The 48714-nt window shown below is 68.6% G+C and carries 53 protein-coding genes; 27 read left to right on the forward strand and 26 right to left on the reverse strand.

The features are described from left to right. Positions 1 to 623 (reverse strand): AEC family transporter (locus tag AC3WQR_RS23550; RefSeq protein ID WP_492743997.1); only part of this gene is annotated, 623 nt, incomplete at its 3' end. 116 nt (positions 624 to 739) lie between these two features. On the opposite strand from AC3WQR_RS23550, the gene AC3WQR_RS23555 reads away from it, so the two are divergent. Together AC3WQR_RS23555 and xerD are read left to right on the forward strand one after the other, a co-directional pair. Then, positions 740 to 1714, forward strand: coding sequence for a tripartite tricarboxylate transporter substrate binding protein BugE (locus AC3WQR_RS23555; protein WP_062482215.1), 975 nt, complete (start codon positions 740 to 742; stop codon positions 1712 to 1714). Positions 1715 to 1781: 67 nt separating this feature from the next. After that, a complete protein-coding gene (gene xerD, locus AC3WQR_RS23560; RefSeq protein WP_070059540.1) occupies positions 1782 to 2696 on the forward strand; it encodes a site-specific tyrosine recombinase XerD in 915 nt (304 codons plus the stop codon). 14 nt (positions 2697 to 2710) lie between these two features. On the opposite strand, the gene AC3WQR_RS23565 is transcribed toward xerD, so the two are convergent. Further along, a complete protein-coding gene (locus AC3WQR_RS23565; RefSeq protein ID WP_062482221.1) occupies positions 2711 to 3595 on the reverse strand; it encodes a LysR substrate-binding domain-containing protein in 885 nt (294 codons plus the stop codon). Positions 3596 to 3845: 250 nt separating this feature from the next. Between AC3WQR_RS23565 and phnD the strand changes: the two genes are divergently transcribed. From phnD to AC3WQR_RS23610, 9 genes are all read left to right on the forward strand, one after another. Continuing rightward, a complete protein-coding gene (phnD, locus tag AC3WQR_RS23570) occupies positions 3846 to 4709 on the forward strand; it encodes a phosphonate ABC transporter substrate-binding protein (RefSeq protein ID WP_062482233.1) in 864 nt (287 codons plus the stop codon). Then, complete coding sequence (gene phnC, locus AC3WQR_RS23575; protein ID WP_492743999.1) at positions 4706 to 5563, forward strand: phosphonate ABC transporter ATP-binding protein; 858 nt, start codon at positions 4706 to 4708, stop codon at positions 5561 to 5563. Before phnD ends, phnC begins: the two co-directional genes overlap by 4 nt. Then, the gene (gene phnE, locus AC3WQR_RS23580; RefSeq protein WP_139705634.1) at positions 5560 to 6378 is read left to right on the forward strand and encodes a phosphonate ABC transporter, permease protein PhnE; all 819 of its coding nucleotides are present in this window, start codon (positions 5560 to 5562) and stop codon (positions 6376 to 6378) included. Before phnC ends, phnE begins: the two co-directional genes overlap by 4 nt. Before the next feature lie 62 nt (positions 6379 to 6440). Beyond that, positions 6441 to 7544, forward strand: coding sequence for an iron-containing alcohol dehydrogenase PsrA (gene psrA / locus AC3WQR_RS23585; protein WP_492744001.1), 1104 nt, complete (start codon positions 6441 to 6443; stop codon positions 7542 to 7544). Positions 7545 to 7616: 72 nt separating this feature from the next. Further along, on the forward strand, positions 7617 to 8585 hold the full coding sequence (locus AC3WQR_RS23590; protein WP_492744003.1) for a Bug family tripartite tricarboxylate transporter substrate binding protein: 969 nt from the start codon (positions 7617 to 7619) through the stop codon (positions 8583 to 8585). A gap of 44 nt (positions 8586 to 8629) precedes the next feature. After that, on the forward strand, positions 8630 to 9622 hold the full coding sequence (locus AC3WQR_RS23595; protein ID WP_487849342.1) for a Bug family tripartite tricarboxylate transporter substrate binding protein: 993 nt from the start codon (positions 8630 to 8632) through the stop codon (positions 9620 to 9622). Positions 9623 to 9667: 45 nt separating this feature from the next. After that, complete coding sequence (locus tag AC3WQR_RS23600) at positions 9668 to 10249, forward strand: TetR/AcrR family transcriptional regulator (protein WP_095947288.1); 582 nt, start codon at positions 9668 to 9670, stop codon at positions 10247 to 10249. 94 nt (positions 10250 to 10343) lie between these two features. Then, positions 10344 to 11477 (forward strand): thiolase family protein, encoded by a 1134-nt coding sequence (locus AC3WQR_RS23605; protein WP_492744005.1) that lies wholly within the window; start codon positions 10344 to 10346, stop codon positions 11475 to 11477. Between the two features lie 39 nt (positions 11478 to 11516). Next, positions 11517 to 11969: a MaoC family dehydratase gene (locus tag AC3WQR_RS23610; RefSeq protein ID WP_062474638.1), complete on the forward strand. Its 453-nt coding sequence runs from the start codon at positions 11517 to 11519 to the stop codon at positions 11967 to 11969. Positions 11970 to 11981: 12 nt separating this feature from the next. Here the strand turns inward: AC3WQR_RS23610 and AC3WQR_RS23615 are convergent, their stop codons facing one another. Both AC3WQR_RS23615 and AC3WQR_RS23620 read right to left on the reverse strand, forming a co-directional pair. Then, positions 11982 to 12662, reverse strand: a complete 681-nt coding sequence (locus AC3WQR_RS23615) for a pentapeptide repeat-containing protein (protein ID WP_492744007.1) — start codon at positions 12660 to 12662, stop codon at positions 11982 to 11984. Continuing rightward, positions 12659 to 13471: a ferritin-like domain-containing protein gene (locus AC3WQR_RS23620; RefSeq protein ID WP_492744009.1), complete on the reverse strand. Its 813-nt coding sequence runs from the start codon at positions 13469 to 13471 to the stop codon at positions 12659 to 12661. Before AC3WQR_RS23620 ends, AC3WQR_RS23615 begins: the two co-directional genes overlap by 4 nt. A gap of 39 nt (positions 13472 to 13510) precedes the next feature. Here AC3WQR_RS23620 and AC3WQR_RS23625 point away from each other — a divergent pair, with 39 nt between their 5' ends. Continuing rightward, the gene (locus AC3WQR_RS23625) at positions 13511 to 14035 is read left to right on the forward strand and encodes a gamma carbonic anhydrase family protein (protein ID WP_070059531.1); all 525 of its coding nucleotides are present in this window, start codon (positions 13511 to 13513) and stop codon (positions 14033 to 14035) included. Positions 14036 to 14066: 31 nt separating this feature from the next. Beyond that, positions 14067 to 15065: an Hsp33 family molecular chaperone HslO gene (hslO, locus tag AC3WQR_RS23630; protein WP_070059530.1), complete on the forward strand. Its 999-nt coding sequence runs from the start codon at positions 14067 to 14069 to the stop codon at positions 15063 to 15065. Positions 15066 to 15077: 12 nt separating this feature from the next. On the opposite strand, the gene AC3WQR_RS23635 is transcribed toward hslO, so the two are convergent. Together AC3WQR_RS23635 and AC3WQR_RS23640 are read right to left on the reverse strand one after the other, a co-directional pair. Further along, positions 15078 to 15953: an NAD(P)-dependent oxidoreductase gene (locus tag AC3WQR_RS23635; protein ID WP_492744012.1), complete on the reverse strand. Its 876-nt coding sequence runs from the start codon at positions 15951 to 15953 to the stop codon at positions 15078 to 15080. Between the two features lie 25 nt (positions 15954 to 15978). Next, a complete protein-coding gene (locus AC3WQR_RS23640) occupies positions 15979 to 16758 on the reverse strand; it encodes an SDR family oxidoreductase (protein ID WP_492744014.1) in 780 nt (259 codons plus the stop codon). A 106-nt stretch (positions 16759 to 16864) separates the two neighbouring features. Between AC3WQR_RS23640 and AC3WQR_RS23645 the strand changes: the two genes are divergently transcribed. Continuing rightward, positions 16865 to 17740, forward strand: a complete 876-nt coding sequence (locus AC3WQR_RS23645; protein WP_492744016.1) for an AraC family transcriptional regulator — start codon at positions 16865 to 16867, stop codon at positions 17738 to 17740. Positions 17741 to 17749: 9 nt separating this feature from the next. Here AC3WQR_RS23645 and AC3WQR_RS23650 read toward each other — a convergent pair whose 3' ends face one another. Genes AC3WQR_RS23650 through pyrG form a run of 8 tightly spaced genes read right to left on the reverse strand, consistent with a single transcriptional unit; the run spans position 17750 to position 24568 of the window. Continuing rightward, positions 17750 to 18733, reverse strand: coding sequence for a hypothetical protein (locus AC3WQR_RS23650; protein WP_492744018.1), 984 nt, complete (start codon positions 18731 to 18733; stop codon positions 17750 to 17752). 52 nt (positions 18734 to 18785) lie between these two features. After that, a complete protein-coding gene (locus AC3WQR_RS23655) occupies positions 18786 to 19463 on the reverse strand; it encodes an AAA family ATPase (RefSeq protein ID WP_492696446.1) in 678 nt (225 codons plus the stop codon). Continuing rightward, entirely contained in the window at positions 19460 to 20092 is a 633-nt protein-coding gene (pnuC, locus tag AC3WQR_RS23660) for a nicotinamide riboside transporter PnuC (protein WP_139705619.1), read from the reverse strand. Before pnuC ends, AC3WQR_RS23655 begins: the two co-directional genes overlap by 4 nt. Positions 20093 to 20114: 22 nt before the next feature. After that, entirely contained in the window at positions 20115 to 20393 is a 279-nt protein-coding gene (gene ftsB / locus AC3WQR_RS23665; RefSeq protein WP_070059525.1) for a cell division protein FtsB, read from the reverse strand. A 15-nt stretch (positions 20394 to 20408) separates the two neighbouring features. Continuing rightward, positions 20409 to 21692 (reverse strand): phosphopyruvate hydratase, encoded by a 1284-nt coding sequence (gene eno, locus AC3WQR_RS23670; protein ID WP_062474653.1) that lies wholly within the window; start codon positions 21690 to 21692, stop codon positions 20409 to 20411. A 52-nt stretch (positions 21693 to 21744) separates the two neighbouring features. Beyond that, on the reverse strand, positions 21745 to 22035 hold the full coding sequence (locus AC3WQR_RS23675) for a DUF1330 domain-containing protein (RefSeq protein WP_492744021.1): 291 nt from the start codon (positions 22033 to 22035) through the stop codon (positions 21745 to 21747). Further along, a complete protein-coding gene (gene kdsA, locus AC3WQR_RS23680) occupies positions 22032 to 22889 on the reverse strand; it encodes a 3-deoxy-8-phosphooctulonate synthase (RefSeq protein ID WP_492744023.1) in 858 nt (285 codons plus the stop codon). The genes AC3WQR_RS23675 and kdsA overlap by 4 nt, the downstream gene beginning before the upstream one ends. Beyond that, complete coding sequence (pyrG, locus tag AC3WQR_RS23685) at positions 22886 to 24568, reverse strand: CTP synthase (RefSeq protein ID WP_062474658.1); 1683 nt, start codon at positions 24566 to 24568, stop codon at positions 22886 to 22888. Before pyrG ends, kdsA begins: the two co-directional genes overlap by 4 nt. Positions 24569 to 24692: 124 nt before the next feature. On the opposite strand from pyrG, the gene coaBC reads away from it, so the two are divergent. From coaBC to AC3WQR_RS23705, 4 genes are all read left to right on the forward strand, one after another. Continuing rightward, a complete protein-coding gene (gene coaBC, locus AC3WQR_RS23690; protein WP_492744027.1) occupies positions 24693 to 25916 on the forward strand; it encodes a bifunctional phosphopantothenoylcysteine decarboxylase/phosphopantothenate--cysteine ligase CoaBC in 1224 nt (407 codons plus the stop codon). Next, positions 25916 to 26356 carry a hypothetical protein gene (locus AC3WQR_RS23695; protein ID WP_492744029.1) on the forward strand — a complete coding sequence of 147 codons (441 nt, stop codon included), beginning with the start codon at positions 25916 to 25918 and terminating at the stop codon, positions 26354 to 26356. Before coaBC ends, AC3WQR_RS23695 begins: the two co-directional genes overlap by 1 nt. Before the next feature lie 16 nt (positions 26357 to 26372). After that, complete coding sequence (dut, locus tag AC3WQR_RS23700) at positions 26373 to 26819, forward strand: dUTP diphosphatase (protein ID WP_070059522.1); 447 nt, start codon at positions 26373 to 26375, stop codon at positions 26817 to 26819. 195 nt (positions 26820 to 27014) lie between these two features. After that, positions 27015 to 27515: a glycine zipper 2TM domain-containing protein gene (locus tag AC3WQR_RS23705; protein WP_062474665.1), complete on the forward strand. Its 501-nt coding sequence runs from the start codon at positions 27015 to 27017 to the stop codon at positions 27513 to 27515. A gap of 70 nt (positions 27516 to 27585) precedes the next feature. On the opposite strand, the gene AC3WQR_RS23710 is transcribed toward AC3WQR_RS23705, so the two are convergent. After that, complete coding sequence (locus AC3WQR_RS23710; RefSeq protein ID WP_492725788.1) at positions 27586 to 28110, reverse strand: FKBP-type peptidyl-prolyl cis-trans isomerase; 525 nt, start codon at positions 28108 to 28110, stop codon at positions 27586 to 27588. A gap of 14 nt (positions 28111 to 28124) precedes the next feature. On the opposite strand from AC3WQR_RS23710, the gene AC3WQR_RS23715 reads away from it, so the two are divergent. From AC3WQR_RS23715 to AC3WQR_RS23725, 3 genes are all read left to right on the forward strand, one after another. Continuing rightward, entirely contained in the window at positions 28125 to 29267 is a 1143-nt protein-coding gene (locus AC3WQR_RS23715; protein ID WP_492744031.1) for a JmjC domain-containing protein, read from the forward strand. Further along, positions 29257 to 29763, forward strand: a complete 507-nt coding sequence (locus tag AC3WQR_RS23720) for a hypothetical protein (RefSeq protein ID WP_492744033.1) — start codon at positions 29257 to 29259, stop codon at positions 29761 to 29763. The genes AC3WQR_RS23715 and AC3WQR_RS23720 overlap by 11 nt, the downstream gene beginning before the upstream one ends. Before the next feature lie 94 nt (positions 29764 to 29857). Then, the gene (locus AC3WQR_RS23725; protein ID WP_056583267.1) at positions 29858 to 30106 is read left to right on the forward strand and encodes a hypothetical protein; all 249 of its coding nucleotides are present in this window, start codon (positions 29858 to 29860) and stop codon (positions 30104 to 30106) included. A 78-nt stretch (positions 30107 to 30184) separates the two neighbouring features. Here the strand turns inward: AC3WQR_RS23725 and AC3WQR_RS23730 are convergent, their stop codons facing one another. The 8 genes from AC3WQR_RS23730 to AC3WQR_RS23765 form a co-directional block, all read right to left on the reverse strand. Further along, positions 30185 to 30964: an MBL fold metallo-hydrolase gene (locus AC3WQR_RS23730; RefSeq protein WP_492744035.1), complete on the reverse strand. Its 780-nt coding sequence runs from the start codon at positions 30962 to 30964 to the stop codon at positions 30185 to 30187. A 5-nt stretch (positions 30965 to 30969) separates the two neighbouring features. Further along, positions 30970 to 32046, reverse strand: coding sequence for an NlpB/DapX family lipoprotein (gene bamC / locus AC3WQR_RS23735; RefSeq protein ID WP_062474681.1), 1077 nt, complete (start codon positions 32044 to 32046; stop codon positions 30970 to 30972). Between the two features lie 156 nt (positions 32047 to 32202). Continuing rightward, positions 32203 to 33099 (reverse strand): 4-hydroxy-tetrahydrodipicolinate synthase, encoded by an 897-nt coding sequence (gene dapA / locus AC3WQR_RS23740; RefSeq protein ID WP_409574630.1) that lies wholly within the window; start codon positions 33097 to 33099, stop codon positions 32203 to 32205. A 71-nt stretch (positions 33100 to 33170) separates the two neighbouring features. After that, on the reverse strand, positions 33171 to 33743 hold the full coding sequence (locus tag AC3WQR_RS23745) for a class I SAM-dependent methyltransferase (protein ID WP_492744038.1): 573 nt from the start codon (positions 33741 to 33743) through the stop codon (positions 33171 to 33173). 43 nt (positions 33744 to 33786) lie between these two features. Continuing rightward, positions 33787 to 33930, reverse strand: coding sequence for a hypothetical protein (locus AC3WQR_RS23750; RefSeq protein WP_492744040.1), 144 nt, complete (start codon positions 33928 to 33930; stop codon positions 33787 to 33789). Positions 33931 to 33972: 42 nt separating this feature from the next. Further along, positions 33973 to 35199, reverse strand: a complete 1227-nt coding sequence (locus AC3WQR_RS23755; RefSeq protein WP_492744042.1) for an MFS transporter — start codon at positions 35197 to 35199, stop codon at positions 33973 to 33975. Between the two features lie 131 nt (positions 35200 to 35330). After that, the gene (locus AC3WQR_RS23760) at positions 35331 to 36527 is read right to left on the reverse strand and encodes an MFS transporter (RefSeq protein ID WP_492744044.1); all 1197 of its coding nucleotides are present in this window, start codon (positions 36525 to 36527) and stop codon (positions 35331 to 35333) included. Continuing rightward, positions 36520 to 37716, reverse strand: a complete 1197-nt coding sequence (locus tag AC3WQR_RS23765; protein ID WP_492744046.1) for a serine hydrolase domain-containing protein — start codon at positions 37714 to 37716, stop codon at positions 36520 to 36522. The genes AC3WQR_RS23760 and AC3WQR_RS23765 overlap by 8 nt, the downstream gene beginning before the upstream one ends. A 90-nt stretch (positions 37717 to 37806) precedes the next feature. On the opposite strand from AC3WQR_RS23765, the gene AC3WQR_RS23770 reads away from it, so the two are divergent. The 5 genes from AC3WQR_RS23770 (at position 37807) to AC3WQR_RS23790 (ending at position 44431) form a co-directional block, all read left to right on the forward strand. Beyond that, on the forward strand, positions 37807 to 38718 hold the full coding sequence (locus tag AC3WQR_RS23770) for a LysR family transcriptional regulator (RefSeq protein ID WP_492744048.1): 912 nt from the start codon (positions 37807 to 37809) through the stop codon (positions 38716 to 38718). Positions 38719 to 38792: 74 nt separating this feature from the next. Then, on the forward strand, positions 38793 to 40781 hold the full coding sequence (locus AC3WQR_RS23775; protein ID WP_492744050.1) for a DNA topoisomerase IV subunit B: 1989 nt from the start codon (positions 38793 to 38795) through the stop codon (positions 40779 to 40781). 33 nt (positions 40782 to 40814) lie between these two features. Then, positions 40815 to 41750, forward strand: coding sequence for a lytic transglycosylase domain-containing protein (locus AC3WQR_RS23780; protein WP_390345009.1), 936 nt, complete (start codon positions 40815 to 40817; stop codon positions 41748 to 41750). A gap of 87 nt (positions 41751 to 41837) precedes the next feature. Continuing rightward, a complete protein-coding gene (gene parC / locus AC3WQR_RS23785) occupies positions 41838 to 44234 on the forward strand; it encodes a DNA topoisomerase IV subunit A (RefSeq protein ID WP_095744758.1) in 2397 nt (798 codons plus the stop codon). Next, positions 44234 to 44431, forward strand: coding sequence for a hypothetical protein (locus AC3WQR_RS23790; RefSeq protein WP_223301260.1), 198 nt, complete (start codon positions 44234 to 44236; stop codon positions 44429 to 44431). Before parC ends, AC3WQR_RS23790 begins: the two co-directional genes overlap by 1 nt. Before the next feature lie 22 nt (positions 44432 to 44453). Here the strand turns inward: AC3WQR_RS23790 and AC3WQR_RS23795 are convergent, their stop codons facing one another. Then, on the reverse strand, positions 44454 to 45407 hold the full coding sequence (locus AC3WQR_RS23795) for an ABC transporter substrate-binding protein (RefSeq protein ID WP_492744053.1): 954 nt from the start codon (positions 45405 to 45407) through the stop codon (positions 44454 to 44456). A 614-nt stretch (positions 45408 to 46021) separates the two neighbouring features. Next, a complete protein-coding gene (locus AC3WQR_RS23800; protein ID WP_492744055.1) occupies positions 46022 to 47149 on the reverse strand; it encodes an MBL fold metallo-hydrolase in 1128 nt (375 codons plus the stop codon). 154 nt (positions 47150 to 47303) lie between these two features. Between AC3WQR_RS23800 and AC3WQR_RS23805 the strand changes: the two genes are divergently transcribed. Beyond that, the gene (locus tag AC3WQR_RS23805) at positions 47304 to 47840 is read left to right on the forward strand and encodes a cysteine hydrolase family protein (RefSeq protein WP_492744057.1); all 537 of its coding nucleotides are present in this window, start codon (positions 47304 to 47306) and stop codon (positions 47838 to 47840) included. A gap of 7 nt (positions 47841 to 47847) precedes the next feature. Here the strand turns inward: AC3WQR_RS23805 and AC3WQR_RS23810 are convergent, their stop codons facing one another. Beyond that, entirely contained in the window at positions 47848 to 48597 is a 750-nt protein-coding gene (locus AC3WQR_RS23810) for a metallophosphoesterase family protein (RefSeq protein ID WP_492744059.1), read from the reverse strand. Between the last annotated feature and the right edge of the window lie 117 nt (positions 48598 to 48714).

Consider the following 48714-nt stretch of genomic DNA (forward strand, 5'->3'; position numbering starts at 1 on the left):
GCCGCCAGCAGCCCCAACGCCAGCGACGCAGCCCCGATCCGCGTGAGCGTCGGCGTCAACCAGCCAGGCACCGTGAGCCCCAGCACATTGGCCAGCAGCCCCGCCAGCGTCGCCACGATCAGCGGATTGCGCACCAGCTGCCGCACGAAGCCCGTCTGCGCATGCCGCGTCATCGGCCACACGGCGGCGATGTTGAACATCGGCACGCACACACCGATCAGCACCGCGATCAACAGCAGGCCTTCGGGCCCGGCCAGCCGCTCGGCCAGCGCCAGGCAGATGAAGGAGTTGAAGCGGAACGCGATCTGCGCGCTGGCGGCGTGGTCGTGCCGGTCGATGTGCGTGCGCAGGCCCGGCACGAAGGGCAGGGCATACGCCATCGCGATGCCGGCCAGCCCGACGCCGACGCCCGCGGTCAGGAGGCTCGAAGTCGCACCGAAGTCGAGCGGGCTGCGCACGATCGAATGGAACAGCAGGACGGGAAATAGAAAGTAATACACCAGGCTCTCGACCTGGTCCCACACGCGGCGGTCGAGCGCGGTGTAGCGGCACAGGAGCCAGCCGATGGCGATGAGGGAGAAATCGGGGAAGAGCAGCTGCGCGTAGTTCACCGCTTCGAGCATAAACCGGCACAACCGTGGGTATTCCACAGCATGACGGAAAGCCCCGACCCGCTAGCATCCGGGCTTCGCTTTTTTCCGGCCGCCCCGGCCGGTTCCGTCAAGTCAAGGAGTTATCGATGCAACGTCGTCAATGGAGCGCGTTCGTGGGCGCTGCCGCGCTGGTCACAGTGGCAGGCCAGAGTTTCGCGCAGGGCTATCCCACCAAGCCGGTCGAACTGAGCGTGCCGTTCGCACCCGGCGGCACGACGGACATCGTGGCACGCGTGATCGCCGACCCGCTGGGCAAGGTGCTGGGCCAGCCGGTGGTGGTGATCAACCGCGCCGGTGGCGGCGGCATCGTGGGTGCGGCCGAAACCGCGCGCGCGCCGGCCGACGGCTACAAGCTGGGCGTGGCCACGGTGTCGAGCACCGCCGCCAACCCGGCCATCAACCCGAAGACGCCGTACGACCCGATCACCGACTTCACGCCGATCATCAACATCGCGGCCACGCCGAACGTGATCGCCGTGAACCCGAGCTTCCCGGCCAAGAACTACGCCGAGTTCGTGGCCGAGCTGAAGAAGAACCCGGGCAAGTATTCGTACGCCTCGTCGGGCACGGGCGGCATCGGCCACCTGCTGATGGAGCTGTACAAGAGCCTGACCACCACCTTCGTCACGCACATCCCGTACCGCGGTGCGGGCCCGGCGCTGAACGACGTGGTGGCCGGCCAGGTGCCGATCATCTTCGACAACCTGCCCTCGGCGATGCCCTTCATCCAGAGCGGCCGCCTGGTGCCGATCGTGGTGTCGGCGCCGCAACGCGTGGCGGGCCTGCCGAACGTGCCGACCTTCAAGGAAGTCGGCCTGGAGCCGGTCAACCGCATGGCCTACTACGGCATCCTCGGCCCCAAGGGCCTGCCGAAGGAAGTGGTCGACAAGATCAACGCCGGCGTGAAGAAGGCGGTGGAAGATCCGGCCGTGAAGAAGCGCATCGAAGACACGGGCTCGCTGATCGTGGCCAACACGCCCGACCAGTTCGCCGCGCAGATCAAGGCCGAGTTCGACGTGTACAAGCAGGTCGTGAAGAAGCAGAACCTCAAGCTCGACTGACCGGCTTCGCTCCCAATAAAAGCCGCCCGCGTTCCGGGCGGCTTTTTCTTTTGTTATCTTGCACCGCATGACCGAGGCCGCCGCCGCTCCCCCCACCGCCGACATCGACACCTTCATCGATGCCCTCTGGCTCGAGGACGGGCTGTCGAAGAACACGCTGGCCGCCTACCGCCGCGACCTCGCGCTGTTCGCACAGTGGCTGCGCGAGCAGCGCGGCGGCATGGGGCTGGATGCCGCGCGCGAGACCGACCTGCAGGCCTACATGGGCGTGCGCCTGTCCACCAAGGGCAAGGCGACGTCGGCGAACCGGCGACTCACGGTGTTCAAGCGCTACTACCGCTGGGCGCTGCGCGAGCGCCGCATCACGGCCGACCCGAGCATCCGCCTCATGCCCGCGCGCCAGATGCCGCGCGCGATCAAGACGCTGTCCGAGAAGCAGGTCGACGACCTGCTGGCCGCACCCGATGTCGAGAGCCCGCTCGGCCTGCGCGACCGTGCGATGCTGGAGCTGATGTACGCGAGCGGCCTGCGCGTGAGCGAGCTGGTCGCCCTGAAGGCCATCGACATGAGCCTGAACGATGGCGTGCTGCGCGTGCTCGGCAAGGGCAACAAGGAACGCCTCGTGCCCTTCGGCGGCGAGGCGCGGCGCTGGATCGAGCGCTACCTCGACGAGTCGCGCCCCGTGATCCTCGACGGCCAGCAGACGCCCGACCTGTTCGTGACCGCGCGCGGCGCGGGCATGACGCGCGTGATGTTCTGGGTCATCGTGAAGAAGCAGGCGGCCGCGGCAGGCATCCATGTGCCGCTGTCGCCGCACACGCTGCGCCACGCATTCGCCACGCACCTGCTGAACCATGGCGTCGACCTGCGCGCGGTGCAGCTGCTGCTGGGCCACGCCGACATCTCGACCACCACCATCTACACGCACGTGGCGCGCGAGCGCCTGAAGCAGCTGCACGCGGCGCACCATCCGCGCGGCTGACGCAGCCTTCGTTCTCAGCTCTTGCGCTTGCGCGCCTCGATGGCGGGCACCAGCGTGTCGTAGAAGGCGCTCACCATGCGCATCTCGCGCCGCTCGGCCAGGCACAGCACGTGGGCGTAGGTGAAAATTTCGGTGTCGCTGAAGCCGACCATGTGCAGGTTGGGCCCCGGCACGAACTCCACGCCTGACACGGCCGCGATGCCCAGGCCTTGCGCCACGGCTTCGCGGATCACTTCGCGGCTGCTGATCTCCATCACCACGTCGACCTCGACCTTGGCTTTCGCGAGCGCCAGTTCGAGCGCCTTGCGCGTGGTCGATCCTTGTTCGCGCAGGATGAGCCGTTCGCCCTGCAGCTCTGCGAGCCGGATGTTGCGCCGCTTCGCGAAGCGGTGCGTGGAGGGCACGAACATCACGACCGGGTGCTGGCTGAAGGGCACCGACAGAAAGCGGTCGTCGCGCACCAGCTGTGCGAGCACGCCGACGTCGGCGCTGTAGTCGAGCAGGCGGTCGAGCACGTCCTGTGAATTGCCGGTGCTCACCGTGACCTTCACGTCGGGGTAGCGCAGGCTGAAGTCGACCAGCATCTTGGTCACGTGGTACGGGCCCACGGCCGCCACGCGCAGGTGGCCGGTGCGCAGCTTGCCGGCGTCGCCGAGCAGCGCCACCGCATCGCCTTCGAGGCTGAAGATCTGTTGCGCCAGCTGCATGAGCTGCTCGCCGATCTCGGTGAGCTGCACGCGCCGGCCGCGCCGGTGAAAGAGCTCGACCTGGTAGGCCTCTTCGAGAAAGCGCACCTGCGTGGTGATGGTGGGCTGGCTCACATGCAGGTGCTCGGCGGCCCGCGTGAAGCTGCCTTCGCGGGCCACGGCATAGAAGGAACGCAGCTGGGTGAGGCGCATCGCGGGAGCCTTTCTGATCTATAGGTTCAGTATATAGATCATCGAAAAAATTTGAATTTGATCGATATGAGTACCAGTGATGTACTCGCGATCAAGACGGACCAGGCCTCGACAGAAACACGCCGGACGTCCCGAATCCTCGCGTTGTCATGACCATGACACGCACGACTGGAAGACTCGAGACGGGTACTTTTGCCCTTCGAAACGACCTGAGGATTCCATGCAACGCAGACCACTGGAGACAACCATGATGAAGCGTAGAAAGCTGCTGCTCGGCACTGCCGCCGTGACAGCGTCCGCCTTCGTGCCGATGGCACGGGCACAGCAGGTTCTCACTGTCGGGCTGATTCCTTCCGAGGACTCGCGCGCCATGATTGCCAACAGCCAGGCCATGATGGACATGCTGTCCAAGGCCCTCGGTTTCGCGGTCAAGCCCTTCGTGGCGGCCGACTACAACGGCGTGATCGAAGCGCTGCGTTCCAAGCGGCTCGACGTGGCCTACCTCGGCCCCTTCTCGTATGTGCTGGGCACCACGGTGGCCGACATCGAGGCCTTCGCGGTGGCGGAGACCAAGAAGGCCGGGCGCACCTCATACCACAGCCAGATCGTGACCCACAAGGACACCGGCATCAAGACGGTGGCCGACCTCAAGGGCAAGACCTTCGCCTTCGTCGACCCGAGCTCCACCTCGGGCCATCTGTTCCCGAAGGCCGGCCTGCTGAAGGCGGGCTTCAACCCCGACAAGGATTTCGGCCGCGTGATCTTCTCGGGCTCGCACGACTCGAGCGCGATCGCGGTGCAGAACAAGAAGGTCGATGCCGCGGCCATCGCCGACCGCATCCTCGATGCCGCGGTGTCCAAGGGCCTGGTCAAGCGCGAAGACCTGGTCGAGGTCTGGAAGTCGGACCCGATCCCCGAGTCGCCCACCGTGTGGCGCAAGGACCTGCCCGCCGACCTCAAGACGCGCGTGCAGGCCGCTTTCCTGCAGGTGAAGGACATCCCCTGGTCCGACCAGGGCCTGCTCAACGGTTTCCACCCGACCAACGACGCGGCCTACAACATCATCCGCGACACGGCCAAGGTGTTGAACCTCGACCTGAGGAAGATGAAATGATCGAAATCCGCGGGCTGTGCAAGCGCTACGGCGACTTCACTGCGCTCCACCGTGTGGACCTCACGGTGGCCAAGGGTGAGTTCGTCGTCATCCTCGGTGCGTCGGGCGCGGGCAAGTCGACGCTGCTGCGTTGCATCAACCACCTGGCCGAGCCGAGCGAAGGCGAGATCCATGTGGACGGCGAGCGCTCGCGCGGCGACCGCGCCGGGCTGCGCAAGGTCCGCCGCGACGTGGCGATGATCTTCCAGCACTACAACGTGGTGCCGCGCCTGTCGGTGCTCAAGAACGTGCTGACGGGGCGGCTCGGTTCGATGCCCGCGCTCCTGTCGTGGTTCCAGGTGTTCCCCGCGAAGGACATCGCCATCGCCCGCGAATGCCTGCGCCGCGTCGAGCTCGACCCCAAGGCCGACCTGCGCACCGACACGCTCTCGGGCGGGCAGAAGCAGCGCGTGGGCATCGCCCGCGCGCTGGCGCAAAAGCCCAAGGTGATCCTGGCCGACGAGCCCGTGGCCAGCCTCGACCCGAAGACCTCGCGCAAGGTGCTCAACTACCTGAAGCAGGCCAGCCGGCAGGACGGCATCACGGTGATCTGCAACCTGCACCAGGTCGACTACGCCCGCGAGTTCGCACAGCGCGTGATCGGCGTGGCGGCCGGACGCATCGTGTTCGAAGGCCGACCCGACGAGCTGACCGACGAGGTGCTGCACCTCATCTATCCGGGTGGCGTGGAAGAGGGCACCGACGCCGCCGCTGCGGGCGCAGAGCCCGACACCGCAACGCCGAGCGTGCCCGCCACCGCACTTCATGCGGCGCCGGTGCGCACCGCCCCGCAACTCGCCATGGAGCAATCATGATCGCCCTCGGACGCTACAACCTGCTGATCGCCAAGAGCGCCGGCAACCCCGGCTGGTGGAAATACGCCGTGGCCGTGCTCGCCGGCATCGGCGTGCTCTGGTGGGCGGCCATCGGCAGCCAGGTGAGCTTCAGCGAACTCGGCAAGGGCATGCCCTGGATCGCCGACTTCCTCGGGCGCATGCTGCCGCCCAACTGGGAGTTCATGGGCAAGCTCGTGAAGCCGGCCATCGAGACCGTACAGATCGCGCTGTGGGGCACGCTGCTGGCGGTGATCCTCGCGGTGCCGCTGTGCTTCTTCGCGGCGCGCAACATCTCGCCGAACGTCGCCGTGTTCCACGCGATGCGGCAGGTGCTGAACATCACGCGCGGCATCAACGAGATCATCCTGGCGCTGATCTTCGTGGCGGCCGTTGGCCTCGGTCCGTTCCCCGGCGTGCTGGCGCTGGCGCTGCATGGCGCGGGCATGCTCGGCAAGTTCTTCGCCGAGTCGATCGAGGAGATCGACCAGGGCCCGATCGAAGCGCTGCGCGCCACTGGCGCGGGACCGATCCAGACCATCATCTTCGGCGTGATTCCGCAGGTGGTCACCGCGTGGATCGGCGTGATCGTCTACCGCTTCGAGACCAACCTGCGCCAGGCCACGGTGCTGGGCATGGTGGGCGCGGGCGGCATCGGCTTCGAGCTCGTGGGCAGCATGAAGCTGTTCCAGTACCAGGACACGGCCACCTGCATCCTGGTGATCGTCGTGATGGTCATGACGGCCGACTACCTCTCGACCCGGCTGCGCGGCTGGATCCAGCAGGGCGCGCGCTGATGACTCGATCGCTCCTCGCGTCTGTCTCCGCGGCTTTGGCCGCCTCCTGAAGAAACCCCTCCATGAGCGCCAACTACCACAACCCCGTGCACAGCGTGTACGGGGCAGGGGCCCTGCTGTCCCTGCCGAAGCTGCTCGAAGGCCGGCGCGCCGCGCTGGTGACCTTTCCCGAGGCGCGCGCGCTGGGCCTGCTCGACCGGCTGTCGTCGGTGCTCGGCGACGCGCTGGCCTGCACGCTCGACCAGACGCGGCCCAACCCCGACGTGGCGGAACTGGCCGAGACCTACGAATGGTTCTGGCGCACGCATGCCGACGTGGAGGTGATCGTCGCGGTCGGCGGCGGCAGCGCCATCGACACGGCGAAGGCGCTGATGGTGGCCGACGACCACGGGCGCTTCGCCGATCTGGTGGCGGGGCTCGCGGGAGAACGGCCCTTCGTGGCCACGCGCCACAAGACGCTCATCGCGGTGCCCACCACGGCCGGCACCGGCAGCGAGGTCACGCCCTGGGCCACCATCTGGGACCGCGAGCGCCAGAAGAAATACTCGCTGCACCTGCCGCAGACCTGGCCGAGCCATGCCATCGTCGATCCCGAGCTGATGCTGTCGCTGCCCGCGGCGGTCACGCTCCAGAGTGGGCTCGATGCGCTGTCGCATGCGCTCGAGGCGATCTGGAATGTCAACGCCAATCCGATGTCCGACACCTTCGCCGTGGCGGCCGTGCAGGACACGTTGGAGGTGCTGCCGCAGCTCATGGCCCGGCTCGACGACGTCGAACTGCGTGGGCGCATGGCGCTGGCGGCATTGAAGGCCGGCATGGCGTTCTCCAACACCAAGACCGCGCTCGCGCATTCCATTTCGTACGAGATGACGCTGCGCTACGGCCTGCCGCACGGCATCGCCTGTTCGTTCCCGCTGCCGATGGTGCTGGCGCGGGCCATCGGCCGCCGGCCCGACCGCGATGCGGTGCTGGCGCAGGCGCTGCGCATGCCGCTGGCCGAGGCACCGGCGCAGCTCGCGGCCTTCATCGAATCGCTGGGCGTGAAGACGCGCTTCGCCGACTACGGCGTGGGCGAGGACGAGGCGCGCGAGATGCTGCGCCATGCGCAGGGCGGGGCGCGCGGGCGCAACTTCATCGGCAACGACGTGGAGGCGCAGGAAGCCTGAGCAGGTGCGAGCCGGAGGTCCGGCGATGTTTCAAAATGGATGCTCTTATTCAAGAGACATCGAGAGACATCCATGAACCTTCGCAGACTCTGCACCGGCCTCGCACTGGCCACGACCGCCGGCCTCGCCATGGCCCAGGGCTATCCCACCGCCAAGCCCATCCGCCTGATCGTCGGCTACCCGCCCGGCGGCGGCATCGACTTCGCGGCGCGCACGGTGCAGGTGCCGCTGCAGGAAGCGCTCAAGCAGCAGCTGGTGGTCGACTACAAGCCGGGCGCCAGCGGCATGATCGCGGCGACGGAACTCACGCGCCAGCCGGCCGACGGCTACACGCTGCTGCTGGCCAACACCGGCCCCTTCGCGATCGCGCCGTACCTGCAGAGCAAGCCGCCGTACGACCCCATCAAGCAGTTCACCTACATCGGCCAGATCAGCCAGGGCAGCTACATCGCCGTGACGCGGCCTGACCATCCGGCAAAGAACCTCAAGGAGTTCGTGGCGTGGGCCAAGGGCCAGCCCGGCAAGGTCAACTTTGCTTCGGGCGGCAACGGCACTTCGACACACCTGAACGGCGAGCTCATGAACCAGGTGACGGGCCTGGACATGACGCACGTGCCGTACAAGGGCAGCGCGCCTGCGGTGCAGGACCTGCTCGGCGGGCAGACGCAGATCCTCATCGACGCGGGCAGCGTGCTGCTGCCGCAGGTGAAGGGCGGCAAGCTCAAGGCACTGGCCGTGACCGGCCCCATGCGCGACCCGCAACTGCCCGACGTGCCGACGGTGAAGGAGCTGGGCCTCGCAGGCATGGAGGCGGTCGGCTTCCAGGGCCTGGTCGGTCCCGCCAACATGCCCAAGGAGGTGGTCGATCGCCTGTCGAGTGAACTCGCCAAGGCCTTGGCCACGCCCGAGATCAAGGCCAAGTTCGCGACGGCCGGCGCCGAGGTGCATCCGCTCGGCCCGGCGGCCTTTGCGGCTTTCGTCAAGGCGGACAATGAGAAGTGGTCCAAGCTGATCCGCGAGCGCAAGCTGCAGCTGGACTGACCGATCTTTCTTCTTCTCCTCGACGCATGCCTTTCATCGACACCATGAACTTCCTCGCCGCCTCCAAGCCTTCGCGCCGCACCACGACCCGGCTGCTCGCCGCCGCGGCGCTGTGCGCGGCCAGCGGCGCGCATGCGCAGGCCGTGCCGCGCACCGTGCGGCTCATCGTGGCTTACCCGGCGGGCGGCGTGAGCGACGTGGTCGCCCGCGCGCTCGGCGACCGGCTCGCCGTGCAGCTGGGCACCACGGTGATCGTCGACAACCGCGCGGGCGCGAGCGGCGCCATCGGCATGGACGCCGTGGCCAAGGCCGCGCCCGACGGTGCGACGCTGGGCTTCTCGGCCATCAGTCCGCTGGTGCTGAGCCCGCACCTGGGCAAGCTGCCGTTCGACCCGCTGAAGGACATCGTGCCGGTGGCCAGCGTGATGTATTCGCCCGTGCTGCTGGTGGCCACGCCGGCCAGCAAGGCGAAGGACTTCCGTGCGCTGATTGCCGAAGCCAAGGCGCAGCCCGGCGCAGTGCGCTGGGCCACGTCGGGGCCGGCCTCGCTCGGGCACATCGTGCTCGAACAGGTGCGCGCGACGGCCGGCGTGGACATCACGCACGTGCCGTACAAGGGCGGCGGCCAGCAGCTCAACGATGCGCTGAGCGGGCAGTTCGAGATCCTGTCGACCAACGCCAGCCCGACGCTGTCGGCGCACATCCAGTCGGGCAAGTTGCGCCCGCTGGCGGCCGGTGCGCCCGCGCGGCTCGAGAGCCTGCCGCAGGTGCCCACGCTGGCCGAGCTGGGCTACAGCGCGGCCAACATCCATTCGCTGTTCGGCGTGTTCGCGCCCGCGGGCACGCCAGCGGCGCTGGTCGCGAAGTACAACGCCGAGATCAACAAGGCGCTCGCCAGCCCCGAGCTGCGCGCCAAGCTCACGGCCACCGACAACGTGCCCGCCCCAGGCACGCCGGCCGCCTTCGCCAAGGAAATCGCCAGCGAGTTCGAAAGCAACGGCCGCATCGTGAAGGCCGCGGGCATCAAGGCCGATTGACCCCGGCGCTTGCAGGGGCGAGATTGCCTACCTTATAGTAGGTAGATGCACGACGCTTCCACCCTGGCCCCCGGCGGCACCCGCGATCAGATCCTCGCGGTGGCGCGCGGGCTCATCGAAACCCGTTCGTACCTGGGCTTCAGCTTCCAGGACGTGGCCAATGCGGTGGGTGTGCGCAAGGCGAGCCTGTACCACCACTTTCCCACCAAGGAAGCGCTGGGCATCGCGGTGATCCAGGGCGCCACGCAGGGCTTCAAAGACTGGGTGGCGGCGCGCGCGCGCGAGCCCAAGGACGCGCTCGAATCCTATTTCCGCATGTACCGCAACACACTGAAGGCCGGCTCGGGCCTGTGCCCGGCGGGCGCGCTGGCGCCGGGCTGGGACTGCATCAACGAAGACCTGCGCCAGGCCGTGCAGGCCCTGCGCAACACGCAGGTGATGTGGCTCACGGGCGTGCTCGGCGCGCTGGTGCCGGCGCAGGCGCAGAAGGACAACCCCGTGGCCTCGCTCGCGGCCTTCGTGTTCTCGTCGTGCCAGGGCGCGCTGCTCGCGTCGCGCATGACGGGCCGCGTCGAAGACTTCGACGACGCCATCGCCCAACTGCGGCGCGCGCTGCCGCTGGACTGACCGATCCGTTTCACCACGGGCACGCCGGACGTGCCTTTTTTTGAACCCCGAAGCCTACCGATTGGAAGGTAGTTTTTCTCCAAGGAGTGTTCCCATGAAAGCCGTGATTTCCGCCTACGCCCGTTCCCCGTTCCACTTCGCCAGGAAGGGCGCGCTGGCCGAAGTGCGCCCCGACACGCTCGCCGCCGGCGTGGTGCGGGGCCTGCTGCAGCGCACCGACCTCGACCCCGCGCTGCTCGAGGACATCATCCTGGGCTGCGCCTACCCCGAGGCGTCGCAGGGCAACAACCTGGCGCGCATCGTCGGGCTGCTGGCCGGGCTGCCGCACGAGGTGGGCGGCATGACGGTGAACCGCTTCTGCGGCTCGTCGATGCAGGCGGTGCACATCGCCGCCGCACAGATCGAGGCGGGCATGGGCGACGCCTTCCTGTGCGTGGGCGTGGAGTCGATGACGATGGTGCCGCAGGGCGGCTTCAACTTCTCGCCCAGTCCCGAGCTGCTGGCGAACACTGATGCCTACATCTCGATGGGCGAGACGGCCGAGAACGTCGCGCAGCGCTGGAACGTGAGCCGCGCCGACCAGGAGGCGCTGGCCGTCGAGTCGCACCGCAAGGCGGCCGAGGCGCGTGCGCAGGGCCGTCTCGCCGGCGAGATCGTGCCGGTGCGCCTGGCCTCCGGCGAGGTGGTCGATGCCGACGGCTGCATCCGCCCCTCGACCTCGGCCGAGGCGCTGGCCAACCTCAAGCCCGCGTTCCGCCCCGACGGCGTGGTCACGGCGGGCACCTCGTCGCCGCTGACCGACGGTGCGGCCGTGGTGCTGGTCACCAGCGATGCCTTCGCCGCGAAGCACGGCCTGAAGCCGCTGGCGCGCATCCGCTCGTTCGCGACCGTGGGCGTGGACCCGGCCGTCATGGGCATCGGCCCGATTCCCGCCACGCGCAAGGCGCTCGCACGCGCGGGCCTGGGCGCGGCCGACCTCGACGTGGTCGAGATCAACGAGGCCTTCTCGTCGCAGGCGCTGGCCTGCATCCGCGACCTCGGGCTCGACCCGGCAAAGGTGAACCTCGACGGCGGCGGCCTGGCCATCGGCCACCCGCTGGGTGCGACCGGCGCGCGCATCACGGGCAAGGCGGCGGCGCTGCTGGCGCGCGAGAACGGCCGCTATGCGCTCGCCACGCAATGCATCGGCGGCGGGCAGGGCATCGCCACCATCCTCGAGCGCGTCTGATCGCCCGAGAATGACGGGCAACGCAACAAGGAGACTTCCATGGACAAGCTGTATCTCGAAGACCTGAAGGTCGGCGACCGTTTCCAGAGCGGCGAACACCTGCTCGACGCGGCGCAGATTAAGGCCTTCGCGCAGCAGTTCGACCCGCAGCCCTTCCACACCGACGAAGAGGCCGCCAAGAACACCTTCTTCGGCGGGCTGGCCGCGAGCGGCTGGCATACGGCGGCGCTCACGATGAAGCTGCTGGTCGACAGCGGCATCCCGCTGGCCGACGGCATCATCGGCTCGGGCGGCGAGCTGCAATGGCCCAAGCCCACGCGGCCCGGCGACGTGCTGCATGTGGTGAGCGAGGTGGTCGACATCACGCCCTCGCGCTCCAAGCCCGGCCGCGCGATGGTCTCGATGCGCTGCCAGACGCGCAACCAGCGCGGCGAGGTGCTTCAGTACTTCACGCCGAAGCTGGTGGTGCACAGCCGCACCGCGACGTCCTGATCCTCGGGCGATTCAGACGACGCGCAGGCCCAGTTCCTCGACCAGCGCGGCGGCCTGCCGGTGGGAGATGGTCGCGCCCTTGAACGGCGCAGCGTTGGCCAGCCGCAGGCCGCCCAGGTCCACGTCGCGCAGGTCGGCGCCTTCGAAGCGCGCGAGCTTCAGGTGCGCGTTGCGCAAGCTGCCGCCTTCGAAGATGGTCTCGCGGAAATCACAGCCCGACAGGTCGGCCTCCGACAGGTCGAGCTGCGCGAGCGTCTGCTTGCGGAACGACAGGCCGCGCAGGTGCGCGTCGATCAGCAACGAGTCCTTGAACGCGACGCCCAGCGCCGACACCTCGCCGAGGTGCGCGCCCGTGAGCTTCACGCCCGTGAAGAGCGCCGAGGGCAGCTTGGCGCGCGCCCACTGCGTGTTGTTCAGGTCGCAATCCTGGAAGCGCGCGTTCGTGAGGTCGGCCAGGCCGAAGTCGGCCTGGCGCGCGCGGCAGCCGACCCAGCGCGTGTCCGCCAGCTGCGCGCGCTCGAACGAGGTTTCGGCGAAGCTGCACAGCGTGAACTGCGCGCCGCGCAGATCGAGGCGCGACAGGTCGGCCTCGTCGAAATGGCAGCGTTCGAAATGCGGCGGCGTGTCGCGGCCCTGCAGGCAGGCCTGCAGCTCGGCGCGTGACCAGGTCTGGTCGGAAATCACTTCGGTCATTCGGGGCGGGACTCGGTCAGCGCGCGCAGCTCTGCGGGGCTGAAGCCCGCCCGGCCGCGTGCTTCGAGGTTGAAAGGCGGCTTGTGGCGCGGCGCGTCGTAGCGCGCCACCAGGGCCGGGTAGTTGGCTTCGGCGTCGAGCCCGGCGCGCTCGCACAGCCAGCGGTACCAGTGGTTGCCGATGGCCACGTGGCCCACTTCGTCGCGCAGGATGATGTCGAGGATTTCCACGGCACGCAGCGCGTCGGGCGTGTTCACGCGCTTGAGCTTGGACTGGATCAGCGGCGTGGCGTCGAGCCCGCGCGCCTCGAGCGTGCGCGGCACCAGCGCCATGCGGGCGAGCACGTCGTCCTTGGTCTTCTCGCACATGTTCCACAGGCCGTCATGGCCCGGAAAGTCGCCGTAGCGCCAGCCCATGCCCTGCAGGTGCGTGTGCAGCAGCGTGAAGTGCTGCGCCTCCTCGTCGGCCACGCGCAGCCAGTCGCGGTAGTAGGCCTCGGGCATGCCGTCGTAGCGCCACACGGCGTCCAGCGCGAGGTTGATGGCGTTGAACTCGATGTGGCAGATCGAATGGATCAGCGCGGCGCGGCCTTCGGGCGTGAAGGGCGAGCGCTTTTGCACGGCGGTGGCGGCCACGCGCAGCGGGCGCTCGGGGCGGCCGGGCACGCCTTCATCGTCGCCGGGCGTGCGCAGGGGCTCGAGTGCTATGGAAATGGTAGCTGCCTGTGCAGCCGTGGCGCGCGTGGCGGCCACCTTGTCGTCGGGGTCTGTCAGGCGCAGCGCGGCCAGCGCGCTCAATCGGGGGTGCATCCCTACAATTCTAGTTTTGCCCCTCCGGAGACAACCACGATGGCGATTTACGAATTGGATGGCATTGCACCGCGCCTTGGCGAAGGCGCATGGGTCGCGGACAGCGCCCAGGTCATGGGCAATGTCGAACTGGCCGAGAACGCGAGCGTCTGGTTCGGCGCCGTGCTGCGCGGCGACACCGAGGTGCTGACCATCGGGCGCAACAGCAACATCCAGGACCTGTCGGTGCTGCACGCCGACATCGGCTGCCCGCTGACCATCGGCGACAACGTGACGGTGGGGCACCAGGTGATGCTGCACGGCTGCACCATCGGCGACAACTCGCTGATCGGCATCCAGGCGGTGGTCTTGAATAACGCCAAGATCGGCCGCAATTCGATCGTTGGCGCCGGCAGCGTCGTGACCGAGGGCAAGGAGTTTCCCGACAACTCCCTCATCATCGGCTCGCCCGCCAAGGTGGTGCGCACGCTCGACGATGCCGCCGCCGCCAAGCTGCGCCAGAGTGCGGAGCACTACGTAGAAAACGCCCATCGCTTCGCGAAGGGCCTGAAAAAAATCGCCTGACCCGCGCAGGCACACAGAGAAAGATTCCGTTTTGAGCGAGCTGCACAAATTCCTGTTCGATGGCCTGCCGGTGCGCGGCATGATCGTGCGCCTGACGGATGCGTGGCAGGAGATCCTTGCGCGGCGCGCCTCCAACACCGCCACCGGCGCCTACCCGCCGCCCGTGGCCGAGCTGCTGGGCGAGATGACGGCCGCGGCCACGCTGATGCAGGCCAACATCAAGTTCAACGGCGCACTCATCCTGCAGATCTTCGGCGACGGCCCCGTGAAGGTGGCCGTGGCCGAGGCCAAGCCCGACCTGAGCCTGCGCGCCACCGCCAAGGTGATCGGCGATCTGCCGGCCGACGCGCGCCTGCCCGACATGGTCAACGTGAACAACAAGGGCCGCTGCGCCATCACGCTCGACCCGAAAGACAAGCTGCCCGGCACCACGCCGTACCAGGGCGTCGTGCCGTTGTTCGGCGACGACGGCCAGAAGCTGGGTAAGCTCAGCGACGTGCTGCAGCACTACATGCTGCAAAGCGAACAGCTCGACACCACGCTGGTGCTCGCCGCCGACGACAAGGTGGCGGCCGGCCTGCTGATCCAGCGCCTGCCCATCAAGGGCGAGGGCAACCTCGAAGGCACCTCGCAGCAGGTGCACGACGAGGCGCACCAGGACCAGATCGGCCGCAACGAGGAATACAACCGCATCTCGATCCTCGCGTCGAGCCTCACGCGCGACGAGCTGCTCACGCTCGACGTCGAGACCATCCTGCGCCGCCTGTTCTGGGAAGAGAAGCTGCTGCGCTTCGAACCGCAGGCGGGCCTGCTGGGCCCGCACTTCGCCTGCACCTGCGGCCGCGAGCGCGTGGCGCAGATGATCCGCGGGCTCGGCGTGGAAGAGGCCGAGGAAATCCTCGCCGAGCGCGGCGACATCGAGGTCGGCTGCGACTTCTGCGGCAAGCAGTACCGCTTCGACGCGGTCGATACCGCGCAGCTGTTCAAGCCGCTGGGCGACCAGCTGCCGGGCAGCCCGGTCGTCCAGTAAGCGCGACGCGGTTCAAGCGGGCTGCGGCGGCTGCCGCAGCACCTTGACCATCGCGGCCAGGCGCTCGTTGCCCAGGCCCGCGCGCAGCGCTCGCTCGAACTGCCCCATCAGGAAATCCGGAAAGCCCGCGTCGAGCTGCGCCTCGCGCGCCTGCTTCACGAACAGCCGGCCCGATCCCGCGCAGGTGGCCATCGAGCTCTCGGGCTCGCCGTACCGGCCGGCGTGGATCGCCTCGCCCTCGGCCTGGATCATTTCGCCGAGCACCGGCGAGATCGCGCCGATCATCTGCGAGAACCCGTCCACCGGCAGCCCTTCGGCTTCGCAGATGCGCACGCCGTGAAAGAACCCGCTCATCGCGCCGAACATGCACGAGAGCGTGGCCAGGTCCCAGGCCGCGGCGTTGCCGATCGGCTCGCCCATGTGCTGGATGTTGCCGGCGATGGCTTCGAGCAGCGGCCGGCAGGCGGCGAGGGCGCGTGCTTCGCCGGAGATGAAGAGCGGCGTGTCGGGTCGGCCGATCTGCCCCGGCGTGGCGAGCAGGGCGCCGTCGAGGTACGCCACGCCGCTGAGCGCGGCCCAGTCGTCGCGCGCGTCCTGCGGCGTGCCGGTGCTCAGCTGCACCAGCACCTTGCCGCGCAGTGCGTCGTGAACGCCGGGTGCGGCGAGGATGGCGCGCGACGCCGGGTAGTCGGCCACGCAGACCAGCACGACGGGGCTCGCCTGCACGGCGGCCAGAGCTGTCGGTGCGAGCACCGTGCCCTGGTTCAGGAGGGGCTTTGCGCGCTCGGCGGTGCGGTTCCACACCGTCAGCGTGAACTTCGACGATTGAAGGGCGCGTGCGAGGGCGATGCCCATGGGGCCGAGGCCGATGAGGGAAACGTCGGTCATGTGAGGTCCTTGGTGAGAGATCGGATCAAGCGGCAGCCGGCGTCAGGCCCTGGCCCAGCCCGCCATCGACGGTGAGTCGGGCGCCCGTCGTGAAGGTCGCCTCGAAGGCGAAGAACAGCACTGCGCGCGCCACTTCGGCCGAGGTGCCGTGGCGCCGCATCGGCGTGATCTGGTCGCCCAGGCGCATGAACTCGGCGCGCTCCTCGGCGCTCGCGTCGGTCACGCCGAGCGTGGGTGTGTCGATGAAGCCGGGGCTCACTACGTTCACGCGGATGCCGCGTGTCACCAGCTCCGCCGCGAAGCCCGAGGCCATCGAGCGCAGCGCGGCCTTGGTGGCGCTGTAGACGCTCATGCCGTGCATGCCGCCTTCGTCCGCGATGGACGAGGTGAAGACGATCGCGCTGCCCGCGGGCATCAGCGGCGCCAGACGCTGCACGGTGAAGAACGGACCCTTGGTGTTGACCGCGAAGGCACGGTCGTAGCCGGCCTCGGTCACCTGTTCGAAGGGCTCGAGCGACGAGATGCCCGCGTTGATGTGCAGCAGGTCGATGCGGCCGAAGCGCTCGCGCACCGTGGCGGCCAGTGCATCGATGTCGGCCAGCGAGGCCGTGTCGGATGCCAGCACATGTGCGCGCGGGCTGAGCACGCGGCGCGCGGCCTCCAGGTTCTGCGGATTGCGGCCGGTCACGAGCACGTCGGCGCCGCCGTCGAGCAGCGCCTGCGCGGTGGCCAGGCCCATGCCGAGGGTACCTCCGGTGATGACGGCTTTCTTGCCTGCGTAGGGAGTGTGGGGTGTGGTGTTCATGGCCGCCGATGATCCGGATCGCACGGCTTTCGGTCGCGCACGTTCGGCCGTGGGGGAGCACAAACGGCCGACGGCAAGCGCGCCGCTCGCGGCCCATAATGTTTCGATGAGCGATACCGACCTGGACACCGATCTGCACGGGCACGGTGGTGCGGCGTCCGAGGTGGCGCTGTCGGCCGACAGCTTCGTCGCGCCGCCCGCCACCGACAGCCTGCGCGTCGACGTGCGCCAGACCCCCGGCGGCGTGGTCGGCTACGAGGCGCTGCCCGACCACCGCCTCAAGCTGCACGCGGGCGCGCCGGTGGCAGGCGCCTGCCAGTTCCACCGCTTTCTCTACACGCGCGGCGACCTCGACATCCTGCCGGCCGGCAGCACCGACATCTGGCATGAAGAGTCGCCGAGCACTTCGGTCGTGGTGCGCATGGCGCCCGCGCTGCTGGTGCGCACGGCCGACGAGATGGGCCTGCCGGCCGAGCGCGCGGTGCTCGGCGAGCGCCACCAGTTCCGCGACCCGCAGATCGAGTACATCGCCTGGGCACTCGACGCCGAGCGGCGCGCGGGCTTTCCCAACGGCCGGCTCTACACCGACAGCCTGGGCACCGCGCTCGCGGTGCAGCTGATCGCGGCCGGCCCGCAGGTGGCGCCGTCACCCGCGCAGGGGCTGACGCGGCTGCAGCTGAAGCGTGTCACGGAGTTCATCGAGGCGCACCTGGACGGCGACCTGTCGCTGGCCGCGCTGGCCGAGGTCGCGGGCCTGAGTGCCTCGCACCTGAAGACGCAGTTCAAGCGCTCCACCGGCCAGGCGGTGCATGCCTACGTGGTGCACCGCCGCGTCGACCGTGCGCGCAGCCTGTTGCTGAACAGCGAGATGCCCGCGAGCCTCGTGGCGCTCGAGAGCGGCTTCTCGCACCAGAGCCACATGGCGCGCTGCATGCGCCGCGTGCTGGGCCTCACGCCCGGCGAGGTGCGGCGCACGGCCTGAAGCTGGTGGTCAGTGGGCTTCGTCGTCGAAGCCGCCGAATGCGATGTCGGGCGCGCTCGTGTTGTGCTTGGAGGGCAGGCTGCGGCCGAAGCGCACCTGCGTGGCGTTCAGCGTCTTCACCTCGGGCAGCGGCAGCGCCTGTTCGGCCGCCTGCGGCGAGGCCTGCCAGCGCACCTCGCTCATGTCGGCGTTGTCGGGGGCCACGTACATCGAGCGCAGCACCGCGAAGGGTTGCTTGGCGCTGGCTGTGGGCTTGGAGAGCGTCACGTCGAGCGCGGTGCGGGTGCGGCTGATCTCGGTCACGCGCGCCACGGCGCTGCCGCCGTCGGTGAAGCGCAGGTGGATGGCGAGGGGCTTCGGCACGACGCGGATCGACGCGATGTTCACCACCGGCCGCCCGGCCTGAACGACCGGGCCGAGCAGGAACGACGAGCCGTACACACCGTCGCCGAAGCGCGCCTCGGGCAGCGGCTTGAGGCGCCAGTAGCCGTCGGACGGGTAGAGCACGATGGCCTCAAGCGCCTTGCCGTTTTCCTTCTTGAACACCTGCAGCAGGTGAAAGCCGCGGTCGTGGCGCGCGCCGACCTGCACCGGCACGCGCGCCGGGCGCCAGAAGGTCGGCAGCGTCATGCCGACGATGCGCCACTGCGCGTTGTCGAGCAGCACGACGGTGCGCTTCTTGAAGCGGTGCGCCGGGTCGGTGGGGTGGGCGCCGCCGTCGAAATTGCAGCCCGAGAAATCGGGCGCGGTGACGTCGTTGCCGATGCTGCTGAGGTAGCTGGGCTGCAGCGCTTCGATGCGCATGTGGCGGATACCGTCGCCGCGCAGCACCATCGACACGTTGTCTTCCTCGGCGCAGGCCGTGGGAGTGGTGGCGTTCTCGACGGTGGCCGCCACGGGCGCTGCAGAAGCAGCGCCGGCGGTCAGCAGCAGGGCGAGGAAAGCGGCGGCGGGAGCGCGCGGGGCAAGGCGCGCAGCAATCGAAACGGGCATCGGGTCTCCGGTGAAGGGGAGAGGGCGCGCGAGCACCTGCGAACCGAAAGGCTCAGGACGGGTCGCGGCGCGCCATCAGGTCGCTGAAGAGCTTATGTTCGCATTCCGGGTCGGAACACTTCTCGCAAGGCCATGTCCACGAGGCGGGCTTCGCATCGCGGCGGGTGCGCGTGCGGGCACGGCCTTCGTTGCCGGCGATGGTGTTGATCGCATTCCATGCGTTCGCCAGCCGTTCGCCGCCGCTGCCGTGCACCACGGCGTACGAGAGCCCCGCGCGCGAGAGCGCGGCGCGCACGAGCGTGTCGGTCGGCTGGCGCGCATGCGGGCCGTCGCGCATGTCGTCGGCCACCCAGGGCAGGTCGAGCGCGGTGAGCAGCGTGATGGCATAGCGCCGTTGCGCGGCCAGGGCGCTGTCGTACAGCGAGGTGTCGGCGAACAGCTGCTCGCTGTAGACCGCCGTCATGAGCGCCGTGGTGTCGGCCACCACCACGCCCGTGGTGGCAGCCGCGTCGATGCGGCGCCTCTGTTCGTCGGCGATGGCCTGTTGCTCGTCGGGGCGCGGTGTGCGGCCTTCGCGCTCGCACCATTCGCGCAGGTACTCGCCCACCAGCGTGACGGGCGTGCCGCGGTCCTGCAGGCGCTGTGCGATGGCGCGCGAGAGCTCGGTCTTGCCCGTGCTCTCGGCACCCACGAGCGCGATGACGCAGCCGGTCGGCAGGTTCGGCGTCATGCCGGCACCGCCTTCGTCGTGGCCTTCGGCAGGCGTCGCTGCCATGCCAGGAAGCCGGCCACGCTGAGCACGGCGAACACCGCGTACAGCGCTGTCGTGAGCCACAGGCCCTTGTGGATGAACAGGCCCACGCTGACCACGTTCACGGCCAGCCAGATGAGCCAGTTCTCGATGAACTTGCGTCCGAGCAGGAACTGCCCGACCAGGCTCAGGCCGGTGACGAAGCCGTCCCACCAGGGCACGTCGGTGTTGGTGAAGCGACGCAGGAAGAGGGCGACCACGGGCCACGCAATGGCGCAGGCCAGGAGGGCGTACGCGGTACCGCGCGGCGACAGCCGGCTGACCCGCAAGGCGCTGCCGTCGGCGCGAAAGCCGCGCAGCCATTGCGCCCAGCCCCACAGGGCGACGAAGGCAAAGAAGACTTGAAGGGAGGCGTCGCCGTAGATGCGTGCGTTGGCGAACACCACCACGTAGAGCAGCGAGCTGACGATCGCCAGCGGCCAGCCCCAGTGGATCTCGCGCATGTTGCAGCCGACCATCGCGAGCGCGAGCACGGCGGCGACGAGTTCGAGCCAGGTGACGGGAGAACCCCACAGCGCAAAGGCGGAGGCCGAGAGAAGCTCTGGCATCGAGAAGCGGCGAAAGAAAGGATCAGTGCGCGATCTGCACGAAGACTTCGTTCGGTTTGACCATGCCGAGTTCCGCGCGCGCGCGTTCCTCGACCATCTCGAGGCCGTCTTTCAGGTCATTGACTTCGGACGCCAGCCGCTCGTTGTTGAGGGCGGCCTTGGCGTTGGCGTCCTTCTGGTCGGCCAGCTGGGTCCTCAGCTGGGCGACCTCGCGCACGCTGCCGCGCCCGTTCCACAGCTGCCACTGCAGGATGACCAGCAGCAGCACCAGGATGAGAGGAGGGACGAAGCGCGCGCGCATGCAGGCTGCGAGGCGCTACTTGAGGTTGTAGAACGCGCCGCGGCCCGGGTAGACGGCGATGTCGCCGAGGTCTTCTTCGATGCGCAGCAGCTGGTTGTACTTGGCGATGCGGTCCGAACGCGACAGCGAGCCGGTCTTGATCTGGCCGGCATTGGTGCCCACGGCGATGTCGGCGATGGTGCTGTCTTCGGTTTCGCCCGAACGGTGCGAGATGACGGCCGTGTAGCCTGCGCGCTTGGCCATCTCGATGGCGGCGAAGGTCTCGGTCAGCGTGCCGATCTGGTTGATCTTGATCAGGATCGAGTTGGCGATGCCCTTGTCGATGCCTTCCTGCAGGATCTTGGTGTTGGTGACGAACAGGTCGTCGCCCACCAGCTGCACGCGCTTGCCCAGGCGTTCGGTCAGGTGCTTCCAGCCGTCCCAGTCGCCTTCGTGCATGCCGTCTTCGATGCTGATGATCGGGTACTTGTCGACCCAGGTCGCGAGCATGTCGGTCCAGCTTTCGGCCGTGAGCGACAGGTTTTCGCCCGACAGCACGTACTTGCCGTCCTTGTAGAACTCGCTGGCCGCGCAATCCAGGCCCAGGGCGATCTGTTCGCCGGCGGTGTAGCCGGCCTTGTCGATGGCTTCCAGGATCAGCTGGATGGCTGCTTCGTGGCTCTCGACGCTGGGGGCGAAGCCGCCTTCGTCGCCCACGGCCGTGCTGATGCCGCGGTCGCCCAGGATCTTCTTCAGGGCGTGGAACACTTCGGCGCCGTAGCGCACGGCCTCGCGGAAGCTCTTGGCGCCCACGGGGATGATCATGAACTCTTGCAGGTCCAGGCTGTTGTTGGCGTGCGCGCCGCCGTTGATGACGTTCATCATCGGCACCGGCAGCTGCATGCCGCCCATGCCGCCGAAGTAGCGGTACAGGGGCAGGCCCGACTCTTCGGCCGCGGCGCGGGCCACGGCCATCGACACGGCGAGGGTGGCGTTGGCGCCCAGGCGAGCCTTGTTGTCGGTGCCGTCCAGGTCGATCATCGTGCGATCGAGGAAGGCCTGTTCGCTGGCGTCCAGGCCCAGCACGGCTTCCGAGATCTCGGTGTTGATGTTCTCGACGGCCTTCAGCACGCCCTTGCCGAGGTAGCGGCTCTTGTCGCCGTCGCGCAGCTCGATGGCCTCGCGCGAACCGGTCGAAGCGCCCGAGGGCACGGCCGCACGGCCCATGGTGCCCGATTCGAGCAGCACGTCGCACTCGACGGTGGGGTTGCCTCGGCTGTCGAGAATTTCGCGGCCGACGATGTCAACGATTGCACTCATCTCTATCTCTTTCTCTGGGTCTCTTGGTGGAGTGGACTGGCAAAAAACGGAATCAAAGGCCTTCGACCGCGATCATGTTCATGATGGCGGCGCCGGCACGCGCTTCACGCGCCTTCCGGTATTCGGGCGTCTCGTAGAAGGCCTTGGCCTTCTCGAAGCTGGGGAATTTGAGCACGACCACGCGGGTGGGCTTCCAGTCGCCTTCGAGCGGCTGCACCTGGCCGCCGCGCACGCAGACTTCGGCGCCGTGCGCCTGCATCGCGACGCTCGACCACTTCTTGTATTCCTCGTACTGCGTCGGGTTCGTGACTTCGACGTGGGCGATGACGTAACCACTGCTCATGCTTGAAAACTGTCCTCGAGGAAAGTGTTTTTCTTGGTGACCCGGTCGAGCGCGACGAGCGTCTCGAGCAGGGCCTTCATGTGCTTGAGCGGCACGGCGTTGGGGCCGTCGCTCAGGGCTTTGTTCGGGTCGGGGTGGGTCTCCATGAAGAGACCGGCCACGCCCACGGCCACGGCCGCGCGCGAGAGCACCGGCACCATCTCGCGCTGGCCGCCCGAGCTGGTGCCCTGGCCGCCGGGCAATTGCACCGAGTGCGTGGCATCGAACACCACGGGCGCTTTCGTCTCGCGCATGATCGCGAGCGAGCGCATGTCCGACACGAGGTTGTTGTAGCCGAAGCTGGCGCCGCGCTCGCAGGCCATGAAGCTGTCTTCGTCCAGGCCGGCTTCCCTGGCGGCAGCGCGGGCCTTGTCGATCACGTTCTTCATGTCGTGCGGTGCGAGGAACTGGCCCTTCTTGATGTTCACCGGCTTGCCCGACTGCGCCGCGGCGTGGATGAAGTCGGTCTGGCGGCACAGGAAGGCGGGCGTCTGCAGCACGTCGACCACCTTGGCGGCCTCGGTGATGTCTTCGTGGGTGTGCACGTCGGTCAGCACGGGCAGGCCGAGTTCGCGCTTCACCTTGGCCAGGATCTCGAGGCCCTTGTCACGCCCCGGGCCGCGAAAGCTCGTGCCCGAGGAACGGTTGGCCTTGTCGAAGCTGCTCTTGAAGATGAACGGGATGCCCAGCGACGCGGTGATTTCCTTCAACGTGCCGGCCGTGTCCATCTGCAGCTGCTCGGATTCGACCACGCACGGGCCGGCGATCAGGAAGAAAGGCTGGTCCAGCCCGATGTCGAATCCGCAAAGCTTCATGCCACTGCCTTGAGCGTCTTGTTGGTGCTGCCCGCGCCCTTGTCCTTGTGGTCGAGCGCCGCCTTGATGAAGGCGTTGAACAACGGATGGCCGCCCCACGGCGTTGACTTGAACTCGGGGTGGAACTGCACGCCCATGAACCACGGGTGCACGTTCTGCGGCAGCTCGACGATTTCGGTCAGGTGCTCGCGCTGCGTGAGCGCCGAGATCACGAGGCCGGCATTGCGCAACTCGTCCAGGTAGTTGACGTTGGCTTCGTAGCGGTGGCGATGGCGCTCGGTGACCACGTCGCCGTAGATGCTGTGCGCCAGCGTGCCCGGCGAGACGTCGGAGCTTTGCGCGCCAAGGCGCATGGTGCCGCCGAGGTCGGACTTCTCGTCGCGCGTCTTCACGGTGCCGTCGCGGTCCTTCCACTCGGTGATCAGCGCGATCACGGGGGTGGGCGTTTCCGGGTCGAACTCGGTGCTGTTGGCGTTCTTCAGGCCGGCCACGTGGCGGGCGTATTCGATGGTCGCAACCTGCATGCCCAGGCAGATGCCCAGGTAGGGCACCTTCGATTCGCGCGCGAAGCGGGCAGCCGAGATCTTGCCTTCCACGCCGCGCTGGCCGAAGCCGCCGGGCACGAGGATGGCGTCGTACTTGGCCAGGCGCGACACGTCTTGCGCCGTGATGGTCTCGGAGTCGATGTAGTCGATCTTCACGCGGGCATGGTTCTTCATGCCGGCGTGGCGCAGCGCTTCATTGAGCGACTTGTAGCTGTCCGACAGGTCGACGTACTTGCCGACCATGGCGATCGACACTTCCTGTTGCGGATGCTCGACCTCGTACACCAGCTCGTCCCAGCGCGTGAGCTTGGCCGGCGGGGTGTTGATGCGCAGCTTGTCGCAGATCAGGCCGTCCAGGCCCTGTTCGTGCAGCATGCGGGGCACCTTGTAGATGGTGTCCACGTCCCACATCGAAATGACGCCCCATTCGGGCACGTTCGAGAACAGCGAGATCTTGGCGCGCTCGTCGTCGGGAATCGGGCGGTCGGCGCGGCACAGCAGGGCATCGGCCTGGATGCCGATGGCGCGCAATTCCTTGGCGGTGTGCTGCGTGGGCTTGGTCTTGAGTTCGCCGGCGGCGGCGATCCAGGGCACGTAGGAGAGGTGCACGAAGGCCGAGTTGTTCGGGCCCATGCGCAGGCTCATCTGGCGCACGGCTTCCAGGAAGGGCAGCGACTCGATGTCGCCCACGGTGCCGCCGATTTCGACGATGGCCACGTCCACCTCGTGCGCCGTGCCGATGCCGGCGCCGCGCTTGATGTATTCCTGGATTTCGTTGGTGATGTGCGGAATGACCTGGACGGTCTTGCCGAGGTAGTCGCCACGGCGTTCCTTCTCGAGCACGGTCTTGTAGATCTGGCCGGTCGTGAAGTTGTTGGCCTTGCGCATCCGCGTGTTGATGAAGCGCTCGTAGTGGCCGAGGTCGAGGTCGGTCTCGGCGCCGTCATCGGTGACGAACACTTCGCCATGCTGGAACGGTGACATCGTGCCGGGGTCGACATTGATGTACGGATCGAGCTTGATGAGGGTGACTTGGAGGCCGCGCGATTCGAGGATCGCGGCGAGCGAGGCGGAGGCGATTCCCTTGCCAAGGGAAGATACGACACCACCGGTGACGAAGACAAATTTGGTCATGCCAGTTCCGGACGCGTGAATCCGGGCAGTGGGAAATTGCGATTATAGGTGTCCCCTTTGTGCCTCCACGGCCGAAGGCCATCCGGTTCCTGATCTTGTCGGTATGTGAGCAACAATATGTCCCATGCAAGATCTCGCCGGCAAACACATCGTCCTCGGACTCACAGGGGGCATCGCCTGCTACAAATCGGCCGAGCTGTGCCGCCTGCTCGTGAAGGCGGGCGCCACCGTCCAGGTCGTGATGACCGAGGCGGCCGAGCAGTTCATGACGCCGGTCACCATGCAGGCGCTCTCGGGGCGCACCGTCTACACCTCGCAGTGGGACGCTCGCGAGCCGAACAACATGCCGCACATCAACCTCAGCCGCGAGGCCGACGCGATCGTGCTGGCGCCCTGCAGCGCCGACTTCATTGCGCGGCTGGTGCAGGGCCGCTCCGACGAGCTGTTGAGCCTGCTGTGCCTGGCGCGTCCGACCGAGCGCGTGCCGCTGTTGATCGCCCCGGCCATGAACCGCGAGATGTGGGCCCATCCGGCCACGCAGCGCAACCTGATGCAGGTGGCCGCCGACGGCGCGACCGTGCTGGGCGTGGGCAGCGGCTGGCAGGCCTGCGGCGAAACCGGCGACGGGCGCATGCTCGAACCGGCACAGCTGCTGGAAGACATCACGGCCTTCTTCCAGCCCAAGCTGCTGGCGGGGCAGAAGGTGCTCGTCACGGCCGGCCCGACCTTCGAGGCTCTGGACCCGATTCGCGGCATCACCAACCATTCGTCCGGCAAGATGGGCTTCGCCATCGCCCGCGCGGCGCGCGAGGCCGGCGCCGAGGTCACGCTGGTGGCCGGTCCGGTGCACCTGCCGACCCCGCGCGGCGTGAGCCGCATCGACGTGCTGTCGGCGCAGGAGATGCTCGAAGCCACCTCCCGCGCTGCGCAGGCAGCTAGCATTTTTGTAGCAACGGCCGCCGTGGCCGACTGGCGCCCCGCTACGCACAGCGACCAGAAGATCAAGAAGGACGGCAGCGGCCAGACGCCGGTGCTGCACTTCGTCGAGAACCCCGACATCCTGCTTACGGTGGCCAAGAGCGAGCGCGCCCAGGCCAGGAAGCTGTTCTGCGTGGGCTTCGCGGCCGAGAGCGAGAACCTCGCCGAGCACGCCAAGGCCAAGCGTGAACGCAAGGGCATTCCGCTGCTGGTGGGCAACATCGGCCCGCTGACCTTCGGGCAGGACGACAACGCGCTGCTGCTGGTGGACGCAAAGGGCGTGCGCGAGCTGCCCCGGGCGCCCAAGCTCCGGCTAGCGCGGGAACTGATGACGGAAATTGCAGCGCGACTTCCCGATTGGAGGGCCTGATGAACACCGAATCCAACACACCGCCCAACGGCGACTTCGCCCGCTACGTGGAGCAGCTGTCGGCGCGGGCCGGCCAGTCTGCCCGCGTCCCGGGCAAGGAGTCCGAGCACGGGCTGGACGTCGGCATGACGCCTTCGCCCGGTGCGCAGGGGACCACCGTCGCACGTCGTGAATCGCCGGCTGGCGAGGCCGCGAAGGCTGACGGCAGCAAGGCCATCCCCCCGGGCACGCTCAAGGTGCTGGCCGGCATGGGGGCGATGGTGTTCCTGGTGCTGTGGGCCATTGGCGTGCCGCTCTCCGTGCTCGTCCTGGGCGCCGCTGCGGCCGCCTGGTTCGGCAAGCGTTTTCTCAAGGGGCTCAACCTGAGGCCCGGGGTCGCCAAGTGGCAGCAGGTGCTCGAAGAGGCCGCCCGCAGGCAAAAAGAACAGCAACAGAAATAAACAAGGCAGCAAGTCAGTGAACGTAGACGTCCGAATCCTCGATCCGCGCATGGTGGATCAATTGCCCGCGTATGCCACCCCCGGAAGCGCCGGCCTCGACCTGCGGGCCTGCCTCGATGCCCCGGTCACGCTCGAGCCCAATGCCTGGCAACTGGTGGGCACCGGCATCGCGATCCACCTGGCCGATCCGGCCTATGCCGCGTTGATCCTGCCGCGCTCGGGCCTGGGCCACAAGCACGGCATCGTGCTGGGCAACCTCGTCGGCCTGATCGACAGCGACTACCAGGGCGAGCTGAAGGTCAGCGCCTGGAACCGCAGCAACACGCCCTTCGTGCTGCAGCCGATGGAGCGGCTCGCGCAGCTGGTGATCGTGCCGGTGGTGCAGGCGCAGTTTCGCGTGGTCGCCGAGTTCGAGGCCTCGCAACGAGGCGAGGGCGGCTACGGCTCGACCGGCAAGCACTGAGTTCGTGGGTATGCCCCGGCAAAGCTGAAGGGCACCTGAGTATCCAAGGCGTAAAGAACGGAACCACCGGCGCGTGGTTCGTCTCGAAGGTTTCAGCGTGTGTCTTTCGTCATCGCGGCTTCGGCTGAGGCGTTAGACACAGGCAGGCATGCAGCCCGTCCGGGCGCGTGCTGTTTTCTTCGAGGAGCCTCTTTCATGAACATCTCAATGCGCTTCATTTCCGTCACGGCGTCCGTGCTCGCACTGGCCACGCTCACGGCCTGTGTCGCGCCGGCCCCGGTCTACCAGACCTCGCGCTACCCCTACCAGGCCCCGCCGCGGGCGATCCAGTACCAGGAAGCGGCCTACGTCGAGTACGGCCACGTGGCCAACATCGAGGTGCTGCGCAGCGAAACCGCAGGCGTCGGCACCACGGGTGGCGGTGCCATCGCGGGTGGTCTCATCGGCGGCGTCGTGGGCAACCAGTTCGGACGCGGCAACGGCCGTGCCGCAGCCACTGCGCTCGGCCTCGTGGGCGGCGCCTTGCTGGGCAACACCATCGAGGCCCAGCAGAACGGCCCGCGCGCCTACGAGAGCTACCGCGTCTCGGTGCAGACCGACCGCGGCGGCTACCGCGCCTTCGACGTGCAAAACCCGGGCGACCTGCGCATCGGCGACCGCGTGCGCATCGACAACGGGCACATCTCGCGCATGTAAGCGGTCGGCCGCGCGCGCAAAGAAAAAAGCCGGGCACTGCCCGGCTTTTGCTTTGTGAAGTGGCGTGGTCTCAGTGCAGCATCTGGCCGCCCGGCGCCATCGGCGGCACCTTGAAGAAGGCCGTGCCGGCCGAGCCGCGGCCGACTTCTTCTTCGGTGGCTTCGCGCACCGAACGCACCGTGATGTCCAGGCGGATCGCGATGCCCGCCAGCGGGTGGTTGCCGTCGAGCACGAGGTGGTCGGGGTAGATCTCGGCCACGGTGTAGATCGCGTCCTTGGGGATGCCGTCGCTCACGCCCTTGGGCAGGGCGGAGCCGTCGAAGGTCATGCCTTCCTCGGTGCCTTCGGGGAACAGCGAACGCGGCTCCAGGAAGAGCAGCTGGTCGTTGAAGTCGCCGAAGCCCTGCTCGGGCTCGATCTGCAGTTGCACGCGCGCGCCGGGCTCATGGCCCTGCAGGGCGGCCTCGATCACGTCGAAGAGGTCGTCGCCGCCCACCATGAATTCCACCGGCTCGTCGAGCACGTCCAGCACATCGCCGAGCGTGTCTTTCATGGTCCAGGTCAGGCCGACCACGCATTGTTCAGAGATTTCCATTGCAGAATTCTCCCATGGAGATCAATCAACCGCTGCCCTTGCTTGGCGGCCTGAGTCCCGCGCAGTTCATGCGCCGGTACTGGCAAAAGAAACCCCTGCTGATCCGGCAGGCCGTTCCCTCGATGGTGCCACCGATCGACCGCCCCGCGCTGTTCGCGCTGGCGGAGCGCGAGGGGGTCGAGTCGCGCCTCATCCGGCATGGGAAGGCCGGCTGGTCGCTCAAGCGCGGCCCGTTGCCCCGCCGCGCGCTGCCGCCGCTGAAGCAGCCGGGCTGGACGATGCTGGTGCAGGGCGTCGACCTGCACCACGACGGCGTGCACGACCTGCTGCGGCAGTTCCGCTTCCTGCCCGATGCGCGCCTGGACGATCTGATGATCAGCTACGCGAGCGACGCCGGCGGCGTCGGCCCGCATTTCGACAGCTACGACGTGTTCCTGCTGCAGGCGCAGGGCCGGCGCCGCTGGTCCATCGGCAAGCAGTCCGACCTGCGGCTGCAGGCCGACGTGCCGCTCAAGGTGCTCGAGCACTTCGAGCCCGAGCAGACCTTCGTGCTCGAGCCCGGCGACATGCTGTACCTGCCGCCCAAGTACGCCCACGACGGCGTGGCGGTGGGCGACGACTGCATGACGTACTCGATCGGGCTGCGCTCGTCCGCCGTGGGCGAGCTGGGTGCGGACCTGCTGGCGCGCGTGGCGCAGGCCTATGCGGAAGACCTGGAAGACGCGGGCCCCGCCGAGCTCGCGCGTTATCGCGACCCATCGCAACCTGCTGTCGAGGCTCCGGCCGCGATGCCGGCTGCCCTGCAGGACTTCGCGCGCAAGGCTGTCGAGGCCGCGCTGCGCGACCCCGACGCGATCGACCGCGCGCTGGGCGAATCGCTCACCGAGCCGAAGGCCAATGTCTGGTTCGGCGAGGGCGCCCAGGCGCCCGAGGTGCTGCGCGAAGTCTCGCTCGACCGCCGCACGCGCATGCTCTACGACGCGCGGCACGTCTACATCAACGGCGAGAGCTTCCGCGCCGGCGGGGCCGACGCCACGCTGATGCGGCGGCTGGCCGACCAGCGTGCGCTCGGTGCGCGCGAGCTGGCCCGCGCCAGCGAGGGCGCGCGGGCGCTGCTGGGCGAGTGGTGCGAGGCGGGCTGGCTGCATGCCGGGTGAAGGCGCCGTACCGGTCCTGAGCGAAGGCCGTTTCGACGGCCGCGAGGCGTTTGCCGACCTCGTCCGCAACGCCTTGTCTGCCGCCGCGCATCAGGGCTGGAACGAGATCGTCTTCAGCGACCCCGACTTCGCCGACTGGCCCCTGGGCGAGCGCGCGAGCATCGAAGCGCTGCAGGCCTGGTCGGCCAGCGGGCGCCGCCTGTTGTTGCTGGCGCGGCGCTTCGACTTGGTGGAGCGCGGTCATGCGCGCTTCGTGACGTGGCGCCGCACCTGGGACCACATCGTCGAATGCCGCGCGGCAGGCCGAACAGGCACGCCAGAGGAGGTGCCCAGCGCCCTGTGGACGCCCACCTGGTGCCTGCACCGCATCGACCCCGAACGCAGCCGCGGCGTCTGCAGCAGCGAGCCGCGTGCACGGCGCGACCTGCGCGAAAGCTTCGACGAGTGCTGGCGCCAGGGGCGACCGGCTTTTCCGGCCTCCACGCTTGGCTTGTAAGCCAATGCCGCAAATACACCCCCGCGACATATCCGGGTGGGGTTGGCGGTCTAGAATTTTTTGGTTCCAGACCTTCATTGCCAAAGGAGTCCTCATGAAGAAGTCGTCGTCCGTCCTGATTGCCTCGCTGATCGCCGCTGCCGCCCTGGTGGCCTGCGGAAAGAAAGAGGACGCCGCGCCTGCGGTCGTGACCCCGCCGCCCGCTCCCGTGACCGAACCCGCACCCGCCGCTCCGCCGGCCGCCGCGCCTGCATCGGCACCGTCGGCCGCCGCTTCGTCGGCCCTGGACGCCGCCAACGCCGCGACCGAAGCCGCCAAGAAGGGCGAGGCACCGAAGCAGTAATTCCGCTGCAGGTTCGCACCATGCAAAAAGCCGCCCTCGGGCGGCTTTTTCATTGGGGGAGGGCGATGCCCCGCCTGCTCAGACGTCGAGCCAGGGCGAGCCCTCGGCGGCGGTCGCCGTGAGCATCTCGGCTTCGTCGCCGCCCAGCGCTTCGGCCATCAGGCGACGCACGATGTCGGGCCGGTTGTTCTGTTCGCTCAGGTGCGCCGCGACCACGTGGCGCAGGCCGTCGTGGAGCACGGCGCGCGCGATCTCGGCGGCCGCGGTGTTCGACAGGTGGCCGTAGTTGCCGCCCACGCGCTGCTTCAGGAACGACGGGTAGGCCGAGCCGGCGAGCAGGTCGCTGTCGTGGTTGAACTCCAGCAGCAGCGCATGCGCGCCGCGCAGCCGGGCCAGCACGTGGCTGGTGGCGTGGCCCAGGTCGGTCAGCACGCCCAGCGTGCGGTTGCCGTCGGTGCAGCGCAGCTGCAGCGGCTCGCGGGCGTCGTGGGGCACGGTGAAGGGTTGCAGGCAGAGGTCGCCGACGCTGAACTCGGCGTCGTCGCGCGCCAGGTGCAGGCGGCCTTCGTAGTCGCGCCCGCCGGTCGCGAGCCAGGTGCCTTCGCTCATCCAGACCGGGATGCGGTCGCGCAGCGACAGGGCATGGGCGCAACCGATGTGGTCGCCATGCTCGTGGGTGATGAAGACGGCGTCGAGGTCTGCGGCAGCCAGGCCCGCCTGGGCCAGGCGCCGGTCGAGCTGGCGGATGCCGAAGCCGCAGTCGACGAGGAGGCGGGTGGTGCGGCCGGCGCTGGTCGTTGCTTCGACCAGCGCGGCGTTGCCCGTGCTGCCGCTGCCGAGGCTTCGGAAGCGGAGCATGGGGCTTACTTCAGGTCGTCGGCGATGACCTTGACGATGCGCTGCGCGTTGGCCGAGGTTTCGGGCGCGCCGGCGTCGTTCAGGACCGAGACCGTGGTGGCTTCGCCCTGGCTCTTGACCGAGATGCGGAACTTGATCGGCGCTTCGTCCTTCTTGGAGCTGAACAGCTTGCCGAAGAAGCCATCGTCCTTCTTGTCGGGGTTCGGCGTCACGTAGCGCACGTAGTAGGTGCCGGCGCTGCGATCGCGGTCTTCGACGGTGAAGCCGGTGCGGTCCAGGGCCAGGCCGACGCGGCGCCATGCGCGGTCGAAGCCTTCGCTGATCTGCACGACCGGCTGGTTGCCGACGGTGGCCACGGTGGCGGTCTTGGGCGCTGCGGTGGTCGCGGCGAGGATCTTCGACTGCTCTTGCGACACACCGAGCTTGACCATCAGGCGGCGCAGGAATTCGGTCTCGAGCTCAGGATCGCTCGGGCGGGGCTGCCACACGGTCTGGTCCTGGCGGGAGTTGTTGTAGACCTCCTGCATGCCGCGGTGGCTGACGAAGATCTCGGTGCCGTTGGTGCTGCGCTCCAGGCGGGTGCGGAAGCGATCGAGTTCGCCGGTCGAGTAGACCGAATCGACCAGCTTGCCCAGCGTGCCGCGGATGATGTCCTGTGGCAGCTTGGCGCGGTTCTCGGCCCAGTCGGTTTCCATGATGCCCAGGTTGCGCTGGTCGGTGGTCAGCAGGAAGCCGTTTTCCTGCCAGAAGTCTTTCACCGGTTCCCAGAGCTGGTCGGGCGTGCGGTTGATGACGATCCAGCGCTGCGTGCCCGAGCGTTCCATGCGCACGTCGCCGATGTTGGCCACGGCGGTGGGGATGCCCGGTGCGTTCGCGATGCCGGCCTGGTAGGCGTTGGCGGTGACGGCGCCGCCCGGCACCGCGTAGCGGTTGTCACGCGAGAGCTGGGACAGGTCGGGTGGGACTTCGAGCGTCGGGGCCTTGCCGGCGCTCTTGTAGTCGATCTTGTCGCTCTCGAGGACGGAGCAGGCGGCGAGGCTGGCAACGAGGGCCAGCAGTGCAAGTCGCGAAATGTTCTTCAACGTCGTCTTCCTTGGTGGAATGGTTCGGTCAATCGATGGGCCCCAGCGCCCCGCCCTCTCTGAGCACTGTTGCGGCAAAAGGTTGCTTGACCTTGCTGCGAACAGGGGAAAGGGCGGACGGGAACCGGTGTGATCGGTGGGGAAACCCGGGCTCGGTCAGTCCTTGAGCAGGCCGGTGGCGCGCAGGGCGCCCTCGACCGCCGGGCGGCTCGCTTCGCCGAGTTCCGTGAGCGGCAGCCGCAGGGCGCCGCCGCACAGACCCAGGCGGGCCATGGCCCACTTGAGCGGGATCGGATTGGGTTCGACGAACAGGTTGCGGTGCAGCGGCATCAGTTCGAACTGCAGCTGCATCGCGCGCTTGACGTCGCCGGCCAGCGCGGCCACGCACAGCTCGTGCATCTTGCGCGGCGCCACGTTGGCCGTGACGCTGATGTTGCCCTGGCCGCCGCACAGCATGAGCGCGACCGCGGTTGGGTCGTCGCCGGAGTAGACGGCAAAGCTCTTCGGCAGGTCGCGGATGAGCCACTGGGCACGTTCGATGTTGCCGGTGGCTTCCTTGATGCCGATGATGCCGGGCACCTGCGCCAGGCGCAGCACGGTGTCGTGCGCCATATCGGCGACGGTGCGGCCGGGCACGTTGTACAGCACGACGGGCAGGTCGCCGACAGCTTCGGCGATGGCCTTGAAGTGCTGGTACTGGCCCTCTTGCGTGGGCTTGTTGTAGTAGGGAACGACCTGGAGTTGCGAGTCGGCGCCGACGCCCTTGGCGAACTTGGCGAGCTCGATGGCTTCCTTGGTCGAGTTCGCGCCGCAGCCGGCCATCACGGGCACGCGGCCCCGGGCCTGCTCGACGGATACGCGGATGATTTCGCAGTGCTCTTCCACATCGACCGTCGGCGATTCGCCGGTGGTGCCGACCACGCCAAGGCAGTCGGTGCCTTCGTCAATGTGCCAGTCGATGAGCCGCCGCAGGGCGGGGTAGTCGACACTGCCGTCGTCGTGCATCGGCGTGACGAGCGCGACGATGCTGCCTGTCAGTTGCTCCAAGGGAATCTCTTTGTCGGTGGACGAAAGCGGCCATTCTACTGACTCCGGCCGGGCCGGAGACAGTTGTGTCGGCCAGCTCAGCTGGCCTTCAGGAAGTGGCGCGGCGGGGCGCCCGCGGCCGCTTCGCCGGGCCGCACGGCGGCAATGCGCTGGACGAAGCGCGCCGGCGCCGGCAGGAATCCGTCTTCATAGGCGATCACCTGCAGGCTGGCGCAGGCCCTGAGCAGCTCGCCCGGCTGCAGCAGGAAATCGGGCCGCGAGGGCTTGCCGACGGTCTCGTTGCCGGCCGCGAAGGTCTCGTACAGCAGCACGCCGCCCGGCGCCACGGCGGCCACGATGTCGGCCATGCGCGGGCGCCAGAGGTAGTTGGTGACGACCACCGCACCGAAGCGCTGGGCCGCAAAGGGCCAGGGGCCCGATTCGATGTCGGCCGCCACCACGCGACCGAAGGCGCCGGCCGCCTCGACGGCCTCGGGCGACCGGTCGACGCCGGTCGCCGCATGCCCGCGCCCCGCGAACCATTGCATGTGTCGGCCGGACCCGCAGGCCACGTCGAGCACCGTCGCGTTCGGGGCGAGCAGGTGCGACCAGCGCACGATCCATCCGGAGGGCGTGGTGCTCGCGTGCACGGGAGTTGCTACATCTTTCATAGCTGCCTGGGCCCGGCTTGCGGGCGGTTCGGGGCGACGTTGTTCAGAAACAGGACCACACCTGGTCGACCAGCGTGACCAGGAACGCCGGATGCACGTACAGCGCGAACACGCCGCCCAGCGCCGCCAACACGGCGGCGAGCCAGGCGGCCTGGGCCAGGTCGTGGTTGCGTGTGCGGGGCGTCATGGCGATGGCTCCTTGCAAACAAGAGACGAAAAGCGCGGGCCGTCAGCCCGCCACGGCGACCGGCCGGACCGCGCGCGCAATGGCGCTTTCCTTGACCGGCAGGTTGATCAGCGCCGCGAACACGCCCAGCGCGATCGAGATGTACCAGACGATGTTGTAGCTGCCCGTCGTGTCGTACAGGAAGCCGCCCAGCCACACGCCCAGGAACGAACCCACCTGGTGGCTCAGGAACACGAAGCCGCTGAGCATCGACAGGTGCGCCACGCCGAAGATGCCCGCGACGATGGCGTTGGTGGCCGGCACGGTCGACAGCCACAGGAAGCCCATGGCGGCCGAGAAGACGTACACGCTCAGCGGCGAAATCGGTGCCAGCAGGAAGAGGGCGATCGACACCGCCCGCGCAAAGTAGATGGCCGCGAGGATCTTGGGCTTGGACAGCTTCTGCCCCAGCAGGCCGACCGTGTAGGTGCCGAACACGTTGAACAGCCCGATCAGTGCCAGCGCGTAGCCGGCCACTTCGGGCGACAGGTTCTTGTCGCGCAGGTAGGTCGGCATGTGGATGCCGATGAAGGCCAGCTGGAAGCCGCAGACGAAGTAGCCCGCCATCAGCAAGCCGAAGCTCGGGTAGCGGAAGGCCTCGCCCACGGCCTGCAGCACCGATTGGTCACGGTGGCCGGCCAGGGCCGCGGTCTTGGGTTCGCGCAGGCCGAAGGCCAGCGGCACGATCACCAGCACCAGCACCGCCACCACGGCCAGCGCCGTCTGCCAGCCGAAGGCGCCGATCAGGCGGCCTTCGATGGGCGCCATCAGGAACTGGCCGAACGAGCCGGCCGCCGCGGCCACGCCCATCGCCCACGAGCGGCGCTCGGCCGGAATCTGCCGGCCGATCACGCCGTAGATCACCGCGTAGGTGGAGCCCGCTTGCGCCGCACCGATCAGCACGCCCGCGCTCAGGGTGAAGAGCAGCGGTGTCGGCGAATGCGCCATGCCGAAGAGGCCCGCCGCGTACAGCAGCGAGCCGCCGATCAGCACGCGGAACGCGCCGAAGCGGTCGGCCAGCATGCCCGCGAACACGCCGAAGATGCCCCACGACAGGTTCTGCACCGCCAGCGCGAACGAGAAGGTCTGTCGGTTCCACTCCTGCGCCTGCGTGATGGGCTGCAACCAGAGGCCAAAGCCGTGGCGGATGCCCATCGAGAGCGTGACGATCATGGCGCCACAGAACAGCACCTGCTTGATCGAAAGGGTGGGAGCGGGGGAGGCTTGCATCCTTCGAATGTAGCGAAATGGATGCTGTGGCAGGTGGCGGGGTGGCCATGGCCATTGATGATTTGTGGGCGCGGTTTCAATGCGCGCACGGCATCAAAGAAAGAAGGCAGGCACGCGGCCTGCCTTCGGGGTCAGCGTGCCGGTGCCGCCGCCGCGCCACGCGCGGCAGGAAAACCGTGCTCGCAGGCCTGCCACGCCAGCACCAGCCCGGGCACCAGCAGCGCCAGCAGCGACCAGGGCAGGCTGCCCGCGCCGCCGCCCTGCAGCAGCAGGCCGCCCGCCAGCCCGCCGCCTGCGATGGCGAGGTTCCAGGTCGTCACGACCATCGACTGCGCCACGTCCGCCGCATCGCCGGCCGCCTGGGCCGAGGCGGTCTGGAACAGCGTTGCCGCGCCGCCGAAAGCCAGGCCCCAGACCGCGACCGCGAGGTACACGCCCGCCGCCGACCCGCCCGCCGCGGCGAGCATCAGCGCCGCCAGCGCGAAGGCGGCCGTGCCGGCCAGCACCAGCGTGCGCAGCCAGCGGTCGATCAGCACGCCCGTGAGCCAGATGCCGCCCAGCGACGCCGCGCCGAACACCAGCAGCACCCGTCCGACCTGCGCTTCGAGCCCGGCGTGCGCCAGGAAGGGCGCGATGTAGGTGTAGAGGATGTTGTGCGCCAGCACGAAGGCGAACATCACGGCCAGCACCGGCCGCACGCCCGGCAGCAGGAACACGCGGCGCACGCTCTGCTGGCGTCCGGCCTCCTGGCCCGGGAAGTCGGGCACCTGCCAGCGCACCCAGCCGAGCAGCAGCACCGACAGCGCCGACATGATCAAAAAGGCCGGCCGCCAGCCGACGCTCGCGCCCAGCAGCGTGCCGGCCGGAATGCCCAGCGACAGCGCCAGCGGCGCGCCCAGCATCGCCACGGCGATGGCCCGGCCCTGCTGCGACGGCGCCACCATGCGCGCGGCGTGCCCGGCCAGCAGCGCCCACAGCAGGCCCGCGAACACGCCGGCGAAGAAACGCGCGACCAGCGTCAGCGTGTAGTCGTGCGACAGCGCCGTCACCGTGTTGACCACCGCGAAGCCGCCGATCGCGCCCATCAGCAGCGGCCGGCGACGCCAGCCGCGCGTGAGCGCCACCAGCGGAATGGCCGCCACCAGCGAGCCCAGCGCGTACACGGTGACGAGTTGGCCGACCAGCGCGGGCGCCACGCCCAGGTCGGCACCGATCTGCGGCAGCAGGCCGGCCGGCATCGCCTCGGTGAGGATGGTGATGAAGCCGCCGGCTGCCAGCGCCAGCAGGCCGGACAAGGGCAGGGGGGAGGAAGAGGTCGTGTCACGCATAGACGGCATCCCTCAGTTCGGTGACGAAGCGGCCCGACATGCCTTCATAGAGCGTGTTCGTGAAGGCCACCACGCTGAGCCCGCGCGCCCGGTCGACGAACCAGGCGTGGCCGTAGGCGCCGCCCCAGCGCCAGGTGCCGGGCGATTCGGGCGTCTGCGTGGGCTGCGGGTCGTGCAGCACCGAAAAGCCCAGGCCGAAGCCCCAGCCCGGCGCGTCCGTCGGCCCCCAGGCGCCCGTGTGGTTGCGGCCCATGGCGTCGACGGTGGCGGCGCCCAGCAGCGGGGCGCCGCCGGTGCGCAGCGTGTCGAGCAGGCGCAGGAAGTCGCCCGCGCTGCCGACCATGCCGGCGCCGGCCGAAGGCCAGGCGTTGGCGTCGAAGGCGCGCGCCGGGTCGAAGCGGATGCCGACGGCGCCCTCGAACGGCGTGGCGACGACGGGGCTGTCCATGCGCTGCGGCGGCGTCGCGTCGGCGCCGTTCACGTAGGGCGTGGCCAGCCGCGGGTCGCCGGGGGCGGCGGCGAAGCCCGTGTCGTGCATCTGCAGCGGCCCGGTCACCAGCGTGCGCACGGCCTCGGGCAGCGGCAGGCCGCTGGCCGCCTCGACCACCGCGCCGAGCACGTCGATGGCCAGCGAATAGAGCCAGCCCGTGCCCGGTGGGTACAGCAGCGGCACGCCGGCCAGGCGTTGCAGGTTGGCGGCCAGCGTGAGGCCGTCGTCGCGATCCATACCGTCCGACACGCCGGCGCGCGCGTACGGGCCGTCGTCCGTGCTTTCGAGGAAGCGGTAGCCCAGGCCGGCCGTGTGGGTCAGCAGCTGCCGCAGCGTGATGACGGCTTCGCTGCCGCCTTCAGGCAGGCGGGGGCGGAAGTCCGGCAGCCAGCGCGTCACGGGGTCGTCCAGGTCGAGCCGGCCCTGGTCCACGAGCACCATCGCGGCGGTCGAGACGATGGGCTTGGACACCGAGGCCAGCCGGAACAGCGCGTCCTCGCGCATCGGCCGGCCGGCCTCGCGGTCGGCCAGCCCGGCGGCGCGCCGGTGGACGAGGCGGCCGCCGTGGCGCACCAGCACCACCGCGCCAACCAGCCGCTGCTCGGCCAGCGCGCGGTCGATGGCCGCGTCGATGCGCGACGGGTCCGGGCCCTGCCAGGCAGGGGTGAAAGTGGGGGAAATGTCGGGAAGAAAGGTCATGCGGCCAACGATAGGAACAAGCCGACTTCGGATAAAGACGGCTACAGTTCCGCTCAATGCGGACGTGTAGATCCGCAATGGAGATTCCCCATGGACAGCCTCAGCGGCTTTGCCGTCTTCGTTCAGGTCGCCGAAACCCGCAGCTTCGTGGCGGCCGGGCGCGCGCTCGGCGTGTCGGCCTCGGCCGTGGGCAAGCGCGTGGCGCGGCTCGAGGAGCGGCTGGGCGTGCGCCTGTTCCACCGCAGCACGCGCAGCATCACGCTCACCGCCGAGGGCGCGCTGTTCCTGGCGCGCAGCCGCCGCGTGCTGGCCGAGATCGAGGCCGCCGAGCAGGAGCTGTCGCACGCCGCCGAGGCGCCGCGCGGGCGCCTGCGCGTGAGCCTGCCGCTGGTCAGCTCGCTGGTGCTGCCGGTGCTGGCCGACTTCATGGCCGCCTACCCTGCGATCGAGCTCGACCTCGACTTCAGCGACCGGCTCGTCGACGTCATCGAGGAAGGCTTCGACGCCGTGGTGCGCACCGGCGAGCCGGCGGATTCACGGCTGTCGTCGCGCCAGCTGGGCGAGTTCTCGCAGCTGCTGGTGGCCTCGCCCGCGTACCTGGCGCGCCACGGCACGCCCGCCTCGCCGGACGACCTGGCCCGCCACGCCTGCCTGCATTACCGCTACCCGGCGACCGGCAAGGTCGAGGTCTGGCCGCTCGCGCCCGGGCCCGACGGCAGCGAGGTGCGCCCGCCGGTCTCGATGATCTGCAACAACATCGAGACCCGGCTGTGCTTCGCCCTGCGCGGGCGCGGCATCGCTTGCCTGCCCGACTTCAGCGTGCGCGCCGCGCTGGCCGAGGGCTCGCTGCAGCCCGTGCTGGCCGAGCACCTGCGCCGGCCCCGTACCATCGCGTTCCGCGTGCTGTGGCCGTCGGGGCGCCATCCGTCGCCCAAGCTGCGGGCGTTCATCGATTTCCTGGGCGCGCGGATGTTCGGCCCGCCCGCAGAAACTCACGCCTGATGTGCGAAAAGACCGAAGCCGGTGCCTGTATGGGTATCCAGTCATTTCAACCCAACTGACTACAATCCGCCCCCATGGCGACTTCCCCCAAGACATCTTCAGACTCCGCTTCCGGCTATTCGGAAGGCTCCATCCGCGTGCTCAAGGGCCTCGAGCCCGTGAAGCAGCGCCCGGGCATGTACACCCGGACCGACAACCCCCTGCACATCATCCAGGAAGTGCTCGACAACGCCGCCGACGAAGCGCTGGCGGGCTACGGCAAGAAGATCAAGGTCACGCTGCACACCGACGGCTCGGTCAGCGTTGAAGACGACGGCCGCGGCATTCCCTTCGGCCTGCACCCCGAAGAGAAGGCCCCCGTGATCGAGCTGGTCTACACCCGGCTGCACGCCGGCGGCAAGTTCGACAAGGGCTCGGGCGGCGCCTACAGCTTCTCGGGCGGCCTGCACGGCGTGGGCGTGTCGGTGACCAACGCGCTGTCCAAGCGCCTCGAAGTCAGCTCGCACCGTGAAGGCTCGGTCGCCAAGCTGGCCTTCAGCGCCGGCGACGTGATCGAGGCGCTCGAGATCCGCAGGCTCGAAGCCGGCGAACGCAAGCAGGGCACCACCGTGCGCGCCTGGCCCGACGCCAAGTACTTCGAGACCGCCGCGCTGCCCATGGGCGAACTCACCCACCTGCTGCGCAGCAAGGCCGTGCTGATGCCCGGCGTGAGCGTCACGCTGGCCGTCGAGAAGACCGGCGAAAGCCAGCAGTGGCTCTACAAGGGCGGCCTGAGCGACTACCTGATGCAGACGCTCAACGGCGACCCGGTCATTCCGCTGTTCGAAGGCAGCGGCCATGCCGACAAGAACGCCGACAACTTCGCCGAAGGCGAGGGCGCCGACTGGTGCGTGGCCTTCACCGAAGACGGCCAGCCGGTGCGCGAGAGCTACGTCAACCTGATTCCCACCAGCGCCGGCGGCACGCACGAAAGCGGCCTGCGCGACGGCCTGTTCAACGCGGTGAAGAGCTTCATCGAGCTGCACTCGCTGCTGCCCAAGGGCGTGAAGCTCCTGCCCGAAGACGTGTTCGCGCGCGCCTCGTACGTGCTCAGCGCCAAGGTGCTCGACCCGCAGTTCCAGGGCCAGATCAAGGAACGCCTGAATTCGCGCGACGCCGTGCGCCTGGTGTCCAGCTTCGTGCGCCCCACGCTCGAGCTGTGGCTCAACCAGCACGTCGACTACGGCAAAAAACTGGCCGAGCTGGCCATCAAGGCCGCCCAGACGCGCCAGCGCGCCGGCCAGAAGGTCGAGAAGCGCAAGGGCTCCGGCGTGGCCGTGCTGCCCGGCAAGCTGACCGATTGCGAGAGCAAGGACATCAGCCACAACGAAGTCTTCCTGGTCGAGGGCGACTCTGCCGGCGGCAGCGCCAAGATGGGCCGCGACAAGGAAAGCCAGGCCATCCTGCCGCTGCGCGGCAAGGTGCTCAACACCTGGGAAGTCGAGCGCGACCGCCTGTTCGCCAACACTGAAATCCACGACATCTCGGTGGCCGTGGGCGTCGATCCGCACGGCCCCGCCGACACGCCCGACATGAGCGGCCTGCGCTACGGCAAGATCTGCATCCTGTCCGATGCCGACGTGGATGGCTCGCACATCCAGGTGCTGCTGCTCACGCTGTTCTTCCGGCACTTTCCCAAGCTCATCGAAGCCGGCCACGTGTATGTCGCAAAGCCGCCATTGTTCCGGGTCGATGCGCCCGCGCGCGGCAAGAAGCCGGCCTCCAAGGTCTATGCGCTGGACGAGGGCGAACTCACCGCCACGCTCGACAAATTGCGTAAAGATGGCGTGCGCGAAGGCGCCTGGAGCATCAGCCGCTTCAAGGGCCTGGGCGAAATGAGCGCGGAACAATTGTGGGAAACCACGCTCAATCCGGACACCCGTCGCCTGATGAAGGTCCAATTGGGGCGGTTCGATTTTTCGTCCACCCAGGGCGAGATCACCAAGCTGATGGGCAAGGGCGAAGCGGCGGCGCGGCGCGAGCTCATGGAATTGCGCGCAGACGACGTCGACATCGACGTCTGACAGTTTCCTTTTTCTTTCCTTCTTCTCACACGCATGTCGGTTTTCAAGCGTTCGCTGTGGTTGGCCCTTCTGCTGTGCATGCAGCAGGGGCTCGCGCACGCGACCGACATCTACGGCTACATCGACAGCAACGGCGTGGCGCACTTCGCGGCCGAGAAGGTCGACGAGCGCTACAAGCTCTTCTTCCAGGGCGGCCAGAGCTTCGACACCGCCAAGGGCCTGTCGCCGATGGGTCGCGGCAGCATCCACCGCCGGCTCGACGGCAAGGTGTCGCCGGCGTCGCAGAACCTGCTCGCCATGTTCGAGGCCTCGCCCGGCTACAAGACCGCCAAGGCGGCGCTGCGCGACGCGTCGAGCAAGCACGCGATCGACTACGAGCTGCTGCAGGCGCTGGTCGCCACCGAGTCGGGCTTCGACGCCAAGGCCGTCTCGCCCAAGGGTGCGATGGGGCTCATGCAGCTCATGCCGGCCACCGCGCAGCGCTACGGCGTGGCGACGGACAAGCGCGGCACGATCGAGAAGAAGCTGTTCGATCCGCACATCAACATCGCCGCCGGCTCGCGCTACCTGCGCGACCTGATCGCGATGTTCCCGGGCCAGATCGAGCTCGCGCTGGCCGCCTACAACGCGGGCGAGGGCGCGGTGCAGCGCGCGGGCAACAAGATCCCGAACTACAAGGAAACGCAGAACTACGTGCAGACCGTGCTGCAGCTGTATGCGTACCTCAAGCCCTCGGCCGTGACCGTGGGCGGCAACCTGCGCAGCGGAAGCGGCAGCAGCGGCGGCAGGACGCCCGGGCGCATCCGCATGGAAATGTCGGTGCCCAAGGGCGGCGCGATCGGGCGCGGCAACATGCCGTCCGAGTCGCCGCGCAACGTGCCGACCATGCCCGATATTCCCGAGCCGTCCGACGTGCCCACCAGCGCGGTGGAGCCGGGCGACGCTTCGCCGCCGTCGCCACTGTCGTGATCCCGCAGGCCGCCATGCACCCCACTTTCATTTTGGGCTGAGCGCGAACGCACGCCGCCCGTCACTGTTTTTCTTTCTCTCTTCTTCATGGACGACTCTCAACCTCCGCTCGACCTTGCAGGCCCCACCGACGGCGACACCACCCTCACGCTGGCCGACTACGCGCAGACCGCCTACCTCGAATACGCCCTGAGCGTGGTCAAGGGCCGCGCGCTGCCCGATGTGTCCGACGGCCAGAAGCCGGTGCAGCGGCGCATCCTGTACTCGATGTCGCGCATGGGCCTGGGTTTCGGCGGCACCAACGGCACCGTGGGCGCCAAGCCCGTGAAGAGCGCGCGCGTCGTCGGCGACGTGCTCGGCCGCTTCCACCCGCACAGCGACCAGGCCGCGTACGACGCGCTGGTGCGCATGGCGCAAGACTTCTCGCAGCGCTATCCGCTGGTCGACGGCCAGGGCAACTTCGGCAGCCGCGACGGCGACGGCGCCGCGGCCATGCGCTACACCGAAGCGCGCCTGGCCCGCATCACCAGCCTGCTGCTCGACGAGATCGACGAAGGCACGGTCGACTTCATTCCCAACTACGACGGCAGCACCGAAGAGCCGCGCCTCTTGCCCGCGCGGCTGCCGTTCACGCTGCTCAATGGCGCCAGCGGCATTGCCGTGGGCCTGGCCACCGAGATCCCGAGCCACAACCTGCGCGAGATCGCCGACGCCTGCGTGGCGCTGATCAAGTCCAACGGCAAGCTCAGCGAAGAAGAACTCTTCGCCCTCGTGCCCGGCCCCGACTATCCGGGCGGCGCGCAGATCATCAGCAGCGCCAGCGACATCGCCGACGCCTACCGCACCGGCCGCGGCTCGCTCAAGGTGCGCGCGCGCTGGAAGATCGAAGACCTCGCGCGCGGCCAGTGGCAGCTCGTGGTCAACGAACTGCCGCCGGGCGTGAGCACGCAGAAAGTGCTCGAAGAAATCGAGGAAATCACCAACCCGAAGGTCAAGGCCGGCAAGAAGGCGCTGAGCGCCGACCAGACCCAGCTCAAGGCCGCGATGCTGTCGGTGCTCGACGTGGTGCGCGACGAATCGAGCAAGGACGCCGCCGTGCGCCTGGTGTTCGAGCCCAAGACCTCGCGCATCAGCCAGGACGAGTTCGTGACCACGCTGCTGGCGCAGACCTCGCTCGAGACCTCGTCGTCGATCAACCTCACGATGGTCGGCATCGACGGCAAGCCCACGCAGAAGTCGCTGCGCCAGATGCTCAACGAGTGGATCGCGTTCCGCGAGATCACCGTCGAGCGGCGCTCGCGCCATCGCCTGGACAAGGTGCAGGACCGCATCCACATCCTCGAAGGCCGGCAGCTGGTGCTGTTGAACATCGACGAGGTCATTGCCATCATCCGCGCGGCGGAAGACCCGAAGGCGGCGCTCATCGCGCGCTTCAACCTCAGCGAACGCCAGGCCGAGGACATCCTTGAAATCCGGCTGCGCCAACTCGCGCGGCTCGAGGCCATCAAGATCGAGCAGGAGCTGGCCGGTCTGCGCGACGAGCAGAAGAAACTCGAAGACATCCTCTCCAGCCCGGCCACGCTGCGCCGCCTGCTGGTGAAGGAAATCGAGGCCGACGCCAAGACCTTCGAAGACCCGCGCCGCACGCTCATCCAGGCCGAGAAGCGCGCCGTGGCCGAGGTGAAGGTGGTCGACGAGCCCGTCACCGTGATCGTGTCGCAGAAGGGCTGGGTGCGCGCGCAGAAGGGCTGGGCCAGCGAGAAGGCAGCCGGTAACGGCGGCACCGCGCCCGAGTACAGCTTCAAGTCGGGCGACACGCTCTACGGCGCCTTCGAATGCCGCAGCGTCGACACGCTGCTGGTCTTCGGCAGCGCCAAGGACAAGAGCGTGCGCGTCTACACCGTGCCCGTGGCCTCGCTGCCCGGCGCGCGCGGCGACGGCCAGCCCGTCACCACGCTCATCGAGCTCGATGCCGGCACGCACGTCACGCATTTCTTCGCGGGCCCGGTGGGCGCCTGCCTGCTGCTGGCCAACACGGGCGGCTACGGCTTCATGGCCACCATCGAGAACATGATGTCGCGCCAGCGCGGCGGCAAGGCCTTCATCGACGTGGGCGAGGGCGAGCAGCTGTGCCGGCCGTCGTTGGTGGGCGGCGCGAGCGGCGCCGAGCCGATGCCGGCCGCGACGCACGTGGCCTGCGCCTCGAGCGGCAAGCGCATCCTGACCTTCGACATCGCCGAGCTCAAGAGCCTGCCCAAGGGTGGACGCGGCCTGATGCTGATCGACCTGGAGGCCAAGGAATCGCTGGCCGGTGCGGTGGCCTACACGCGCAGCGTGCGGATCGAAGGCGTCGCCCGCGGCGGCAAGGAGCGCGAAGAAACGCTCGAGATCCGCTCGCTCAACAACGCGATGGGTGCCCGCGCGCGCAAGGGCAAGGTGGCAGACCTCGGATTCACGCCGGCGAGCGTGGTGCGGGTGCTCTGATGCTGGGCGGCATCGACATCAGCATCCTCGGCGTGGTCCTCGCCGTGGTCACGGGCTTCGGCAGCTACATCCTGGGGCGCCGCATGCGCGAGAAGCGCCAGGGCAAGCGGCGCGCGAAAGACCGCGCCGCCGCGCAGGCCAACGAGACGCGCCAAGTGCGTCGCGCACGCGAGCGGCGCGAGCAGGAAGGCAAGTAAGCAGGCAAGCCGAGGGGCTGGCTCACCAGCCCCCGTAGCCGTCGACGTTCTCGCGCGTCACGAGCTTCGACGGCAACAGCAGCACGCGCTGCTGAGGGGGCTGGCCCTTCAGGAGCTTCAACCCGATCTGGGCCGCCCGCTGGCCCATCAACGTGGGCGACTGCGTGGCGCTGCCGACGATCAAGGTGGTCGGGTCTTGCAGCCGCTGTGCCACCTCCGGCGAACCGTCCATCGCCGTGATGACGATGTCGCGCCGGCCCGCGACCTGGGCCGCCAGTTCCGCGCCGATGCCGCACAGGTCGTTGATCGCAAACACGCCCGACAGCTTCGGATGGCGCGCGAGCAGCCGCGTCATCTGTTCCACGCCGCCGTCCTTGGTGGCGCCGCCATTGAGCGCCATCGACACGACGCGCACGCCGGGTGCGGCGTTCAACGCCTCGCGGCAGCCGTTGACGCGGCCCACCGCGGCCGTGTTCGGCGGGCCGTCGATGATCGCCACTTCGCCTTTGCCGCCGAGCGTGCGCACCAGGTGTTCGCAAGAGAGCCTGCCGGCCGCGCGGCTGTCTGTCACCACGGCCGCGTCCGCACCTTGCACGAGCGCATCGACCGCCACCACCTTGATGCCGGCCGCGCGCGCCTCCGTGACGCGCGCGTGCAGGGTGGTCGAATCGACCGGCGTCACGATCACCAGCTGCACGCGCTGGCGGATCATTTCCTTGAGCTGCTCGTCCTGCCGCTGCGGATCGAACCCGCTCGACACGACCGTGATGTGCGCCGCGTTGCGACTGTCTGCGGCCAGCGTGCTTTCCACCGCGCGCGCGATGTAGGCAAAGAAGGGGTTGCGCAGGTCGCTCACGAGCACGCCGACGCGCGGGCCCTTGCCATGGTTGGCATGTGTCGCGAGCGCGCTGCCCACGGGGCCCACAGCGAGGAGGAGGGCCAGCAGCCAGGTGCGCCAGGGACGTTTCATGGGCATGGGTGCGAGGGCCTCGTTGCGAGAGGGGGCCGGTGAAGGGGTGGGGATGATGACATGTTCCGCACCGCCTCGCATCCGCGATCTGCGGCGGCAAGCGTGGGGGAATGGACGAACCTGCCGGCCCCGGTGGGAGTCGATGTTGTCGCGGGTCGGCAGCGTGGGCGGCGGCAGTGTCAGACCTGGAGGAAGAAGGGGTCGCCGGGTCGCTGACGATCAGGCCGATGTACAGCGCATCGGGGGCGCCCCGTTCGCTTTGCCCCTGTGGCCCGCGGCCGCATCGCCCGTGCCCAGGAGAACGACGGCCCGTGCGCCCGCGATCGATGCCAGCACGCGCCCCGTGGCGAAACCCCTGGCGATGCGCGCCAGGCGACGCCTCGGGGCGCGCGTCGACATGGCGGGGATGCCGCCTCCTTTCTTGCCGGTTCTTCTTGTGATCACCTTGCTCCCTGTGGCTGCTGCCTTGCAGATGACGGTGTCGTCCGCGATCGGCGTCCGGTGAGGGATTCGTCGCGGCGACACGGCGATTGAACCGGCCGCTGGTTAACTGTCTGTAAACCTTCCAAAAGTGGCGAGCAACATTTGAAATACACACCGCCGCGTGGACGGTGCGCTCCTTACTTCAGCCCGGCCCACCAACGCACGTTGGTGCGCGCCCGGCCCACCGTGAGCACTTCGCCGATCACCGGCGTGGCCAGGTCGATCTTCTTCGCCTGCGCCAGGTTGGCGATGCGGTCCAGCGGGTCGTGCCAGGTGTGGAAGGCCAGGTCGAAGGTGCTGTTGTGCACCGAATAGAGCACCTTGCCGCGCAGGTCTTCGAAGGCCTGAACGCTCTGCTCGGGCGTCATGTGCACGCCGGGCCAGTAGGCGTCGTAGGCGCCGTTTTCCATCAGCGCGAGGTCGAAGCCGCCGAAGCGTTCGCCGATCTGCTTGAAGCCGGGGAAGTAGCCCGAGTCGCCGCTGTAGAAGATGCGCTGGTCGCCGCTTTGCACCACCCACGAGGCCCACAGCGTGCGGTCGCGGTCGGTCAGCGTGACCGCGCGGCCCGAGAAGTGCTGCGCGGGCGTGGCCGTGAGCTTCACGCCCGCATGCTCGCCGCCTTGCCACCAGTCGAGCTCGGTCACGCGCTCGGCGGGCACGCCCATCTCGACGAGCCGGGCGCGCACGCCCAGCGGGACGAAGTAGCGCTGCACGCGCGTGGCGAGGTACTCGATGGTGGCGACGTCGAGGTGGTCGTAGTGGTCGTGCGAGAGGATCACGGCCTCGATCGGCGGCAGCTGCTCCAGTTGGATCGGCGGCTTGTGGAAGCGCTTGGGCCCGACCCAGGTGAAGGGCGAGACGCGCTCGCTGAATACGGGGTCGATGAGCCAGTACTTGCCCTTGAGTTTCAGCAGGTGCGACGAGTGGCCCAGGCGCACCACGTGGTTGGCGTCGGCCGCGAGCGCGTCGAGCGCCTGGGGCGTCAGGGCGCGCACCGGAATGGGGTCGACAGGCACGGTGTCGACCTTGCTGCCGACGATGAAGCGCGACCAGATGCGCCAGGTGCTGGCGGCGGGCTGCAGCTCGGGGTTGGGCATGTTCTGGAACACGCCGCCCTTGAACTGCGGCGAGTTGTCGTAGCGCGTTTCCCCGCCGCCGGCGCTGCTGCAGCCGGCCACGAACGCGCAACCCGCCGTGGCGAGCACCGCGCTGCGGCGCAGCAGCCGGGGTAAGTAAGCGCCTTGCGAATCCGATTCGTCAGCCATGGGAAAGCCCTCTGCGTGTGTGTTGGTCTTGAGGCGCGAGACTAGCGGGAGTTGGCTTTTCAATGGTTTCAGCGACAGAAACATTCGGCGAGCGGGGGCAATCCGCGGGCCGGCGGCATACTCCGGCGATCCACGTCCACAGCCCTTCATCGCCATGAAAACTGCCATCCTCGTCATCGACATGCAGCGCGGCCTTTGCGACGATCCGCCCCGGCCGTACGAGGCCGAAGCGGTCATCGGCCGCATCAACGCGCTCACGGCGCGGGCCCGCGCGGCGGGCGTGCCGGTGGCCTTCGTCCAGCACGAGAACGCCATCGACCTGGAATTCGATTCCGAGCGCTGGCAGCTGGCCGATGCCTTGCAGGTGACACCGGCGGACGCGCGCCTGCGCAAGACCACGCCCGACGCGTTCCTGCGCACGCCGCTCGAGGCCTGGCTGTCGGGGCAGGGCGTTCGGCGCGTGGTGGTCTGTGGCTATTCGTCGGAGTTCTGCGTGGACACCACCGTGCGCCGCGCCGCCGCGCTGGGCTACGAGGTGGTGCTGGCGGCCGACGCCCACACCTCGCACGACAAGCCGCATGCCAAGGGCGCCTTCATCCGTGCGCACCACAACGCGACGCTGTCGGACATCACGAGCTTCGGCGTGCCGATCCGCGCGATCGACAGCGCGGACATCGCATTCGGCGATTGATCTGGCGCTAGGGCATGCGTCCGGTGGCCAGTGCGTGGGCCCAGTCCGCACGCCCATTGGCAGCGGCCAGTGCCGCCATGGCCGTGTGATCGTAGGGCACGGTGACCAGCGTGCAGGTCCACTGCCCGTGGTCGTGCCGTTCGACCAGCGCGTAGCGCGCATCGGGTGAGCCGGTCTCCACGTGGTGCGGATGCGGATGCGCGTCGCCATAGGCCTGCAGGCCGACGCTGCCCGGGTTGACGATCAAGGTGCCGTTGGATGCGTGCATCACGCGTGGCAGGTGCGTGTGGCCGCAGGCGACCAGTTCCGTGCCGGCTTCCACAGTGCCGAGACGCGCATCGATCTCTGCCGCAGTGGCCATGCGCAGTTGCGTGGGCTCGACCGTTTCGAGGAAGTAGGTGAGGTCGCTGTCGGGCGTGCCGTGGCACAGCAGCACCTCGGGGCTCAAGCGCAGGCGCGGCGTGAGCGAGGCGATCCATGCGAACTCTGCTGCGCCGAGGCGGGCGTGTGCGAAGGTATCGGACTCGCCGCGCTGGCCTGAGGTCGGCAACGTGAGCAGTTGCCGTTCGTGGTTGCCGGCGAGCTGGACCCAGTCCTGCGCCATCAGGAACTGCGCCGTCTCCAGCGGCATCAGCGGGCCTGAGAGGCTGTCGCCGAGGTTGACGATCGCATCCACCTTGCGGCGTGCGATGTCCTCGACGACGGCTTTCAGTGCGGGGAGGTTTCCGTGGATGTCGGAGACAAGGGCGATGCGCATGCGTGGCTTCTTTGTGAGGGCGGTGATCTTAGTTCGGGGTGCGTGCACAGGCCACCGGGTACTTCCCTCCGCGAATGTCCCCCGGCCTTCGGCCTCCTCCTTGATTTCGCTGCGGGA

This window comes from Variovorax sp. FW305-3-2-15-B-LB1, assembly GCF_058787635.1.

Excerpts from the sequence above, each read along its gene's own strand:
- AC3WQR_RS23605 (WP_492744005.1), top strand. The coding sequence starts at position 10,344 with ATGAAAGCCGTGATTTCCGCCTACGCCCGTTCCCCGTTCCACTTCGCC.
- AC3WQR_RS23810 (WP_492744059.1), bottom strand. The coding sequence starts at position 48,597 with ATGCGCATCGCCCTTGTCTCCGACATCCACGGAAACCTCCCCGCACTG.
- AC3WQR_RS23655 (WP_492696446.1), bottom strand. The coding sequence starts at position 19,463 with ATGACGCCGAACCTGCCGACCGGCTGCGTCATCGCGCTCGTGGGTGCC.
- AC3WQR_RS23600 (WP_095947288.1), top strand. The coding sequence starts at position 9,668 with ATGCACGACGCTTCCACCCTGGCCCCCGGCGGCACCCGCGATCAGATC.
- AC3WQR_RS23720 (WP_492744033.1), top strand. The coding sequence starts at position 29,257 with ATGCCGGGTGAAGGCGCCGTACCGGTCCTGAGCGAAGGCCGTTTCGAC.
- AC3WQR_RS23710 (WP_492725788.1), bottom strand. The coding sequence starts at position 28,110 with ATGGAAATCTCTGAACAATGCGTGGTCGGCCTGACCTGGACCATGAAA.
- AC3WQR_RS23620 (WP_492744009.1), bottom strand. The coding sequence starts at position 13,471 with ATGCACCCCCGATTGAGCGCGCTGGCCGCGCTGCGCCTGACAGACCCC.
- AC3WQR_RS23595 (WP_487849342.1), top strand. The coding sequence starts at position 8,630 with ATGAACTTCCTCGCCGCCTCCAAGCCTTCGCGCCGCACCACGACCCGG.
- parC (WP_095744758.1), top strand. The coding sequence starts at position 41,838 with ATGGACGACTCTCAACCTCCGCTCGACCTTGCAGGCCCCACCGACGGC.
- AC3WQR_RS23705 (WP_062474665.1), top strand. The coding sequence starts at position 27,015 with ATGAACATCTCAATGCGCTTCATTTCCGTCACGGCGTCCGTGCTCGCA.
- phnD (WP_062482233.1), top strand. The coding sequence starts at position 3,846 with ATGAAGCGTAGAAAGCTGCTGCTCGGCACTGCCGCCGTGACAGCGTCC.
- pnuC (WP_139705619.1), bottom strand. The coding sequence starts at position 20,092 with ATGCCAGAGCTTCTCTCGGCCTCCGCCTTTGCGCTGTGGGGTTCTCCC.
- coaBC (WP_492744027.1), top strand. The coding sequence starts at position 24,693 with ATGCAAGATCTCGCCGGCAAACACATCGTCCTCGGACTCACAGGGGGC.
- AC3WQR_RS23615 (WP_492744007.1), bottom strand. The coding sequence starts at position 12,662 with ATGACCGAAGTGATTTCCGACCAGACCTGGTCACGCGCCGAGCTGCAG.
- AC3WQR_RS23675 (WP_492744021.1), bottom strand. The coding sequence starts at position 22,035 with ATGAGCAGTGGTTACGTCATCGCCCACGTCGAAGTCACGAACCCGACG.
- AC3WQR_RS23590 (WP_492744003.1), top strand. The coding sequence starts at position 7,617 with ATGAACCTTCGCAGACTCTGCACCGGCCTCGCACTGGCCACGACCGCC.
- AC3WQR_RS23765 (WP_492744046.1), bottom strand. The coding sequence starts at position 37,716 with ATGACCTTTCTTCCCGACATTTCCCCCACTTTCACCCCTGCCTGGCAG.
- eno (WP_062474653.1), bottom strand. The coding sequence starts at position 21,692 with ATGAGTGCAATCGTTGACATCGTCGGCCGCGAAATTCTCGACAGCCGA.
- AC3WQR_RS23565 (WP_062482221.1), bottom strand. The coding sequence starts at position 3,595 with ATGCGCCTCACCCAGCTGCGTTCCTTCTATGCCGTGGCCCGCGAAGGC.
- kdsA (WP_492744023.1), bottom strand. The coding sequence starts at position 22,889 with ATGAAGCTTTGCGGATTCGACATCGGGCTGGACCAGCCTTTCTTCCTG.
- AC3WQR_RS23725 (WP_056583267.1), top strand. The coding sequence starts at position 29,858 with ATGAAGAAGTCGTCGTCCGTCCTGATTGCCTCGCTGATCGCCGCTGCC.
- AC3WQR_RS23805 (WP_492744057.1), top strand. The coding sequence starts at position 47,304 with ATGAAAACTGCCATCCTCGTCATCGACATGCAGCGCGGCCTTTGCGAC.
- AC3WQR_RS23760 (WP_492744044.1), bottom strand. The coding sequence starts at position 36,527 with ATGCGTGACACGACCTCTTCCTCCCCCCTGCCCTTGTCCGGCCTGCTG.
- AC3WQR_RS23775 (WP_492744050.1), top strand. The coding sequence starts at position 38,793 with ATGGCGACTTCCCCCAAGACATCTTCAGACTCCGCTTCCGGCTATTCG.
- AC3WQR_RS23625 (WP_070059531.1), top strand. The coding sequence starts at position 13,511 with ATGGCGATTTACGAATTGGATGGCATTGCACCGCGCCTTGGCGAAGGC.
- pyrG (WP_062474658.1), bottom strand. The coding sequence starts at position 24,568 with ATGACCAAATTTGTCTTCGTCACCGGTGGTGTCGTATCTTCCCTTGGC.
- AC3WQR_RS23610 (WP_062474638.1), top strand. The coding sequence starts at position 11,517 with ATGGACAAGCTGTATCTCGAAGACCTGAAGGTCGGCGACCGTTTCCAG.
- AC3WQR_RS23790 (WP_223301260.1), top strand. The coding sequence starts at position 44,234 with ATGCTGGGCGGCATCGACATCAGCATCCTCGGCGTGGTCCTCGCCGTG.
- AC3WQR_RS23745 (WP_492744038.1), bottom strand. The coding sequence starts at position 33,743 with ATGAAAGATGTAGCAACTCCCGTGCACGCGAGCACCACGCCCTCCGGA.
- AC3WQR_RS23795 (WP_492744053.1), bottom strand. The coding sequence starts at position 45,407 with ATGCCCATGAAACGTCCCTGGCGCACCTGGCTGCTGGCCCTCCTCCTC.
- AC3WQR_RS23635 (WP_492744012.1), bottom strand. The coding sequence starts at position 15,953 with ATGACCGACGTTTCCCTCATCGGCCTCGGCCCCATGGGCATCGCCCTC.
- AC3WQR_RS23750 (WP_492744040.1), bottom strand. The coding sequence starts at position 33,930 with ATGACGCCCCGCACACGCAACCACGACCTGGCCCAGGCCGCCTGGCTC.
- phnC (WP_492743999.1), top strand. The coding sequence starts at position 4,706 with ATGATCGAAATCCGCGGGCTGTGCAAGCGCTACGGCGACTTCACTGCG.
- xerD (WP_070059540.1), top strand. The coding sequence starts at position 1,782 with ATGACCGAGGCCGCCGCCGCTCCCCCCACCGCCGACATCGACACCTTC.
- AC3WQR_RS23645 (WP_492744016.1), top strand. The coding sequence starts at position 16,865 with ATGAGCGATACCGACCTGGACACCGATCTGCACGGGCACGGTGGTGCG.
- AC3WQR_RS23640 (WP_492744014.1), bottom strand. The coding sequence starts at position 16,758 with ATGAACACCACACCCCACACTCCCTACGCAGGCAAGAAAGCCGTCATC.
- AC3WQR_RS23730 (WP_492744035.1), bottom strand. The coding sequence starts at position 30,964 with ATGCTCCGCTTCCGAAGCCTCGGCAGCGGCAGCACGGGCAACGCCGCG.
- ftsB (WP_070059525.1), bottom strand. The coding sequence starts at position 20,393 with ATGCGCGCGCGCTTCGTCCCTCCTCTCATCCTGGTGCTGCTGCTGGTC.
- AC3WQR_RS23695 (WP_492744029.1), top strand. The coding sequence starts at position 25,916 with ATGAACACCGAATCCAACACACCGCCCAACGGCGACTTCGCCCGCTAC.
- AC3WQR_RS23770 (WP_492744048.1), top strand. The coding sequence starts at position 37,807 with ATGGACAGCCTCAGCGGCTTTGCCGTCTTCGTTCAGGTCGCCGAAACC.
- AC3WQR_RS23755 (WP_492744042.1), bottom strand. The coding sequence starts at position 35,199 with ATGCAAGCCTCCCCCGCTCCCACCCTTTCGATCAAGCAGGTGCTGTTC.
- phnE (WP_139705634.1), top strand. The coding sequence starts at position 5,560 with ATGATCGCCCTCGGACGCTACAACCTGCTGATCGCCAAGAGCGCCGGC.
- AC3WQR_RS23800 (WP_492744055.1), bottom strand. The coding sequence starts at position 47,149 with ATGGCTGACGAATCGGATTCGCAAGGCGCTTACTTACCCCGGCTGCTG.
- psrA (WP_492744001.1), top strand. The coding sequence starts at position 6,441 with ATGAGCGCCAACTACCACAACCCCGTGCACAGCGTGTACGGGGCAGGG.
- AC3WQR_RS23780 (WP_390345009.1), top strand. The coding sequence starts at position 40,815 with ATGTCGGTTTTCAAGCGTTCGCTGTGGTTGGCCCTTCTGCTGTGCATG.
- AC3WQR_RS23715 (WP_492744031.1), top strand. The coding sequence starts at position 28,125 with ATGGAGATCAATCAACCGCTGCCCTTGCTTGGCGGCCTGAGTCCCGCG.
- AC3WQR_RS23650 (WP_492744018.1), bottom strand. The coding sequence starts at position 18,733 with ATGCCCGTTTCGATTGCTGCGCGCCTTGCCCCGCGCGCTCCCGCCGCC.
- AC3WQR_RS23555 (WP_062482215.1), top strand. The coding sequence starts at position 740 with ATGCAACGTCGTCAATGGAGCGCGTTCGTGGGCGCTGCCGCGCTGGTC.